Raw genomic sequence first — 57,671 nt, 5'->3', positions numbered from 1 at the left:
CCTGGCGTCCGCCTGGGCCGACAGCTGCGTCTTCACCGTCGACGCCACCGTGCCCGAGGTCGCCTCGGTCACCAGCACCGACTATCCCTCGAGCGGCAGCAACAAGCCCGCCGGCGCCAAGGGCACCTTCACCGTCACCGCCGCCGACACCGGATCCGGCGTCGCCCGCGTCGACTACGTCCTCAACGCCGTCATGCCGGTCGGCCCCGCCAACCAGGCCACCTGGAACGAGCAGAACAAGACCTGGGAGATCGTCGACCTCCCCGTTCCGGGATGGTCCGGGAACACCCTGACCGTGCGCGCGGTGGACCGCGCCGGGAACCAGAGCCCCAACGCCACCTACAACTTCTACGCGCCGATGAACCCGTCCGCCACCATCCGTCTGGGCGACATCACCGGCGACACCCGCGTGGACATGCTCACCGTCGCCGACAACGGCGACCTGATCATGTACGACGCCGGCTCCGACCCCGCCAAGGGCGGCAGACTCGCCTCCCGCGCGGCCACCGGCCCGATCAATCCGACCACCCCGACCTGGCAGGGCGCCCTGTTCACCCACCGCGGCGGCGCCGGCGCACAGGCCGACGACCTGTGGGCGCTGGCCGAAGGCCAGTTGTACACCTACCGCAACAGCGAGACCCGGGCCATCCCCTACGCCAACCCCAGAGGACTGGCCGCCAACGACACCCAGTACTACGGCCCCAGGAACCGCCGCGTGGTCACCCGGCCGCCCTCGTGCGACAACCCCGCCGCCGCCGACCGGCTCTGCCCCGGCTACGACCCGAACACCTGGAGCGCGGTCCGGCAGATGGTCGCCGCCGGCGACGTCGACGGCGACCGCACCCTCGACATGTTCGTCGTCGAACAGACACCCGCCGAGAAGACCGCCGGAACCTCACGCCTGTACCTGATGCCCGGCAACGGAGTCCCCGGCCAGTTCCGCACCACCGCCCGCTTCCTGGGCACGAAGGACTGGACGAACTACGACCTCCTCGCGCCCGGGGACGTCACCGGCGACCAACGCCCCGACCTGTGGGCCCGCGACCGCCGCGACGGCGCCCTCTACCAGTACCCCTCGCGCATCAACGCCGGCGTCACCGACCCGGCCGCGCTGGCCGACGACACCACCCGCGTACGCATCGCCTCCGACCTGACCGTCACCGCCTACCCCGTCCTGCGCGCCGACGGCGACCTCGACGGCGACGACCGTGCCGACCTGTGGGCCCAGGCACTCGACGGCGGCATCTACGTCGTCCTGGCCAACAAACCCGGAAGCGCCACCGCGTTCGCACCCGGCATCCTCCTGGCCAACCGCACCACCCCCGACACCACCTGCCAAACCTTCCCCTCCGCGACCCGACGCACCACACCGGACGCCGTCAAACTCTGCGGACCCATCCTCAGCAAATACATCGCCTCCGGTGGCCTGACCGGCGAACTGGGCTACCCCGTCACCGGAACCGTCCGAGACGGCGACGGCGAAGGCTGGTGGGCCGACTTCGAGGCCGACAGCGGCAACGCCACCGCCGCCGCGTCCATCAACTACTCCCGCTACACCGGCGCCTGGATCGTCCGCGGCACCGTCCGCACCAAGTGGCTCACCGGCGGCGGCACCCGCGGCACCCTCGGATACCCCGTCGGCGACGAAACCCCCCTCCAGGACGGCGCCGGCACCAGATTCGGCGCGATCAGCCGCTTCGCCGGCAACACCACCAACGGAGCCGGCGCCATCACCGCCGGCAACGCCGGCGTCCACGAACTCCACGGCGACACCTACGACCACTGGGAATCCCTCGGCGGCGCCCGCGGCTTCCTCGGCCTGCCCTCCACCGACCAGACCAACACCCCCACCAAACCCGGCACCTACACCCACTTCCGCCTCCCCGGGGCCACCGCCGACCACGCCTCCATCTACTGGTCGACCGCCACCGGCGCCCAAGCCGTCTACGGCGCCATCCGCGACCGCTGGATCGCACTCGGCTGGGAGAACGGCTACCTCGGGTTCCCCACCGGCGACGAATACCCGCTCCTGGGCGGACGCCGCTCCGACTTCCAGGGCGGCTACATCCACTGGAGTCCCGGCGCCGCCGTCGACACCCCCTACGCGCCGCAACGCGACATCGCCACCGCCGACATCAACGGCGACGGCCGCGCCGACGTGGTCGGCGTCGACGACAGCGGCTCCCTGTGGCTGCACGTCACCAACCCAGACGGCACCCTCCGGCCCCGCACCGGGCTGTGGCCCGACGCCACCTGGAAGGCCATGACCGCCCTGACCGCCGGCGACTTCAACGGCGACGCCCACGACGACGTCGTCGCCGTCAGCGCCACCGGACACCTGTGGCTGTACGCCGGACACGGCGACGGCACCCTGACCGCCGGCGTCCTCCTGTGGCCCGACAACGGCTGGCGCACCATGGGCGCCATCACCGCCGGCGACTTCAACGGCGACGGCAAGACCGACCTCGCCGCCATCTGGGACGACGGCAGCCTCATGCTCTACGCCGGCGACGGCAACGCACACCTCGCCGACGCCATACCCATGTGGCCCGACAAAACCTGGGCCGGCATGCGCCTGACCGCCGGCGGCGACTTCAACGCGGACGGAAAAACCGACCTCGCCGCCGTCAGCCGCACCGGACACCTCCACCTCTACCGAGGGCGCGGCACCATCGTCAACGGCGCCGCGTTCGACAACAGCGTCCCCCTGTGGCCCGACGCCAGTTGGAGCACCGTCCGCGACATCGCCGCCGGCAACCTCGACGACAACCCCAAAACAGACCTCGTCGCCATCTGGGACGACGGCACCCTCCACACCTACCCCAACCTCACACCCCTCCCCTAGACACACCACACCAACACCGCGGCCCCACACTCCCCGAAGGAGCGTGGGGCCGCGGCACACCCCAACCCCGCCCCTCCGGGAACGACACGCAACCGAACCGAAAACACGACAGAACCTCAGGAAACAGCGACCGATATCAGACAAGGCCGCGACCCACCGAGGCCATCGGCAAGGAACGAGGGCGGGATGCGTGTCGTGGAGGTGGTCGAACCACTCGCTGTCGCGCTCGCGTTCCGGGGTGAACGTGGAGCCGGGTCGTGAGCAGACCTCGCCGACGCGAGGGCCGCGGCACCCGGCCCGGCCCGCGACACTCGTCGCTGCGGCGGGGAGTGTCGGCGTGGACATCGCCGTGGACAGGCTTGGCACGGAGGTTCTTGTGGTCCTCGCTGTTCGGCGTCCGGATCCCGAGCACGTAGGGAGAAGTGATCGGTGTTTCGCGGGTGTCGGGGACCGTTCGTGGTCGATGTGGCCGGCACGGCCTCGCCCCGGTGTCGGGACTTGTGGGTGTGATGTGTCGACCCGGGGTCGACACATCACACGGAAGGTTGCCCTGTGGGGGCAACCGACTTGTCCCCGGCGGTTGTGTCCACAGGAATGTCGCCGGCCGTCGTTTCGCGGACTCGATTCCCGACTTCGGTCGCTTCGGTCGCTCTGATCGCCGAGATCTCCGCCGGCCCGGTGTCTATCCCTTGGGCAGCGTTATGCCCAGTTCGCGCATGGCCTCGGACGGCGGTCCGCCCTCGGAGCGCTGCGTCTTGTGTCCGGGAACTTTCGGTTCCAGGGTGCGGGGGTCGACCGCTTCGGAGGGAGCGCCGGAGATGTAGGCGCCGGTCGGGGCCTGATCGCGGTCGTGCGGGGCGAGCCAGAACACGCGGCGGCGGTAGGTACCCGACGCTCGGGAGGCTTTCGCCTGGGGCCCGAGGACGGCATAGCCGACCATGCGGCCGTCGCGATGGAAGGCCGGGGTCCCGCTACGACGGGGGAGGCGGTCGAGGACCTGGCGGACGTAGTCGAGGTCGGTGGGGTCCTCGAGCCAGACGATGTCGCTCTCGTGGGCGATCTGCTCCGACGTGATCAGCGCGCTCACGGGGTCTCCTCGGTGTCGTCGAGCAGGCCGATGCCCGGGTAGTACTTGCGTTGGTTGGACGTGGTCATCTGGCGGGGCGAGGTCAGGCCGACCGTCTCCCGGATCCTGGCCGCGAACGCGCGGGCGGAAACCGGGGAGGCGTCCTCGAAGCCGCACCAGGTGCGGTAGGCCGCGTACAGGCCGGTCTGTTCGGCGCGCATGCCGGTGGCGAGGGTGCAGCGTTCGTCGACGAAACGGCCGATGTGGTCCTCGGTCTCGGCGTAGGCGTGGGTGGCGACCCGGACACGGGGCGGGCCGGTGAGGTCGCGGTCGCCGGCGAGGTAGCGGCGGGCGCCCTCGACCAGCCAGGCCAGGATGCCCGGGCCCTCCTCGGAGACCAGGACCTGGGCGAGGTTGTCCACTCGATGCTCGTCGGCGACGACGCGCTCGAACGGCACCAGGCGCATCCTCCTCCAGAACGCGAAGCCCCCACTGGTGACTTCGGGGCGGTGGTTGCCGAGCAGCCAGAGTTTGTGGGTGGGTTCGAAGCTGAAGAAGTCCTGCCGCATCCGGCGGGCCTTGAGGCGGTCGCCGCCGGTGAGGAGCTTGAAGCGGGCCTCGTCGAAGCGGTCGCCGGGTTTGAGTTCGGAGCAGACGATGACCCGGCGGCCGTGGAGTTCGGCGAGGTCGGTGGGATGGCCCTCGAACGGCTTTGCCATGAGGAATCCGGGCGGGGCTGCGTCGGCGTAGTCGCCGAGCAGGGTGACGAGTACGTCCAGGAGGACGGACTTGCCGTTCTTTCCGAGGCCGTACAGGAACGGCATGATCTGCGCGCCGACGTCGCCGGTGACGGAGTAGCCGAGCAGCAGGTGCAGGAGGTCGATCATCTCGGCGCCTTCGGCGTCGTCGCCGAAGGTGTCGGTGAGGAACCGGTGCCACCGCGGGGTGGGCATCGCGCTCGGGGCGACGGTGCACGAGCGGGAGTGGTTGTGCTTCTCCGGGTCGGAGGCGGCGACTGCGCCGGTATGCAGGTCGACGACCCCGCCGGGGGTGCACAGCGCGTACGGGTCGGCGTCCAGGTGTTCGGCGCGCAGCACCATGCCGGGGGCGGCCTGGGCCTGCATGAGCATGGACTTGAGGCCCGACGTGGACAGTGATCGGCGGCGGTGCTTGCGCAGTTCGGCGTCGGAGTGGGTGCGGTGGGGGTCGGAGGTGGCGAGGGTCTCGGCCATGTCGCCGGCCGCCCACAGCACGGTGTCGTCCTCGTCGAGTTGCCAGCGGTGTCCGGCCCATCGGTACCAGCCGAGGCCGGGGACGTGTCGGAAGTCGCCGCCGTAGAGGGCGACGAAGGCCTTGGCGTTGCCGCGGTCGGAGAGCGAGTCGGGGACCAGCCCGCGGCTGGTCGCCGCACCCCGACCCGGGGAAGGGGCTGGGCTGGTGTCCTGGGCGGGGAAGAGCGGCAGGGTGGCCTCCGGGGTTCAGGGGCCTGGCGCGGCCGGCCGTCATGCCGCCGCGGATGGTGGAAAGGGATCGCTGCGCGTGGCCGGGGCGGGCGCGTTCTGCGGCTTCCAGGAGCAGGCGTTCGGCGTCTCCGGGGTCGAGGTGGCCGGCGGCGACCAGACCCCCGGCGGTGTAGGCGGCCCGGTTGAGTTTGTCGTTGAACGCGGCCCCGGACGGCACGAGTGCGCAGTCCGCGACCTCCTGCAGGACCGTGGCCAGTGTCTTGGCGGCGAAGTTGGAGTGGCCGCCCGCGGCGGCGACGGCGATCCGGGCCCGGGGCGGCACCGGAGGGTTTCCGGCCGGGGGGTGGGGGTGGTCGGCGTGGCCGGTGCGGGCGAGTTCGGTGGCCGGCCAGGTCGGGAGCAGGGCCGGTACGCGGCAGGTGCCCACAGGGGTGTAGACGCCGCCCGGGGTGCGGGTGCCGGGGGCGACGATGTAGCCGCCGACGCCGCGCACGTCCACCTGCCAGGCCAAGGCCCGTCCGGTGCTCGAACCGCTGGAGCACAGCCACTTGCGGGTCGGCGGGGTGCGGTACCAGACGTGCTTGCCGTCGGAGGGGGTGCGCACGCGGAGCGTGTCCCGGTCCTCGGTCGGGTCCGGGGCGCCGCGGAGCGCGGCGAGGAGGGCCAGGCTGTCGAAGCCGCTCGCCAGGCCGGTCAGGTCGACGTGTTCGCCGATCGTGATGCCCGGCAGCAGTCGGTCCCGGTCGGGCAGGACGGCGTTGTGGGCGTCGACGTCGATGACGATGAGGTTGGCCGGGCCGCACGCCACGCCGACGCCGAACCGTGAGCTGCGGCCCCACCAGGCGCGGATGCGCTCCGGATCGAGCGTGGCCGCGTGGAAACCGTGACACCAGCGACCCGCCGCCAGGCATGGGCACCCGACGTGGGTGTGCCCGGGCTCATGGCATGCCTCGCAGTTCGCGGGTGGGGTCTTGCGTCGAGGCGCCAACGGGTGCACCGGCCAACCGGACCGCGCGCACCACCGGGCCACGGCCAACGCCTCGGGCACCGCGTCCCGTTCCTGCCCGATCACACCGGCCTCCCCCAGTTCCGATCCGCGCTGGCGACCGGCGGCCAAAGTGCGGCAGCGACCGAGACGACGATCCGACGAGGCGAACGTCAGGGACCGAGCGCGGCCCTGATCTTCCGGTCGAACCGATTGCACGCCTGGCCGTCCGGCAGCAAGGCCCGGACCTGTCCACGCCGCGCCCAACAGCTCAACCACCCCCACCCACGTGCTCAACATCGGCTCGCCCATTACCGTCTCCTCCCACGACGCCCGGCCCGATCGCGCCGGTGTGCGTTCGAAGCAGGAGCGCACGGGAGGGCGCGCTCCGATCGAGGTCGGCTTTCACGTGTCGTGGTCATGGCCCGCGCGCTGTCCATGACCAAACCCTGATTCGCTCCTCAGCGCCCCCGCACCCGTGCTTGCGACGGTTGGTTGAGGCGCCCTTCAGGGTCTCCTCGGTGCCCCGTGCTCGGGCAAACCGAGCCGGGCCCCGGGTTGGTGCCTCGGGGAGCTGGCACGCGGCCCACACGACCATGGACGAGCAGCGCCCCACCGGCCCGAAGCCGAACACCTCGGTCTCGCATGGACCCCAGTCCCACATCACGAGCGCCCCCGTCACGGCGAAGTCGCGAACCGAAACGTCGCGGCGCCTCGTCGAGGCCGCCCGGCGCCGCCTTCGGGATCCGGCGTGGAAGTGGTGTTCTCCTGCGGGCCCCGAATCCGCCGGCACATCATGGACTCTTGTGCATGCGGCCGGCCGATGCGGTTTAGGACTGCTCGGGCCGCGGCGGCTCCGGGGAGAAGGGGTGGCCATGGGGTGGACCACGACGTGGTGTTGAGCGGGAGACACCGGCTGGACAGGCACCTGGGCGTCGGGCCCGAGCTTCAACGAGTGGCACGTGACCTGCATCGCGAAGCGGCACGCGAACCTGACGATTACTCCCGGCGGATCCGCACGTGGATGTCGGAGGACGCACAGGCGGTGTTCGACGTGGGGATCGAGACGACCACGACCGGAGTACCCGCCCCGTGCCGCGGGCCGCCCGCCGGGTACTACCGGCCGAAGCCCGGATGGCGGACAAGGAGCCGTTAGGGCACCGGAGGGGGACCACACCGGTGTCGTGTACGCCGACGGCCCACCCGTCGAGCCGTGAGCCGCTACCAGGCGGCGTTCGGCTCCGAGACCGCCGCCTCCCGCGACGCACGTTCAGGGGCGACTTCGATTCCGAGGAGTTCACCGGCGATACGGCAACTCCCACCCCGACTTCGTACGCGCAGTAAGGGACCGACGCCGCCATCCGACCACCACAAGATCGGGAGTTCGGTTGTCCAGTCATTCACCTGTGCGGCGACGTCGAGACACCGCGATACTCGCCTCGGGCCCCGTGCTCGGGGCAGGCGCTGGCGTGATCACCAACGTGATCACGTCCGATTGGAACTGGTGGTTGTTTGCCTCGTTACTTGTGATCGTCTCGCTGTGTGCGGTCGGAGCCACACATCTTCCGGCTCCGACGATCGCGCCGGAACACCCCGCCGAACCCGGGCCCTCCACGCTCCCGCCCGCAAGTGCCGTCTTCGCCGGACGTCGCCCCGAGTTGGCCAGCCTCACCTCCCGCCCGAACCGGGCGGCCCATCGGGCGGCCCTCTTCCTGATCACCGGCGAGCCCGGCGTCGGCAAGACCGAACTCGCGACACAGGCCGCGTATCGCTTGGCCGACCGGTTTCCCGACGCACAGCTCTTCCTGGCCTTCCGCAGCCACGGAGGCCGATCGGGTCGCGCCGACACCAGGGACGTTCTGCTCGACGCACTCGGCACGTTCGCCCCCGAGATATCCCGGACCGTGCTCGACATCGACCGACTGGTCGCCGCCTGGCGCGCGGCCACGACAGGCCGTCGCATGCTCCTGGTCCTCGACGACGTCGTGACCGCCGACCAAGTGCTGAATCTGTTGCCCGGCTCCTGGGAATGCCTGGTGATCTCGACAGCCCGAGAGTTGATCACCGGGCTGGATCCAGACCTCCACCTGAGACTCGACGGACTGTTGGTCGAAGACGCCGAACACATGATCGGTGAAATCGTCCGCCGCGCTTCGTACCGGTTACCGGGCGACGACATACGAGAACTCGCCATGGTTCACCGACTGCCGCTGACGATCCGGCACGCCGTCGACCAACTCGTCAACGGGACCGGGCCACCGGCCACACGAACGACACCCCCCGTGGCCGGGGCCGGCGTCTTCACCACATCGTTCGGCCGTCTGGGCCCCCGGGAGCGCCTGGTCCTGCGCCGGGCCGCGCTTCACCCGGGGCCACATCTGATCGCCGTGTTCGTGGCGTCCCTCGCAGGCCTTCCCGCGGCGGAGACCGAGGACGCGCTGGCGGAACTGCACCGGTTGGGGCTGCTCCACCGACCGGACCCACACGGGTTCGGATTCCACGACCTGGTCCGCGCCCTCGCGCTCGCCGACGCCGGGGTGGTGGGCGAGGACGAGCAGGCCCTGACGCGGCTCTTCCGGACCACGTCGGACGTGATCGACGAACTCGGTGTCCAAGGCAGGGCACCGGTGATCACGAGCGCCGCCCGAGACCACCACCCTGCGGTCCTGCCACCGATGAGCGAGATCGAGGCCCTGACGTGGACATCGGTGTACTTCGACGATCTGCACGCGGTGATCCGTCTCGCGATCGACCGGCACTGGGACGGCACATGGCAGCTCGTCAGCGGGATCTCCGCGTACATGCGCTTCCATCGCAACATTCCCCAGGCCGAGGAACTGAACCGATCCGCCCTGCAGTTGGCGATCATCGCGAACGACCGGCGGGGCCAGGCGGCCTGTCATCTGTGGCTCGACCGCATGGCGCGGACCCTGTCCGAGTACCCCCGGGCGGACGCGCACGCCCGCCGAGCGCTGGCGATGTTCGTCGCCCTCGGTGACGTCCTCGGCCAGGCCAACGCCCACGCGGACCTGGCCAACATCGAACACCACCGCGGGCGATACCAGGATGCGGCCGTCCGCGCGGAACAAGCCCGCGCTCTCTTCCTCCAGGCGGGCGACACTCGCGGGCACGCCGACAGCGAGGGTGTTCTCGGCATGCTGTGCCGCCTGACGGGCGACTACCGCGGCGCTCTCGAACATCTGGACGCGGCGCTCACCCTTTTCACCCGAATCGGGAACGAACGCAACCAGGGCTGGATTCACATCGAACTGGGCATCGTCGCCCGCCAGACCGGGGCCTACACGCAGGCTCGACACCACTTCCACCGCGCCCGGGACATCTCCGAACGCACCGACGATGCGACCAAACGAGCGTGGGCCGACCGCGAACTGGGCATCCTCGCCCGGACCATCGGGGACTGGGACGACGCTCTGACCCTCTTGTCCGCAGCCCTGCGCGTCTTCACCGATCTCGGTGGTCGGAGAAATATCGCCGACGCACTCGTCGAACTGGGCACCCTGCATCGAGTCAAAGGTGAGACGACCGCCGCACGAACTTCCCTCGAGCGAGCGTGGACCATTTACCACAACATCGAAAACCGGCGCGGAATCGCCTGGACGGAACTGGAACTGGGCTCTCTCGATCGGCTCACCGGATCCACGACGTCCGCCCGGGAACACATCGACCGGGCCCTCGCCCACTACGCAATCGTGGGCGACCGATCGGGAATCGCCCGAGCCCACTACGAACTGGGCTGCCTCGCACACCTACGAAACGACGATGCCGTCGCGCGAACACAATGGGAAACGGCGCTCACGTTGTACACGGCGATGGGCTTTCCCGAAGCGAACGAGACACGCACCCGACTGAGTACCCTCTGAGGGCAACCGCCGGGGCCCGCGGCCGTTACCATCCGGCTGGACCCCGCAAAGGGCCAACTCAAGCCGTCATGGCCATGAGGTGTTCGAGCGAACACGAAGAGCATGCATCGCCGCTCGCCCGCCCGCCACCCGAGGACCGCAGCACCCTGGAACGCCACGCGCACCGAGAATTGCACCGGCTCCGGGCAGCCGCATCCGATCACCCACGTGGTGACCACCGATGCCACCGCGAACGACGCGACCGTTGCCGAAGGGGTGCACGACGCCCTTACCGCCAAGGGCCTCAAGCCCGCCGAACACCTCTTGGACTCGGGATACTCCTCCGCCGAACTCCTGCTCACCGCCCCGGTCGAACGCGGAATCCGTGTGATCGCACCGGTCCGGCCGAACAGCACTCCGCAACAGGTCGGAGCCACCGGCTTCGGAACGTCCGCATTCACGATCAACTGGCAGGCACAGACGGCCAAATGCCCGTCCGGACAGACCAGCCGCTACTGGACGGCGGGACTCGACAACAACGGCCGTGACGCGATCAGAATCCGTTTCGCGACCGCGACCTGCTCTCCCTGCCCTGTCCGTGACCAGTGCACCCGCTCCACCCGATACGATCGACAGCTCACCGTCCGGCCTCAGGAACAAGACGCTCTGCTCGAACGTGTTCGCGCCGAACAGAGCACCAAAGCGTGGAAGGAACGCTACGCCGGCAGGGCGGGTATCGAGGGGACCATCCACCAAGCCGTCGCCGTCGGCGGCATGCGACGCACCCGCTACCGCGGCCTGGACAAGACGCACCTCGGCCATGTTCTGACAGCTGCTGCAGTCAACATGATCCGGCTCGACGCCTGGTGGACCGGCGTCCCGCTCGCCCGGACCAGAATCTCCCGACTTGCAGCCCTCGAACTCGCCATATGAACGAATTGGGCAACAGGGTCATCGAGGCCTGGTACAACATCCGCAGGTTGCACAGCAGCCTCGACTACCGCAGCCCTGTCGAATACGAAGCCGCACTCGCGGCCTGACCACCACAACGAAGGTGTCCGTCAAAGCGGAGCAAGCTCAGGCTCGCTCCCAGGTCGTTTTTGAGGGTGGCGAAGAACGACTCGGCGAGTGCGTTGTCCCAGCACTGGCCAGAACGTCCGACCGAGAGACGGATACCGAAGTCCGCCGCGAGCAGGGCGAATTCGTAGCTGGTGTATTGGCAGCCGCGATCCGAGTGGAAGACCGTTCCGGCTTTCGGGCGCTGCCTGTGGACGGCGTCGCGTAGGGCGTCGGCAACGAGGCCGGTGCGCAGATGGTCCGCTGTGGCCCAGCCGACGACTCGGTGGGTGGCGATGTCGATGACAGTGGCGAGGAACAACCAGCCCTGCCCGGTGGGCAGGTAGGTGATGTCACCGCACCACCGCGTCACCGGTGCCGGGCCGGGCCTGAAGTCGCGCCCGACCAGGTCGGGGCGGACCGCGGCGGCGTGCGGGTCGGGGACGGTGGTGTGCCGTCCTCGTCGGCGGTGCCGGCCGACGAGGCCCGCAGCGCGCATCGGCCGGGCGATGCGGCGGCGCCCGACCCGGGCGCCGCCGCGGACCAGCACCGCGTGCACGCGCGGGGCTCCGTAGCTGCCGCGCGAGGCACGGTGGGCGTCGATGATCCGCGTGGTCGAATCCGCGTCCCCGGCGGCGCGCGGGCCGGGAGTCGCAGTGCGGCGGTGATAGAAGGCGGCACGCGAGACCTGCAGCAGTTCACACGCGCGCTTGACGCTGTGACCTGCGGTTTTCTCCGCCTCGATGAACGGGTGCACCGTCACCGGGTCTCTCTCGCGAACAAAGCCGTGGCTCGCTTGAGGACTTCCAAGTCCTGCCGCAGGCGGGTGTTCTCCCGTCGCAGCGCGGCGAGTTCCTCCCGCTCGCCCGAGGTCGTCCCGTCGCGTTCGCCCGCGTCGACCTCGGCCTGCCTCACCCAGTCGCGTACCGCGGTCTCGGTCAGGTCGAAGTCCTTCGCGACCCGCCCGACCGACCGGTCCCCCTGCCTGCACAGCGCGACGATCTCGGCCTTGAACTCCGGCGTGAACAAGCGGCGAGGCCGAGGCTTCTTCTTCCCCATGCTCTCCATGATGGACATCCTCCCCAGAGAGGCCAAAGCCCCTCATCCAGGGTGTCCGTCAAAGTAGATCAAGCCCACCTCGGCTGTCACAAGCTTGGACCGGCCGCAGACCACGAACTCATCGGTCCGGTCGGTTGTTTCGATGACAGGTTCGAAGTCATCACAGTCAGTAGCCGGAACTGCCCACAGCTACTTTGGGGGCTGGTCGCGCGGACCCGAGCGGAGGGCCTCTGCGCGGTCTGGAGATGACCACTGTCCCACCCGGGACGCCCGCGAATGACACCGTGTACCGGCAGTCGCTCGCAGCCCTGCTCGTCGCGCTGGACGCGGTCGACCGCGCGGCCCTAACCACCTGGTTCGCCGACATCAACGCGCAGGATCCCGACTGGACCGCCGGACGCGCACGTGACGTTGGCGCGTCGCCCAAAAAGGCGCGCATGCGGCGGCGGCCGACTGCTTCGCCTACGGCCCCGATGCCACCTGCGGCGGCATCGGGGCCTCTCCCGACGATCCGGCACCCGCCTTCACCTGTCACGCGGTTCTGGTGGATGTGAGGGTCAGGCGTGTGACCTACCCCGAGGGCCGGCCCGCTTCCCCGTGAAAGACGCTGTTGTGGGGCTGTGACGCGCGGATTCGTGTTGCCGAAGGTGTCGTCGACCATGTTGCCGAACGGGGCCGGGCCCGCCCGGCGTTCCGAGGGGGAACGCGGGACGGGCCCGGGTCGAGGACCTACCTGGTGATGTCGGCGACGGTGGAGGCGGTGTCGGTCACCAGGTGGTGGCCGGTCTCCTCACCGATGCCGATCAGCATGGCCAGCACGAGCGTGCCGAGCGCGGTACTCGCGCGCCGCCGCCACCGCGAACGCGGAGGAGGCGGCGGGCTGACCGCCGGCGGCTCGGCATGACAGCATGAGGCCGGTTCGTGGTTGCCGGGTAAGTTACTGCGTAAATTACTGGGCAATGCATCCCTTTCTGGGCGAACGGTTTCCAAGGGCGGCTCCCGGCAGCAACCGGGGGCCGTCGCCCGTTCTCGCAGCGGCGGCCCGTTGAGCAGCGACAACAGACTAGCTCCCGAAACGTTGTCATAAGCCTCGACCTTATGACGCTGACCTGCGGAAACGGCCCTCGGCAGGTATCCGGGCGGGCCGGGCCGGAATCCGGATTCGTGGACGGACATCCGACGGATGCCGCGGATGTCGGGCGGTCACGCCCCGACCAGTGCGGATACCGCAGATGCATCCGCCCGGACGTTCGGGCAGCGTGGACACTCGTCTCCCGGGCGGCCCGGACGGGTCCGTTCGCGCAGCGACTAAAAGATCTTGAAAAAGTTCTGTTCGCCGTTGGCGCAAGGGACGATCCGGGCCCCGGGACGGTGATTTCGCGCGGTGTGGGGCGGCGCGACCGCCCTGCGGACGCTTCTGCCGAGCCATGGGCGGCACGGCGCGATTCCGTGCTGGGCCCGGTCCGCCACGGCAAGCAGATCCCCACACGGCCCGAAACCCTGGACGAGGCCCGGGTCCGACCGGCCGTTTCTGGCCTCGGATATGGCACATTATCCGAGGCGGAACGAGGCGTGGGGTGTGCTGCTCAGTCCGTGAGGAAGGCACCTTCGCGGCAGGCGAGGCAGACGAAGACATAGCCCAACTGGCCGCCGAGGTTCATCGCGGCCTGCGCGGAGATTCCCTCCTCCAAATGTGCCGCGAACTCCATCGTGCCGGTACAGGAGGGGCATGCGGGCAGTCGGTCGTCCTCGAGGTAGGAGGGGCTGCCTCCGAGTGACCCGAGCACTTCGCGTTGCTTCCCGAATCGTTCTTCGGGCTCCCGCTTCCACCCCGAGCGGGCGAGGTCGTATGCGTCGGGCGCGACTTCGTCGTCATCGCCGTCCTCTGCGGGATCGAGCGTCACGACGTGGGTGCGGATGGCCGAGGTTGCGGGCAGCAGCGTCACGCCCGTCGCGGGCACCTCGACCGGCTGCAGTTCCTCCCGGGGAAACAGATAGACCCGGTTCGCGCTGGAAGTCGCGTCCCAGAACTCGCACGCGCCGGGATCGTTCTGACACACGAACACCGACAGGACGCCGTCCTCGACGGGAAGATGGGCGAAGAACTGCAGCGGCCCTCCGCAAAAGGAGCCGCATATGGGCCAGGTAAATCCCGCAGGAGCCAGCGGCACGCCCCCGGTCCGCAAGACACCGGAGTCGGCCGGTGCGGTGCCGTCGTAGATCATCAGAGTTGACTGCATGGTGAGAGGCTACGGCCGAAAACGTCTTGCACCACGGCCGAGAATCCATCGTGATCTCCACACCACCGCACAGGGTGGACAACCCACTCTCGGCTGCTGCCGCACAGGCCTTTCTCGGGCCGGGAGTGTGTCCCCGGTGTGGGCTTCAGCGGCCGGCCGGCGTTATCGCTGCGGAGCCGCGCTGGGAGCGGGGGGTCTTCTCACCGACGCGCCTGGGGGCGATGGTGCGCGGGTCGACCGCCTCGCCGGGCGCGCCCGCCTGATAGGGGCCCTCGGGCTCGCTGTCCCGGTCGTGCGGGAGGAGGAAAAAGACCCTGCGCAGTTGCAGGCCGCTGTCGGGGTCGGCTTCCGCGGTCTTGTCGAGTTCGGTGTAGCCGACAAGGCGGCCGTCGCGTTCGTAGCGAGGCTTCCCGCGGCGGCGCATCGTCTTGTCGAGGGCCTGGCGCACGTAGTCGAGACGGTCGGGACTTTCCAGCCACACCACGGAGTCCTCGTGGAGGAGATCGCCCTCGTTCAGTAGCGAACTCATGGCCGGCCCCACTTTCTTGACGGGTTCGAACGGGTCGTTCGTGAGATCGATGGAACCCCGGGGGTTTCCCTACATGGTAGTTGCGGCCTGCACGTTTCAAAGGGGCCCGATTCAGGCATCACGGGCCCCGTCGCTGCGGCCGGGCGCGTCGCCGTCCTCGGGGAGCAGGCCCAGGCCGGGGTAGTACTTGCGGCCGCTCGACTTGGTCATGTCCGCCGGGGACGCGAGCCCCAGCTCCTGGCGGACACGGGTGGCGAACGCCCGCGCGGTCGCCGGGCGCAAACCCTCCCCCGGCGTTGCATCAGGCGCTGTAGGCGCCGTAGAGCAGGCCCTGTTCGACCCGCAGGTCCGCTCGCTCGGCGTCCTCGACGCCGCAGGTGCAGCGTTCGCCGAGGAAGCGGCCGATGTGGTCCTCGGTGGTGGCGTAGGCCTCGGTGGCGCTGCGCACCGACGCGGGGCCGGTGAGCGGGTCGCGGGTGGTGAGGTAGCGGCGGGCGCCTTCGACGAGCCAGTGGAGGATGCCGGGGCCCTCGCTGTCGACGAGTTCCTTGGCGAGGTTGTCGATCTTGCGGGAGGCGGGGACGACGCGTTCGAAGGGGATCAGGCGGATCCTGCGCCAGAAGGCGTGGCCTCCGGTGCCGACCTCGGGGCGGTGGTTGCCCAGGAGCCAGAGTTTGTGGGTGGGGGTGAAGCTGAAGAAGTCCTGGCGCATGCGGCGGGCGCTGATCCGGTCGCCGCCGGTTGGGAGCTTGACGCGGGCCTCGTCGAACCTGTCGTTGGGCCTGAGTTCGCTGCAGACCACGATGCGGCGGCCGTGGGGTTCGGTCAGTTCGGTGCTGTGCTCGCTGAACTTGCCCTTCTCCATGAGGAATCCGGGCGGCGCGGCCTGAGCGTAATCGCCGAGGATCTGCGTCATCACGTCCAGCAGGACGCTCTTGCCGTTGGCGCCCGTGCCACCGGTGATCACCGTGCACGGCGGCCCCGGCAGCGGCAAAACCGCCCTCGCGGTACGGCTGCTCGCCCACCTCATGCGCAGACCCGACGCCGCCCTCCGCTACGTAACACCCTCCGGCACCCTGCGCGCCCACCTGTGCGACGCGGCCGACAACCGCGCCGCCAACGACCTCTTCCTCCCCGCGTCCCGACTACGCACCGCGAGCCGGCGGGCAGGCGTCCTGATCGTCGACGAAGCCCAACGCCTGGACCGCCCCGGCGGCGCCTTTCCCCCCGACCTGACCGCCGCCATCCGGGAGACCCCTCTCGTCATCGTCTTCCTCGACGAACGCCAGATCATCCGCCCCCGCGAAGGCGTCACCGTCGCCGAGATCGCCGCCGCAACCGCCACCTCGGCATCCCGCACGACATCCCCGATGGACGAACGGACCGGACAGGGCACCGACCGTCGTATCGCCGCGGGCCCGGTCCGGGGCCACACCGACGTTCCCGGCGAACACTGCGGACAACGGGAACGTGTTGCCGCACGTCGGAGGGGTCTGCCGTATGGGACACGAACCGGCCTGGCCTCCGGGTGAGCGCCGGGCGCCGTCGGACTCCCGACCGGGGCCCTCGCCGTGCCCGCTCGCGGCGGGCACGCCGGCGTGGGGAACGCGCGGGGCCGGCAGGACGTCCTCCTGACCCGGATGCCCCCACGATGAACAGGCCCTCAAGGGGAGTCGTCGGATCGTCGGCCCTGCTGCGTGGTTGGGGGCCGGAGGTCGTGGCACATGCATCCCCGCCCATCGTGTGTGGTGCGCACACCGCCCAGCACGTTCCGGAATGCGCTCGCCCCGAAACCGGAACAGGTTCTACTGGTTCCGGTGTTCGGGTACACGCGGCACCAACTGCCTGACAGGGTGGGTGTCGAGGTGCGCGGTCGTCGGTTCGGACGGCCGCGTTCTTGCTGTGTTCGGCCGCGTTGGGGTGTGGCCGAAGCGGTCTGCTGCATGGAGCCACCGCAGTACCGCTGCGTGTTCCCGGGGGCAACGCCCCGGCGCGGGGCGCTGCGGGTTCGATCGCCCTTGTTGTCGGGGGGCGTGTGTGTGCCGTTGACAGGGGTGGCTTCGGCGCGAGAGCCGGGGCCGCGGTGTGGGGGAGTGTGGGTTCGTGCGGGACAAGACGCTGACCAGGACGTATCGGGACCGGACGTATGTGTCCACGGCGATGGTGCGGCACGGCGGTACGACCGTGGCGTTCGCGATGGACGACCGTCGCCGGATCTATTACAGCGTGCTGGATCTGGAGCAGGCGCAGGACAAGAAGGGCGCGCTGGACGCGGCCTATTGGAACGCGGAGCCGGCGCTGTTGCCGTTCCCGGCCGAGATCGTGGACCCGTACGCCGACGTCCCGGTGGCGTTCGCGATGCCGACGGTCAAGGCGGGCGGGACCGCGGAGGTCAGGCCGCAGGAGTTGTTCGGCGCGGAGGTCGACCCGTTCCTGTCGACGACCGCGCGTCTGACGGCGGCGGAGCCGCTGCAGGTGGTGTCCGACGGCCGGTACATCCTGGTGTTCCGCCAGTCCGTCGCCGTCGGCCACAGCGACGCGGTGTACCAGGTGACCGGGGCCGCGGTGTCCGGTGACGCCGCACGAACCGATTTCGTCATGCGGGGCGGGGCGAAGGTCGCGGCGGCGGACGCGTCGCTGCTGTGCGACCGGTTCGTGCTGGTGGGCTCGGCGCTCAAGCCGGTGGTGGAGGCGCGTTACCAGCGTTCGCGCAGCAAGTACCGGCCCGCGGCGGAGGGTTCGGACACGCTGGGGACCCGGGACATGGACGGGAAGCTGTTCTACGAGCCGACCACGAAGTTGTCGTTCGTGCCGCAGCTGACGAGCGGCGGCTTCGCGGTGTTGCTGCTGCCGACCGAGGTCGACGGGGTCTCGCGCTGGCAGTTGTTCGTCAACAACGCCGCCGACAAGCGCATCGAGTCGTTCAACTGCGCGCAGAACGCGGACGGCCTGTTCGACATGGTCGGGAAGCAGTTCTACACCAGCCCGGACTCCAGGTTCCGCAAGTCGGTGCTGGAGCGCGAGCCGGGGATCGATCCGAACACCGGGCGGCCGTTGGTGCCGGTTCCGGTGATCGACCGGACGGGCACCGCGCTGCGGTTCGCCGCGGGCAGGGACTTCCGCGCGGGTCTCGACGCCCCTCAGATGTCCAAGCCGTCGGGCGGGTGCACGTTCGAGGCGTGGGTCAAGCCGATGGCGCCCGGCGGGACGATCCTGTCGAGTTTCAACGAGAGCATCGCCACGGCCTTCTACCTCGGGCTGGACGCGCAGTATCGGCCGATCGCCGGGCGTGAGAACGCCTGGACGCTGACCGGCACACGGGCGCTGCCCCGGGGCGAGTACGCGCATGTGGCGCTGGTTTTCGACGGGTTGCAGGCCGTGCTGTTCGTCGACGGAGCCGAGGCCGGCCGAACCACCGTGCCCACCGCGCCGGTGCCCCCGGCCGCACAGCAGATGGGTTACCGCACGAAGGCGTCGGTGCCGTACGACCGCCTCGTCGGCGACGTCGACGAGGTGCGGATCTGGAACCGGGCCCGCACCGCGGCGGACCTGGTCGACCGCGGGCAGCGGCTGATCGGCACCGAACCGGACCTGGTGACCTACCTGCGCCTTGACGAGGGATCCGGCTCGGCGCCCGCGAACAGTTGCGGCGGACACGACGCTTGGCTCCGCGACGTCGACTGGGTCGACTCGGACGCGCCGGTCGGCGACGGGGCGGGCCTGTCCCGGTACGTGTTCGCGATCAAGGACCGCGAGGTGAAGGGCGGGCTGGCGGCGACGCTGTACTTCCAGCAGGAGGAGCGCCCGACCGGCTACGGCGCCGTCGCGGCGGAGAAGGGGCAGGCGCGGGTGCTGCTGGCCTGCGCCACCACCGGCCCGGCGCCGAAGGGCGGCTCGGCCGGCCGCGCGTACCTGTGCACCCTCGACTTCGCGCTCGCCCGCAACGGGCGGCTCACCGCGGTGCCCCGCGAGGTCGTCCTCGACGGGATCGGGCTCCCCGAGCCCACCAACGACCTGGACCGGCTGGCGGCGGCCGAGGAGAAGGTCACCGCCGCCCGCACACAACTGGGCGCCGACGAGAAGCTCGCCCACTTCCTGCCCGCGACCCTTGCGTACATCGACGAGATCCGCTCCACGAGGTTCCGCAACGCGCAGCGCGAGGCGTTGGAGCGAACCCTGCCGGAGATGTACACCGCCCGGGCCAGGCTCGGCTCGGACCGGGCGCAGGTGATCGCGGCCGAGGGTGCGCTGGCCACGCTGTCGGGCGGGCTGCGCGGCGGGGCGGAGTCGGTGCTGCCGATGCCGAGGATCGCCGTGGACCGGGCCGGGCTGAGCGTGTACGGCGCGTTGTTGACGTTCGCGTGGACGGATCGGGCGCCGTCGCTGCTGGACAGCGCCAATGGGGACGTCGTGCTGTATTTCGCGGGCGCGGACGGGCAGTTCCTCTCGGTCTACTACCCCACCACCGTGTCCCGGGCCACCCGGATCTTGCCTGCGGGCGCGAGCCCGGTCACGCTCCTCGCGCGGGATCCGGCCGCGCGGTCGGCGGATTTCGCAGTCACGGTCGGCGCGGGCACCGCGCCGGAACTGTGCACTGTGCGGGTGAGCGCGGGAACGGTGGTCGAGACGTTCCCGGGGGTGCCGCGCGCCGTGGGCGACTTCGCGCGGGTCCTCAACGGCCGCTCGCCGCAGGGAGAGTTGCTGGGCCGGGTCGGTGTTGCGCAGGACACCGTCGTCGAATTGGCCGAGCCGCTGCCTCGGGCACTGACCGCGGGCACGGCGATCGCGGTGGGGGGCCGGTTGCGGACGGTGGCCGGCGCGGTTGCGGCCGGCGCCAACAAGATCACCGTGACCGTCGGGGGTCTGGCCGACGCGCGAGGGCAGGACGTCCGCAGCGCCCTGTACGACTACGCGCTCGCCACCTGCACCACCCCGGGCGTGTCCCTGACCGCGGGTTCGCGGATCGTCGGGGCGGACCCGGTGACCGCCGCCGCCGACCGCAAGGTCGTCGACGGCACCACGGCGGAGGGCGCGCAGCCGTTGCTGCCGCGCTGGCGCGGGAACTCGCCGGGCCGGGCCCTGACCTTCGACGGGCGCCGTCAGCGCCTGATGCTGTCCCGTCCGGACCGGCCCAAGGTCGTCCCGGAGGCGAACCTGAGCATGGAGGCGTGGGTCAACCCCACCACGATCGCCACTTCCGGGCACGCCCGCATCTGGCACGCGAACATCCCGGAAGCCCCGTACTTCCTGGCGCTGGAACAGGCGTCCGACGACAGCGCTCTGCACCTGGACGGTGCCGGAACGGTGTGGTGCGGCTCGAAACTCGCTCTGGCCAACCGCGACTTCACCATCGAATTCTGGGCCAAACGCGACGCGGCCAGAGACGACGTCGTGTTCATGCACGGCGGGAACTCGGCGGACGGGGCCGCCCTGCAGATCAGCTTCACCGGGTCGAACCAAGCGCACTTCGGGTGGCGATCCCCCACGGACCAACAGTGGGACGCGGTGCACGGCGGCGCGGACGACCTGGGCTGGCACTGCTGGACGGCGGTGTACGAGAACGCCACCCGGCGTCGCACCCTGTACTGCGACGGTGTCCAGGTGGCGCAGGACACCGCCGCTGCTCCCTACGCCGGGATCGGCAACACCCTCTTCGGCAGCGACGACCGGGGCCGATCCGCGGCGAAGGGCCGGTTCGACGAATTCCGGGTCTGGGGCCGTGCGCGCACCGCGGAGGAGGTCGCGCTGACGGTGAAGCGGCGCCTGACCGGACAGGAGCGGGACCTGCTGGCGTACTGGACGTTCGCGGACGGGGTGCTGGCGGACCGCACCGGGAACGGCCACGACGGGGCCCGCAACGGCAGCGTGATTGCCTTCGGGCAGTCGGCGCCGTACAGCTACCGGGTGGCCGCACGCGTGCGCGACCAGGTGGTCCGCAGCCGGGCCGCGTTCCCGCTCGCGGACTGGGGACACGTCGCGGCGACATTCCGCCAGGACTGGGCGATGGCGATGGACGGCACCGCCCACCTGGACACCGGCGGACCCGAGGGACTGGACCTGGCCGACGACCTGACCATCGAGGCGTTCGTGAAGATCGACTCCCTTGGCGTCGCCCCCCAGGGTCTGGTCGGCAAGGGCGCGCTGGAGACGGGGACCGAGGACGCGGTGCCCTACGCGTTCTACATCGACACCGACGGGCAGTTGGCGTTCACCTTCGAGGCCGGCGACGGCCGCGACGGATCCCGTCACACATACAGGTCGGGCACGACCGTGCAGGTCGGGAAGTTCACCAGGGTCGCGGTCACCCGCCGCGGCGGCGAGGACAAGAAGGGCGCCGTCGGCATCCGGTTCTACATCGACGGGAAGCTCGTCGGCAGCGACCCGCACGTGTACAACGGCGCCAAGCCGATCGGCAACGACGCCAATTGTGAGATCGGCCGGTTCCGGGTCCGCACCACCACGTTCGGGCTGCGCGGCACCGTGTCCCAGGTGCGGATCTGGAACACCGCCCGCCCCGCGGACCAGATCGGCACACCAATCACCGCCGACGCGCAGGGCCTGCTCGCGTGGTGGCGCTTCCCCGAACGCTCCGGCGCGGTGACCGCGGACGCCTGCAACACCTATCCGGCCCAGATCCGCGGCGCCAAACGCGTCCGCACCCCCGACCCGGACGGCAACCGATTCACCTTCTACCACAACGGTGTTCCCGGCATCGCCGAACCGGTCGCACTCACCACCATGTTGGCGGACATGGGAGCCGATCAACAGGTCACCGTCGGCGCGAAGCAGATGGCCGACGGCACGTTGCGCGATGTCCTGAACGGGCAACTGGACGAACTGCGGCTATGGCGCACCTGCCGCACCCAGGAACAGATCCTGGACACCATGTTCACCCGCGTCCGTGCCGCACACAACGACATGCTCGCGTACTACCCGATCGACCCGGACTCCGCGGTGCAGGGGGCGCTGGTCAGCGACGCCGGCCCTGCCGGATGCCACCTGTTCCCGATGTCCCCGCCACCGGGCGTCGCGATCTCCCACGCGCCGATCAGCGACGACACCGCGCAGGTCCGCTCCGCGCTGACCGGCGCCCGCACCGTGTTCCAATCCCGGATCAGCGCCACGCCCCACTCCGGCGAGTACGCCGACCTCCAAGCCGACACCGACGGGCGGATGTTCGGTGTGATGAAACGCGCGTACGCGTCCATCCGGGACGGCGCGTGGACGCTCACCACCGGGTTCAAGGTCGGCGACCTGACCACCACCTGGGTCGGGCAGGCCCAGTTCGCCCCGCAACTGGTCGGCTACCTCGAAGGCGCACCGCCGGTGCCGTCGGAGAACCTGATCCACGGCACGGCCGACACCTACAACGACACGTCCTCGGTGAAGTTCGTCCAGGCCAACACCGTCACCAACACCCTCTCCTCCGACCACAAGACCAGCGTCGACACATCCGCCAAACTCCACTTCCAGGCTTCGGTCAGCGACGACACCTTCGTCATCGCCGCACCGCTGGGCGCCGGCACCGCGAAACCCCTCAGCTCCGTCAAGATGTCCGGCGGCGCCAGCGCGGAAATGAAGTTCTCCAGCAGCTGGAGCAACGACACCCAGGTCACCCAGGGCGCCACCACCACCCGCACCAGCGCGGTCAACCTCACCGGCCACTGGGAACCCGACGACGCCAAACGCCAGGTCAACCCGACCGCCGGCCGCCGATGGGTACCGGCCAACACCGGCTTCGCCATCGTCCAGTCCGACACGGCCGACCAATACGCCCTGCGCCTGGCCCACAACGGGGCGCTCGTCGCATACCGCATGGTCCCCAACCCCGACATCCCCCAGGACTGGAACATCATTCCGTTCCCCATCAACCCCCGCTACACCAAACAGGGCACCCTCGACGGCCTGATCGGCTGCGCCGTGGATCCTGCCACCGGCGTGCTCAAGCCCTTCCCCGACCCGGACTTCCCCAATGCCGGGGACGGCAACGCCTACAGCTACCACCGGCCGCGGGAGGCGTACGCGCTCAAACGCCGCATCCAGCGCGAGGAGCAACAGCTCCAGGGCTTCTACGACTCGGTGTCCACCGACGCCCACGCCCCCGACCCGGTCGCCGCCGCCGCGGACCGGGTCCTCAAGGGCATGATCGGCGGGACCGGCACGAGCACCGGCCTCACCGCCGCCGGCGGCGGCAACGCCGCCGAGGCCCGCGCCGCGCACAAGTCCGCGGCCCGCCGCAACATCGCCAACACTTACGTGTGGACCGCCGCAGGCGGCCTGTTCTCCGAGGTCACCAGCACCACCGACCAGGTCGTGCAGACCACCGCCGGCGACTACAGCGTCTCCGGCAGCTTCACCCACGACCAGGACTACGCAGGCGAGGTCGCCGGAGTCGGCTTCAGCGGCGGCTTCGAGGTCACCCTCGGCGGCGGCTACACCGTCACCCGCCGCAGGACCAAGGACTCCACCCGCACCTTCAGCCTCGAAGTCGAGGCCAAACCCGGCCGCAACCTGCAAAAGAACGAGGGCGGGACCCCCGTGTTCGACGCGAAGAACCGCCCCGTCCTGGTCCCCGGCCGCGTCGACGCCTACCGCTTCATGTCGTTCTACCTCGACACCTCCACCGACAACTTCGAGGACTTCTACGGCAAAGTCGTCGACCCCGAATGGCTGGACACCGGCACCGACCCCCACGCCAGGGAACTCGCCCGCGCCCGCCAGAGCGACCGCAAACCCCCCTGCTGGCGCATCCTGCACCGCGTCACCTACGTCAGCCGCGTCCTCGACACCTCGTCGGGCGCCCCCACCCTCGCCAAAGCCCTCGGCGCCCTCGGCATCACCAGCGACCACCAACTCTTCACCGCTCTCCAACCCCACCTCGTCGGAGCCACCAGCCGCCTCGCCGACCTGACCGCCGCCACCACCACCGCCCTCACCACGAACTACCCCACCCTCGTCCCGTTCACCGCCACCATCACCCAACGCCTCGCCGCCTACCACCAACTCCCCGACCCCGGCGCCACCGCCGCAATAGCCGCACCCGCAACACCCAAGAACCCCACCGTCACCCTGCCCACCACCACCCACCCCCAGGGCAGCATCCTGACCGTCGGCTACACCGCCCCGACCGACAAGATCACGCCCAAGAACTGGATCGGCGTGTACAAGACGGGCGCCGACATCGCGAAGGGCGCCGACGTGTGGGAATACGCCCCCGCAGCCTCCGGCAACGTCGCAATCCGCGAGTCCGGCCGCCTCCCCGCCGGGAAATACCAGGTGTGGTTCCTCCACGACGACGGCTACACACCCCTGGCCGGCCCCGCCGACCTCACCGTCGCCTGACCCGCGTGGCGCCCCGGGTACCAGCCCGGGGCGCCACGCGGGCACCGGGCGTTTCCCGTCGGGTCGCCGATGATCGCAGGCAGCGCCCGGCCAATGGCCATGGGCTCCCGAGCTGAGTGCTCGCCATCACCCGATCATCGGCGAGCCACCGGTCTCATTCGGGTAACGCTTCGACGCGCACGTGAGACATCCGGGCACCCACCGGGCCTCTCCTGGAAGGTTATTGACGCAATCCCGCGTTGAGACACTTGCCCACCTGAGACAGCCAAACTGTTCCCAACTTTCGTTCCTGGGCGGCGCGCCCGGCCGGCGGCCCGGCGCGGGTCCTGTCCCGCCGAGGGACCGATCTGTCGGATGCGTTCGCGGACATCGCTCGGGCGGCCGAGCGGGACCCGCCCGATGAGGACGTGCTTCTGGACGGGGAACTCGTGGTCTGGCACGAGGGAAAACTCGCGTTCGACCTGCTCCAGCGTCGGATGAATCGCACCCGCGCGGCCGCGCTGCGCATGGCTCGGGAACACCCGGCCAACTTTGTGGCGTTCGATGTGCTGCGGATCGGTGATCGGGACTTGGCCGCGTTGCCGTACACCGCCCGCCGCGCCGCCCTCGAGGACTTGTTCGCGGCACATGCCCTGGGCCCGCCCTGGACGTTGTGCCCCTCCACCATCGACCGCGCCCTGGCGCAGCGGTGGATGCGGGAGTGGGCGCCGGCGGGCATCGAGGGCCTGATGATCAAGGATCCGGGCCTGCGGTATCTGCCGGGGGAGCGTCGGTGGCGTAAGAACCACTAACGAAATGAGGTTCAGGGTGGTTGGATTGGTCCCGAGCTGACGATCCGGAGGTGTGGGGTGGCGCGGCCGAAGCCGTGGGATGTCGACGACGAACTGTGGGCACTGCTCGCGCCGTTGCTGCCGAGGGTGGAACGGCGGACTCGGTATCCGGGACGGAGGCGGCATCCGGACCGCCTGGTGTTCCAGGGCATCCTGTTCGTGTTGCATACGGGGATCGCGTGGGAACACCTGCCGCAGGAACTCGGCTTCGGGTCGGGAATGACATGTTGGCGGCGGTTGGCCGAGTGGACCGAGGCGGGCGTGTGGCCTCGTCTGCACGAGGTACTGCTCGCGAAGCTGCGCGGCGCGGACGCGTTGGACTTCTCCCGCGCGGCGGTCGACGGCTCGCACATACGGGCCTTAAAAGGGGCTCCAAAACAGGACGAAGTCCCGTCGATCGCGGTAGAACAGGCAGCAAACACCACCTGATCACCGACGCGACCGGCATCCCGCTCGCCGTCACCCTTACGGGCGGGAACCGGAACGACGTCACCCGATTGGTCCCGCTCCTGCAAGCCGTGCCTCCGGTTCGTGGCAAACGCGGCAGGCCCCGACGGCGACCCGTCGTGGTTCCGGGCGACCGCGGCTACGACCACGACAAGTACCGCCGGCTGGTCCGGGCCCTCGGTGTCCGGCCGCTCATCGCCCGGCGCGGTGTCGAGCACGGTTCGGGCCTCGGCACCCAACGATGGGTCGTGGAACGAGCTTTCGCGCATCTGCATTGGTTCCGCCGTCTACGGATCCGCTGGGAGATCCGCGACGACATCCACGAAGCCTTCCTCAGTCTCGCCTGCTCGATCATGTGCTGGCGACGTCTGAAGTCATTACGTTAGAAGTTCTAAGGCCGCTCGGGGGCCCGCGGGTTACCACCGGTACCCCCGCCGCCCCACCCGTCCCGGGCCCCTGCCGCCCGGCCCCGGGGTGCGGGACCATCGCTGTATAGGGGCGCGCCCCCGGGAGGTGACCGGTGGAACACGAACTCCACCCGCTCGCACGGATCCTGCTCGACCACGGATGGTCGGGCACGGACTACCTGCGCCGGGTCGCGGCCCGCCACCAGGCGCGCGGATTCGGGGTGATGCCCATCGACAGGAAACGCGTCTCGCGATGGATCAACCGCAGCACCACGCCGGAGTGGACCGCGCAACTGGCCATGGCCGACCTCCACCACGTCCCCGTACGGCACCTGTACGACCACCCCTGGCCCGCCTGGCCGGCGTGTGTGGGACACGACGACGCGGCGCTGCTGGACCCCGCCTGGTGTACCGCGCACACGATCGAGATCCTCGACAAGACGGCCGGAGGGCCCATGGACCGCCGCGATTTCCTCGTCATCGGCGCGCTCGGCGCGATCACCGCCCAATGGACCGGCGCCTCCCCCGCCGAAGCCGCCGCCCACGGACGCGGCCGACGCGTCGGCACTGCCGTCGCCGACCTGCACGACACCCGCCTGCAGGCCCTGCGCCTGCTCGACGACCAGGTCGGCTCCGGCGAGGTCCACACCGCCGCCCGCACCGAACTACGCATGATCACCGACACCCTCACCCGCGCCTCCTACACCCACGACACCGGACGGCGCCTGTACGCCGCGGCGGCCGAGGCCGCGCGCATCTGCGGGTGGACCGCGTACGACTCCTCCCCGGGCAATCCGAGGGAGAGCCGTCCCGCAGCCCCGGCGAGGATCCCGTTGTGGTTCTCGTGGACGGTGATCGAGCCGTCCGACCACCACCGCGTTCGGCGAGGGCCTTCACCGTCTCGGCGGACAGCCCCACGCGGCGGGCGAGTTCGGCCCGGGTGCGCCAGGGGCAAGCGGCTCGACGGCCCGCGCGACCGCCCCTGGTAGCGGTAACGACCTTCTCGTACGCCTCCGCAACGAGGCGGAAGGCCGTGTCGGCTGCGCCGGTCGGTCCATCCCCGAGGCCGGCCGGGCGGGTGGCGGGAGGCGCCGGTCGGCACGACACCGGCACCTCCCGCCCGGTTCAGGATGTGGCCCGGGCCGGCCGCCGCACCGGGGGCGGCCGCTCCGGCCGCCACGTCACGGCGTACCCCGCCCTCGACCACCCCGGGGAGCGGGTCGACACGGCACCGCACGGGGCGGGTTGTCGTGTCAGTGGTGGGTGATCCACCACACGATCCAGGTGCCGGCGGCGCTGCCGGCACCGGTGGCGAGGCCGCGGGTGGCGCTTGCGGCGAGGGTGTAGACGGCGCGCACCAGGCGGTCTCGGCGCGCGGGGGTGGGGTCGCTGGTGGGCCGGTCGTCGTTCATGGTGCTCTCCCCGAGTGGGTGCGAACCTCTGGGTGGGTTCGTGTCGCCCCATCGAGCGCCCACGGACGTTTTTCCGGCGACCACCCCCGGGGCCGTTGTCCGTCTCTAGGCTGCTGGGTCCGGGGACGCGGGTTTTCCGGTGGGCGTCCGGACCGGATCCGGACCGGACGGCGGGAAGGTCGGGCTTCGTGGCAAAGGACGCGGGCGGCGGGGCGGCGGAACTGGCGCGGTCGCTCCGGGAGTTGTGGGAGCGGGCCGGATCGCCCACGTACGCGACACTCGTTCGCCGGGGCGCCGGGCAACGACCCCCGGTGGCGTTGGGGACGACGGTGCTCAGCGACTGGTTCAACGGGCGCGGGGTACCGGCCGATCCGGTGCGGTTCGCGTTCGTGGTGACGTGGCTGGAGCGCGAGGCCGCCCGCATCGACCCCTCCCATGTCGCGACGCCGACCGCGGGGTGGGAACGCCTGCGCACGGCCGCCGAGCGCGAACGCCGCCCCGCCGGACGACCCCACACACCCCGTCGCGGCGAACCCGCGGACGGTGGAGGCGGTTTCGTCGGGTGGCCGGTCCGCGAGTTCACGGATCCGTTCGCCTTGGAGGTGCACCGCGCGATCGACGCACCCGAACACACGCGGGCCGGGCTGCCGGTGCTGCCGGTGTACGTGCCCCGCGACCACGACCGGGTGCTGTGCGAGGCGGTCGAACGCGCGGTCGGCGGGGAGAGCGTGATGGTCACCTTGGTGGCCGGGTCCTCCACCGGCAAGACCCGCGCCTGCTGGGAAGCCTTGCAGGGTGTGCCGGACGGGTGGCGATTGTGGCATCCCATCGCCCCCGGACGGCCTGAGGCCGCCCTGGCCGAGCTGTCGGCCGTCGGGCCGCGCACGGTCGTGTGGTTGAACGAGGCCCAGTTCTACCTGGGAGCCGTCGGGGCCGGGGAACGTGTCGCGGCCGAGGTGCGTGAACTCCTGCGCGATCGGTCCCGCGCGCCGGTGCTGGTGCTGGCGACGTTGTGGCCCGACCCGTACTGGAACACCCTGACCACCCTCCCCACCGCCGGCGGCCAGGATCCGCACGCGCAGGCGCGGGCCCTGCTCACCGGTACCGACCTGTGTGTGCCCGACGCGTTCACCGGCGCGGATCTGGAGGCGGTACGCGCCCGGGCCGGCGAGGACCCGCGGTTGGCGCACGCCCTCACCGGTGGGGACGGCGGGCGCGTCACCCAGTTCCTGGCGGGCGCACTCGCGCTGCTCAAGGCCTTCGAGTTGGCTCCGGCGCACGCGCGGGCGGTGCTCGAGGCCGCCATGGACGCCCGCCGTCTGGAACACGGGCCCGTGCTGCGGCAGGCGTTCCTGGAGGACGCCGCCGACGCGTACCTCACCGACGACGAGTCCGACGCGTTGGCCGACGACTGGTTCGAGCAAGGCCTCGCGTACGTCACCACCCGCGTCCACGGCGCGGTTGCGCCCCTGACGCGCATCCGCCCCCGACGACGCACCCACAACCCGCCCTCGGCCGGCGGTCCGACCTACCGCCTCGCCGACTACCTCGAACAACACGCACGGCACACCCGCGGCGCACTGTGCCCCCGCGCCTCCTTCTGGACCGCCGCCCACGACCACGCACACACCACCGACGACACCCTCAACCTCGCCCAAGCCGCACTCGAAAGACTCCGACTGCGTCACGCCGAACGCCTGTACCGCAAAGCGGCGAACACCCGCGACCCACACGTGCTGGCCGAGCTGGCCGGGCTGCGGGAGGAGGCGGGCGACCACGAGGACGCCGAACGCCTGTACCGCGAAGCCGCCGACACCGGAAACACCTTCGCGCTGGTGCGGCTGGCCGAGATGCGGGAAAGGGCGGGCGACCACGACGGCGCCGAACGCCTGGCCCGCGAAGCCGCCGACACCGCCATCGCGCTGACGTGGCTGGCCGAGATGCGGAAGGAGGCGGGCGACCACGACGGCGCCGAACGCCTGTACCGCGAAGCCGCCGACACCGGACACTCCTTCGCGCTGGCCGCGCTGGCCGGGCTGTGGGAAATGACGGGGGACCGCGACGGCGCCGAACGCCTGGCCCGCGAAGCCGCCGACGCCGGAAACACCGAAGTAATGACGCGGCTGGCCGAGATGCGAAGGGAGGCGGGCGACCGCGAGGGCGCCGAACGCCTCCGTCGTGGTCTCGACGCCGACGACGACGTGCCACTCGCCGAGGGGTAGACGGCCTCGGGCCGGGGCGGGCACGGCGGGAGGCACCGCCGGCCGGGTCCGAAACACCGACGGCGGTGTGCGTGAACGTCCCGTCGGGGCCGCTGTGAAAGGTCTTGCGTGCCCGAGAACCCGCCGGTTGACCGACGCTCTGCCGGATGGTGTGGGTACTGGGGGTATCGCATCGAGTGGTACTGGAGTCCTGGACCTCGCGAACGAGGCGCCGAGCGTGGTTGGTTGCCTAGCGTCTGGGTCATGGGATCACACCTTTTGCACTCGCCCGGGAACACCGACATCCCGGTGGCCACTCGCCGTTGTGGGCCGAGGTCGGGGCGGCTGAGCCGAATCCTGTTTCCGGTCCTGCCGTTGCTGTGCCTGGCGGCAGCCGTCTCGGGGATGCCGGCTCAGGCCGCGCCGGCCTCTTCGGCGGTGTCCGCGGGCTCCTCCTCGTCGCAGGAGGATCCCGCGCGCGCCTTGGCGCGTACCGCGCACCCGCTGGGCAGCACCGTCCCGGGCGGCTCCGACGCGGATCTGCGGGCGTTCGACAAGATGATCCGCGGCGCGGACGTGGTCGGCGTGGGCGAGGCAACGCACGGGTCGAGCGAGTTCCACACCGTCAAACACCGCCTCTTCCGGCACCTGGTGGAGCGCCAAGGCTTCCGGAGCCTCGCCCTGGAGATCCAGTGGAGCGCCGGGGTGCGCCTGGACGAGTGGGTCCGCCACGGCGGGGGCGACCTGGACACGATCATGGACGAGGAGTTCCAGGCCGGCGGCGGCCTGTGGAACACCACCGAGACCCGGGACCTGTTCCGGTGGATACGAGCCTGGAACCTGCGCCACCCCCAGAGCCCCGTCCGTGTCGTCGGGGACGGCCCCGAGTTCGTCGGGCCCGCCCTGTTCGACACCGTCACGTCCTACGTCGCCCGCACCCGTCCCGACCTGCTGTCCGAGGTCCGACGGCTGTACCGCGAGTCCCGACCCACGGCCTCCATGGAGGAAACCTTCAACGCGCGCCTGGCCCTGCCCCTCGCCGACCGCGTACGCATGCGCGAGGACACCCGGCGCGTCCTGTCCCTCCTGGAGCACCGTCCCGCGGGCATCCCCGCCAAGGAACACGACCTCATGCTCCAACACGCCCGGGCCATCGCCCAGAACGCCACCCTGTTCGGGTTCGACATCGCCAACGACACCGCCGCCGCGTTGACATACCGCGACCGGGTCATGGCCGACAACACCGCCTGGTGGCAGCGGCACACCGGCACCAAGGTGTTCCTCTCCGCCCACAATTCCCACGTCGCCGGCGAGAGCGCGGTACCCGAGAGCCGGCCGAAGACGCAGGGGCAATTCCTGCGCGAACGGCTCGGAAAGCGCTACGTCAACGCCGGGTTCACCTTCGGCCGAGGATCCTTCAACGCCATCGACCCCACCGCTTCCGGCACGACCTGGCGCCGCGTCGACATCGGCCCCACCGGCGAGGGCGGCGGGGAGAACACCCTGGAGAAGGTGTCCGGACACGATTGGTACCTCGACACGCGCACCGCGGCCCCCGGTACCGCCCGCAACTGGCTCACCACCCCCCACCCCATCCGGAACATCGGCGCCTCCTGGCCCGTGGACGCGTACGAGAACACCCGGCTGCGCTCCACCTACGACATCGTGATCCATCTCCACCACATCAGCGCCTCGCACCGGCGCTGATCCGCACCGCCGGAGGCCGCGACCATCGCCGCCCCGTCCACCCCGCGGCCCGAAACGAATCGTTTCGGGCCGCGGCCCGGTGCCGTCGCTCACGCCGAACAGCCCCGGAGCGGGGACCGTGCCCGTCCGCGACGCCGGTCTCCGTCGGCGAGTCCGTCGAGGCCGCGGGCACAACGGGTGTGCATCCCGACAGCTTCCGCCGTCGCTCCGGCGCGTCGTCGCGATCAGCGGCACCGACGTCGATGACGGTCAGACGTCTTTCGCCGCCGTGCCGCTTCTACGCCCGGTGTCCTCGACTCGAGGACACCGGGCCGGGCGGACGGACGGCGACGCGTGGGGAACCGCGCAGACATGTCGGCGCGTGGTCCACCAGGGCGGCCGTCGAGTCGACGATCGGCAGGATCGCCTGCGCTCGGGCCGTCATCAGCGGAATCTCCGTACAGGCGGCGACCGCCACCTCGGCTCCGTCGCCGCACAGCTCGCGGGCCGCCTCGGCGATCGCACGTGAGGCCCGGTCGAGGTCGCCTCCGCCCTTCACCGCGCGGATGGCCGCGTCCACGAGCCGTTCCTGGGCATCCGAACGTACCCCGAGGATGTCCAACCCCAGCCGCTTTCCCGCCTGCTCGTACAAGCGGGCCGCGCGAGTCCCGCGCGTGGCCAGGACACCGACACGCCGCACGTCGGGCCGCACCGTGCGACAGGACCGCAACGCGGCGGTGATCATGTCGAGGATGACGACATCGGTGTGCTCACCCAATTCGCGCACGTACGCGTGGGCCGTGTTGCACGGGATCGCCACGCACGTGACCTCGGCCTGTTCCAGCCGGCGCAGGCCGGCGAGCATCGCCGGGACCGGGGAGGGTCCTCGGCCCAGCAGTGCCCGGGTGCGATCGGGCACGGACGGGTCGGCCCAGATGGCGACCGGAAGGTGATCCTGGTCGCTGTGCGCGGGGGTGCTTTCGATCAGGCAGCGGTAGAAGTGCGCCGTCGCCAAGGGACCCAGGACTCCCAGCCGGGGCGAGGCGCCGCCGCGACAATGGCGGCGGGGTGACCGGGAGCGGTGGGGGCGTTCATGCCACGGCTCGGCGGACGGCCGCGTGGGGTAGGGCGAACGCCTCGCGCCCGGAGGGGGTGCGCACGGTGCCGGCCGCCAGGAGGGCGTCCAGGACGGCTTCCTCGACGGCGTCCATGGTCGCGGAGAAGGCCGTGTCCAGGAGCGCCGGGGCCACGGACCGGGTGTCGCGCGTGGTCGAGAACGCGAGTCCGTAGTCGCCGCTGCCGTGAGCGAACGCCGCGCCGACCCGGCCGAGAGCGAACACGCCGCGGCCTGCGATCCGGGTCAGGTCGCGAGCGGAGCACGGCAGATCGGTGGCGACCACCACGACGCACGAACCCTCTTCGGTGACGGGTCCGGCGGTGGGCAGGCCCAGACAGGACGGCGTCAGGAGCCCTCCGCGGAACCGCAGTTCCCCGGACATGTTGGCTTGGACGAGGACCCCCACCATCGCCTCACCCGTAGGTGTGGAAAGGCGGCGGGACGCGGTCCCGATGCCCGCCTTGAAGCCGAGCGCACACGCGCCTGTCCCCCCGCCGACGCTGCCCTGGGCCACGGGTCCCGGCGATGCCGCGTCGAGCGCGGCGTGCACGTGGTCCGCGGTCAACGGGCGCGGGCGCGTGTGCGAGAGCCAGGAGTCGTTGATCTCGCCCACGACCGGATTCAGCGAGGTCGGCGGAGTCTTCGCCCGGCCCAGGACCCAGGTGAGCAGGGCGTCGGCCGCACGGAACGTCGACATGGTGGACGTCAACAGAATCGGCGTCTCCACCTCGCCCAGTTCCATTACCTGAGTGGCGCCGACGAACTTGCCGTACCCGTTGCCGACAAAGAACCCGGCCCGCAACGAGGCATGTGTCGCCGGCGCGTCGGGGACGATCGCCGTGACTCCCGAGTACAGGCCGACGGTGTCGTCCCACAGGGTCGTGTGGCCCACGCGCACACCACCGACATCGGTGATCGCGTTGAGTGGCCCGGGCGGCCGGGGGCCCACCACGTGGCCGAACTCCCGGACCCGTGATCGTGCGAGGTCCGAGCCCGCGACGAGGTCGTTCATCGGCGGGATCCCATTGCTTTGTCCGATCGCGTGCACATGGTCAACACTGTCCGTCACGCCGAACAGGCGCCGCACCGTCGCGCCGAACGAAAGATGCCGCCCCCGTCCGTGGCCGGACACGAACGTTTCCTGGCCGCCGGGTATATCGACCCCGCGACGGCGCGGGGATTGCTCCAGGTTCCGCGTCCACCACAGGAACGTGACCTCGTCGGCCCAGCGGTCCTCGCCCTGACCGGGCGGCGATCCGCGGGCAACCCGGTCCGGTCGCCCACACGCGGGAACTACCCACAACCGCCCGGCACGTCGATCGGCTCGAACCGTCCCCGCCACGGACGACTCTCGTCGAAACGCGTCGACGGCTCCATGGCCTCGTGCGCGGGCAACGCCAACACGACAACCTCGGCATCCATACCCGACGTCGACGTCGCCCGACTGCGCGACGACCACCGGGAGGCAGCGTGGGTCGTGCCGGGGGCATGATGCGGCGAAATACCGCGTGACGGCGGCCACTTCACGGTACGTTGCGATCTTCCATCGTCCAGCACAACGGTCAGGGGACAGTCGTGGTCTCATCGGACGCTCAGGCCGGGGACTTGTGCGCGTTCCCGGCCCACGAACTCGCAGCCCTGATACGCAGCCGCCATGTCTCCGCGCGCGAGGTCGTCCTGGCTCATCTGGAACGCCTGAACGAGGCCAACCCCCTCGTGAACGCGATCGTGACCCGCATCGACGACCGCGCCCTGCAACGCGCCGAGGAACTCGACCGCCGCATCGTGCACCACGGCCCCGTCGGACCGCTGCACGGTCTCCCGGTGGCGCACAAGGACGGGCTTCCCGTCGCCGGGGTGCGTACGACCTTCGGCTCGTTGCTGTACGAAAACCACGTTCCGACCGTGTCCGCCCTGGTGGTCGAGCGGCAGCACACCGCCGGAGCCATCACCATCGGCAAGACCAACATGCCGGAGTTCGGCATCGGTACCCACACCGCCAACGCCGTCTTCGGCATCACGAGAAACCCGTACGCCCCGAACCTCACGAGCGGAGGAAGCAGCGGCGGCGCGGCTGCCGCGCTTGCCTGCGGCATGGTGGCGCTTGCCGACGGGACCGACCAGGGCGGCTCCCTGCGGAACCCGGCGAGCTTTTGCAACGTAGTCGGGCTTCGGCCGACTCCCGGACGTGTGCCGATGGTCCCGACACGCAGTGCGTGGTTCGACCTGCCGGTGGTCGGCCCCATGGCACGAACGGTCGACGACATCGCGCTGATGCTGTCCGCCGTTGCCGGCCCGGACCCGCGGGACCCGTTCGCCCTACCGGAGGGCGCCGACCGTTTCGCGGTGTCGCTGGACCGCGACTTCGCCCGGGTCGCCGTCGCGTTCGGACGCGATCTCGGCGGGCTGCCCTTCGAGGATTCGGTGCTCGTCTCGTTCTCCTCGACGCGCGCGGTATTCGAGGCGATCGGCTGCGATGTCACCGACGACGAGCTCGACTTCACCGGAGCCGAGGAGGTCTTCCGGACGTTGCGGGCGTGGGGGCTTGCAGGGTACGCGGACGACATCCGGCGCGGCGGCGACCTCGTTTCGGAGTCCGTGCGAGCGGTCGTGGAGCACGGAAGGCGGATCACCGCGGAACAGATCGCACGGGCGTACGCCCTGCGCACCCGTCTGGCATGGCGGGCCGCCGCGTTCTTCGAGCGGTACGAATTCCTGGTGGTTCCGGTATGTCAGACCACGCCGCAGGCCGCGGACGTGCCGTGGGTGCGGTGCATCGGCGGTGTGGAGATTCCGGACCAGGTGGCGGGCATGCTGTCGACCGCCCTGCCGGCGACCCTGCGAGTTCCGGTGGTCGCCGTACCGTGCGGATTCGACGATGCAGGTCTGCCGTTCGGGGTGCAGATCATGGGACGGCCCGGAGACGATCTCGGCGTCCTCCAACTGGCGAAGGCAGTGGAGACGGCGTGCGGCGCCCACCGGCGCAAACCCGTACTGAAAGGTTCCTGAGGACACCGGACCGAACCGCGGGCCGGGGGTCGGGCGTCGGCGACCATCGGAACCGGGTACGGCCGCCCGGGTCGCGGCAGGCGGGGTGGTCCGCGTCCGGCGCGTCGAACGCATTCGGCGAGCGGACACGTATCGTTCGGCGAACGGCGCGCGCCGGGGCTGGTGTCGGTGGCAGGGTGGGCGAGTGGCCTTCGTGGGATCCTCGTATCCGCCTCGTGGCGTGGTGTGCGGGCTGTGCCCCCGCGACGGCGGTGAACCGGTACGGCCTCGACGGCGCGTGCGCGCGCCGTCGAGGTTGTGCCGATGGTGACCTCGTGGTCGACGTGTCGTCGTTGGAGTTCATCGACGTCGCCGGTGTGCGCACCCTCGTGGAGGCCGCCCGCGCACTGGAGCAGGGAAGGCACCTGATCGTGCGCCGAGCCTCCGAGGATCTGTGCGACCTGGTGGAACTGGCAGGATGGGACCGGGTACCCGGTCTGGCACTGGAGAAGGTGGCGGCCGGATGAACACGGTCACGGAATTTCGCCACGACGCGTTGCTCTACGCGGGCCTGGACGACTTCGTCGAGCGCACCGCGGACTTCGTCCGGACGGGCCTGGCCGCCGACGAGGCGGTCGCCGTCGCGGTCGTCCAACCCCGTGCCGGCGCGCTGCGCGAGGAGCTTTCCGCCGACGCCGACCACGTCACCTGGATCGACATGGAACGCGTCGGGCGCAACCCCGCGCGCATCATCCCGGCTTGGCAGCAATGGACCGGGGAACAGGCAGCCGCGTCTTCCGCGGCATCGGCGAACCGATCTGGGCCGGCCGCGACGACGACGAACTCGCCGAGTGCCGTCACCACGAGACCCTGCTCAACCTCGCCTTCGACGGCGTGCCCTGGCGACTCCTGTGTCCCTACGACACCACGACCCTCGAACCCGACATCATCGACGCGGTCCGCCACTCCCACCCGCAGGTCCTGGACGGTGCAGCCCGCACCGAACACCCGCATCCCCGACCCGACCACTTCGCGGCGACCCTGCTCGGCCCCGCACTGCCCCCCCCGCCCCGGGGCACGCCGAAAAGCTCACATTCGGCTCCGGTGAACTCGCCGCCGTGCGGGCCCTGATCCGGCGAACCCTGTCCGACGCCCCCCGCCCGCAGCTCAACCAGGCGCTCCTGGCGATCGGAGAGGCCGCGGGCAACAGCCTGGTGCACGGCGGCGGCACCGGCACGATCACCCTGTGGCGACAGGACACCCACCTGATCTGCGAGATCCAGGACGCCGGCCACGTCGTCGACCCGCTCGCCGGCCGCCACCGGCCCACGCCGGACCAGGACGGCGGCCGCGGCTTGTGGATCGTCAACCAGATCTGCGACCTGCTCCAAATCCGTTCGACCGACAAGGGAACGACCCTACGGCTGCGCGTGAACGTGGCCTCCCCGGTCACATAGGGCCCATGCACGGCCACCGGGCCCCGGCAAGATCGTTTCGGCCGTGCCCCCTTGATGCGCCCTGCGGACTGCTCGGCAGGGACCCGCCGGCGTCGGGAGGAGCTGCGTGCAGACCGCCGGGGGAAGGCCGGTTTCGATGTGGACACGGGTCCGGGCCGCGGCGGGGCGGTCTCGTCCGGGGTCGCCACCCGGTCGGCGAGGAGCCCCAGGGCATCGTGCGGGGCGGTGCCTGGTTCGGCGGTGTACGCGGTGAGCGCTCGGCGGGCCGCCGGACCCGCCCATGGAATCGGGCGAAAGGCCGCGCCCGGATCGAGGCACCGGGCCGGGCGCGCGTGTCGGCGCGCGTCGGGGCGAGGCCGTCGATGTCGGCCCAGACGGTCTTTCCGGTCAGGCGCAGCCGAACACCCCAGTCGGTGGTGATCGTGTCGAGGATGCGCAGGGGCCGAAGCCGCCCTCGTGTTCGGGGCCGGTGTCGCGACGGGTCGGCATCCCGGGATCGGTGTCGGTCACGGACGACCGCACCCCGCTCCCGGGCCGGCGCACGGCCACGACCACGCCCCCGTCGGTGTGCGCCCGAGCGTTGGACACCTCCGACACGACCAGGACGGCCGCGGCCACGCGATCCTCGTCCCAACCCCAGTCGGCGAGGGTGGCTCCCACCGCTTCGTGGCCCCGGGCGCAAGCCCCGGTCCGTCGCGGCACGCGCCACCGGACGAGGGAACGACGGCGTGGACGCATGACCTTCCTCACAAGCACGCGGGCGGGCGGACGGTGCTTCGGGTCGACCCCGACCCGCGGGCACGGGACGGCTCGCCCGCGTCCTCGTCCGGACGGTCCACGAGCCCGGGATCGCAGGGGGAGACCACGTATCCACCACAAGGGCCGTGACCTGCCCTTTCGTACACCATCGGCGATCCTTCCCCGAGGCCGACGTCGCCGTCCCGCACACCTGCCCGGCGACCCGCACCTCAGGCGTCGCCCGATCGATCGACCGGCGCTCGGCGCCGTGAACGCCGTATCGGACGTCGCCCTCGGCGGGAAGAGGCACGTGTCACTGCCTGCGGCGCGGAATCCGGCCCCCGAACGGGTGTACCCCTCACGGCATGGGGCACAATGCTCCGGCCCACAGCCGCACGAACGCAGGAGGACGCCGACATGAACCGCACCGCCGCGACCACCTCCTTGGCCCCCGACGCGACCGCCGCCGAGGACGGCGCGCTCGTCGGCCTGCCGATCATCGATGACCCGGGCGGTGTCTCGGCGGCCGACGCACGGGCGATGTCGAAGGTGCTGTTCGACCGGCTGCGGGTGCTCGAGGAGGGCACGCACGAATACCAGTACGTGCGCAACACCCTGATCGAACTCAACATCCCCCTGGTCCGATTCGTCGCGGGGCGCTTCCGCTCGCGCCCTGAGACCACGGAGGAGATGGTGCAGGTCGGCACGATCGGCCTGATCAAGGCCATCGACCGCTTCGACCCCTCCTACGACGTCGAGTTCCCCACCTTCGCCGTCCCCACCATCTCCGGCGAGATCAAGCGCTTCTTCCGCGACACCTCCTGGGCCGTGCACGTCCCGCGCCGTCTGCAGGAACTACGCCTGGAACTGGCCAGGGCCCGCGACGCGTTCACCACCGAGCACGACCGCGAACCCACGTCCGCCGAACTCGCCGACAGGCTCGGCATCCGCGTCGAGGAAGTCGTGGAGGGCCTCGCCGCGGCCGCGGGCTACACGGCGTCCTCCCTCGACGCCCCGGCCGGCGACGACGGCCCCGCCGAGATGCACGCCTCGCGCGCCTCGTTCGTCGACCCCGGATACGACCTCGCCGAAAACCTGCACACCCTCAAGCCGCTGATCGCGGCTCTCCCACAGCGCGAGCGCGACATCCTGTCCATGCGCTTCGGCCAGGACCTGACCCAGTCCCAGATCGGGGAGCGCCTGGGCATCTCCCAGATGCACGTCTCCCGCCTCCTGGCCCGAACCCTGACCGGACTGCGCACCCGACTCCTCGCCGACTGAAACCGATCGAGGCACAAGATCCCCGGGACCCACCGCGTCGCCTCGTTCGAGACCGCGCACGGCGGACCTTCCCGGGCACCGCATCGGTCACATCGTTCCGATGACCCTGAGCACCACCGCCCAACTGCCGATCCGTCTGCGGATGACCGACGTGCTCGCCATCCCCATCGTCGGAAGGTGCCGCATGAGCACTCGGGAGAACACGGAACACCCCGACGGCACCGACGCGACGGCCCGGGGCGATATATCGGCCCGCAAGCAGCGCCTTCGCCGACGACTGGAACGCCTGCTGGGCATGGCGGCCACCGAAGGCAACGAACTCGTACCCTTGCGCAACGGTGATGCGATCTTCCCCGCCATGCTCGACGCGATACGCGGCGCCGAGCACACCGTCGACATGATGACCTTCGTCTACTGGCGAGGTCGGATCGCCCGCGACTTCGCCGCCGCGCTCGCCGACCGGGCCAGGGCCGGCGTGCGGGTGAGACTGCTCCTCGACGGCCTCGGCGCCAAGGAGATCGAGCGGGACCTCCTCGACGTCACGGACGACGCCGGTGTCCAAGTGGCCTGGTTCCGCAAACCGTTGTGGCTGTCGCCGTTCAAACAAAACCATCGCTGCCACCGCAAGGCCCTCGTCGTCGACGAGCACACCGCCTTCACCGGCGGCGTCGGCATCGCCCAGGAATGGTGCGGCGACGCCCGCAACCCCGACGAATGGCGCGACACCCACGTCAAGGTCCGCGGCCCGGCCGTGGACGGGATCGCCGCCGCGTTCGCCCAGAACCGGGCCGAATGCCACGACGAACTCTTCGACGACCGCGACCGCTTCACCGGACACGACCGGGTCGGGACCTCGATCGTCCAGGTCGTGCGCGGCTCGGCCGGCGTCGGATGGCAGGACATGCAGACCCTCATCCGCGTCATGCCCACCTCCACCGAACAACGTTTCCGCCCGGCCACCGCCTACTTCGCCCCCGACACCTACTTCGTCGACCTGCTGTGCGCCACCGCCCGCCGCGGCGTCACGGTGGAAATCCTGCTCCCCGGCCCCCACACCGACCAACGCGCCTGCCGACTCGCCGGCCAGCACCACCACACCCGACTCCTCGAAGCGGGCGTATCCATCCGCCAGTACCAACCGACCATGATGCACGCCAAGATCACGACCGTGGACGGAATGGCGTCGCTGATCGGCTCGACCAACTTCAACCGCCGCTCCATGGACCACGACGAGGAAGTCATGCTCGCCGTCCCGGACGAGACCTTCACCGCGGAACTGGACCGGGACTATGACGCGGACCTCGAACACAGCATGACCATCGACCCGGACCGCCGGCGGCGTCGAGCCCCCGGACAGCGTCTGCGGGAGGCGGCGGTCCTCCCCATCAGACGATTCCTGTAGCCACCCGAAACGATCGATGGGGTCGCGTACCGACGGAGACCGGCGAAGATTCGCTCAAGACGGTCGTGGCCGCGCCCCGGCACCTCTACGCCCTCTGGCATGTTGCTGCCAGGGACGGGCCGGTCGAAAAGGTCGACGCGACCGCGCCGGACGTCCGCCGCGAGTGATGCGCCCGTTCAGGCCGCGGGTTCACCGGTGTGACTGTCGTTCTCGTTGGGCGACTGCCGGGAGCGGCGGACGGCGGCAAACACGCCCAGCACGATTCCGGCGCCGATCAAGGGCAACCCACGGGCCCAGACGTCCGCTTCGACGCGGACGAACGGCGCAAGCACGTCACCTCCGTGATCGGGGACGTCGACGCCGGCGAGACAAAGACGTTCCCTCCGGGGAGCGTCGTGTACGACGGGCCCGCCACCTATGTGTTGGCTTGCCTCCCCGGCCTGCCGCGTCCGGACCTGGAGAGGGCGGGCTGCCTGGTCCACGCCGTGCCGTACCACAGCAGCAGCGCGTGGTAGAGCGCGTCGTCGCCGCGGCGGAAGGCGGCGCGCGGCGCGCATCCGGTCGGTGCGGCGGGCTGCCGTCTCGGTCGCGGTGGATCCGGTCGGCTACCGGCGCTCTTGCTGGGCGGCGAGGAAGCGTTGCAGATACCCGTGGAAGCGCTGCACATCGTCGGCCGACCAGTCGGCGGTGAGCTCGGCGAAGACGGATTCTTGCCACTGGTGGGCAGAGGCGAGCATCTTTGCTCCCTTGTCGGTGACGAGGAGTCGCCGTTGCCTCGCATCGGTGGGCGAGGCGACCTTGCGGAGGTAGCCGCGTTCGACCGCCTGGGTAAGGAACCGGCTCGCGCCGGACTGGTCGATGCCCAGTTCGTCGGCGACCGCATTGACCGTGGCGCCCTCGTCGCCTTGGCGGGCGGCGACGGCCTCGGTGACCATCACGTCGCGTCCGCGCTCGGCGTCGATGCCCCGACCTGTGCCGGTCCACCGACGTGACCAGTACCGCACTACGCGGAACAGCGCGTGTCCCGCCCCGGGACGTTCTGCGGGCTCCGGTGTCTTCGTGTCCACGCGGAACAGTCTATGCGATACGCATGTACAGTGTAGTGTATGCGTATCGCATAGATCTGGAGGGGTGATGAAAACCGAGACGCCACCAAGGTCAGGCAACCGCCGGGCAGTTCCGGCGCGTGTCGAACTGGCGTTCTTCGCACTGCTGCTCGGGATGCTGCTCGCCCAGCTCGACACGAACATCGTGGTGGCGGCTCTTCCGGGGATCGGCGACGACCTGGACGCCGGACCGGCGATCGCGGGGGTGACCGCCGCGTATCTGCTCGCCGTCACGGTCACGACGCCGATCGCAGGCAAGCTGGGCGACATCCTCGGCCGGCGCGCGGTGTTCGTCGGCTCGGTGCTGGTCTTCGCCGCCGGTTCCCTGGCATGTGCTCTGGCACCCTCGATGCCGCTGCTTGTCGCGGCTCGCGCCGTGCAGGGCATCGGCGGGGCCGGGCTCATCGTGACGGCGGTGAGCACCCTGGGCGTGCTGTTCGACAAGACCGAGCTGATCCGCCGGCAGGTGTGGCTCACCGCGGTCACCGCGATCGCGGCACTGGCCGGGCCTCCCGTCGGCGGGTACCTCTCCGCGTGGGCCGGCTGGCCGGCGATCTTCCTGGTCAACCTGCCCGTCTGCGTCCTCGCCCTCGTGATCGGGTGCCGCGGTCTGCCGGGCAGGTCCGGCAGGACCAGCCTGCGTGGCTTCGACCTGGCCGGAGCGGTGCTCATGCTCGTGGCGACCTCCGGCATCGTCGTGCTGGGATCGTTCGAGGCGATCGCCGGCTCCGTCGTCCCCTCGGCGGCGCTTCTGGCCCTCTCCGTCCTCGCGACCATCGCGTTCGTCGGACGCGAGCGGCGAGCCGCGGACCCGCTCGTCCCTCCCGCGATCTTCGCCTCGCGAGGATTGTCCCGGTCCATCATCGTCACCGGGATCGGTGGAGCCGCGCTGTTCGGAACGTTCACCTTCGTTCCTCTGGCCGTGAACGCCGGCACCGGGTACGACATGTCGACCGTCTCGACCCTGCTGGTCGCCCTCACCGCCGGCCAACTCGTCATCACCGCAACCTTCTCGGTCGTCGCGCGGAAGTTCCCTCGCATCGTGCCCTGGGGACGGCTCGGTCTGATGCTGGGTGTGGTGGGCCTGGGCCTGCTCTCGATCCTCCCTCTCGGGAGCACCTGGCCGAGTGCTCTCGTGCTGGGGATCGCGCTTGTGGGCCTGGCGCTGTCCGGTGCCGCCCTGGGTCTGCTGATGCAGGCGTACACGCTGCTCGGCATCACCTCCGCCCCGCCCGCGCATTTCGGCTCCGCGATGGCCACACTCACCCTCGCCCGACAACTCGGTGGCTCGATAGGCGCCGCCGCGTTCGGCTGGCTGCTCATCATGATGTCCGGCTCGTCGGACGCCACCGTCGCGATCCTGGCTGTCGCCGCCGTCCTGCTCGCGATCGGGCTTGTCGTCGCACCACGTCGCCGTGACGAATCCGAGGCCGAGAGCACATGATCGTCCGGCAGTATTGACACCCGATCGAGAAGCAGACCGGCTCGGAGGCCTGCGAGGTGGGCCTGCGATGTCGGCGTCGATCGCGAAAAAGGCCAGGACTGCCGGGCGCGCGTTCGGCCCACGCGTCGAGGCCGAGGAGGACGAGCGCGGCGGCGGGGTGGAGGGGATGTGCCGGTGCTGTTGCGGGACGACCGGCTCGCCGGCGCCGCCGGTTCCACCCGACGAGCCCGATGGCCCTCGGGGAGGAATACCGCACATCTCGAATAGCGCTCCCCGCCAGTCGGTGCCGCCTGGATCGCGGCCGAACGCCGGCGAGGTCGGGCTGGATCTGCTCGACGGACTCGCCGTTCACGCGGCGCCGCAGCACGGTGTGCGGCATGTCGTCGGTGACGACCGGCGGTCGGCCGCCGTGCCTGCCCTTGCGAGAGGCGGTGTCGTCGTCACCTTCGGCGTTGGGCCGGAAACACCGGCTACCGATCCTTGGGTACGCTGTCGGGCTTCCGGCGATTGGCACACCCCGCCCCTTGGGCCGTTGCGCTGGCCGAGTGCGTTCCTGTGTCGTTCCAGGTGCGCGAGCATCACGAGTGCGGTCCGCAGTATCAGCGAGTCGGATCCGTCGAAGGGCAAGGCCCCGCCGGACAATTCCGATGGCCGGGTGCCGCCGGAGCCGTGCACGCGGCGCCGCGTCCTGGGCGATCCTGATCGGCACGTGCGACGACGACCACGGCCTCGTCCGCGAAGGCGGCCCCGACGCCTCGCCGACGAACTCCTCGCAACCCGGGACCGATGGATCGACGTCGGGCGGATCCGGCTGTACGACTACGGCATGACCGTCACACCCACCGAGCAGTACGTGTGGGCCGGTGATCCCGACACCGGACGCCGATGGCCGATCCGGGACCCGGCACCGATCGGGAGTCGATCCCACAACGAGCTACGACCCGCACGGCCGTGACGAGCGACCCGGGCAGCGCCGTACCGTTCACGGCCTTGGCCTGTACGAACCAGCTGCGCCGCGGCAAGGGCGTCGCTTGGTGGTGTGCCGGGCCGGTGGGTGCCGACCGCGGCTCAGCCGCCCGATATCCGCACGGCCGGCCACAGGTCGCACTGCGCCGCAGCGGAGCGGAGGTCGAAGCCGAGGCGTTCGCCGAGTCGCCCCAGGCGCTTGCGCAGTCCGGCCTCGGACAGGACGAGGGCGGCAGCGGACGCCGGAGCCCGGCAGTCATGGGCCGGCCACACCCGCAGGGTCTCCGCGGAGGCGGCGCGGGACCCGCCGCCGACCGGATCCGATGTGACGGGAGCGAGCAAGGCCCGAGCCCAGGCGCGTAGTTGCGGCTGTCGGATCACGTCCTCGAAACGGGGCGGGGCCGTGGCAGCGCCCCCCGCCGAGGCCGGAGCCCTCGGCGGCAGCGCGTCGAACCTCAGTGCGATGTCCGCCACGGCCTGTCCGCCCGGCCCGGCCAGGTCGACCCCGAGCAGTTCGCCGACCAGGCGCAGCCGCGACGCCAGGGTGTTGCGGTGGACGTACAGGCGCCCGGGCGCAGCGCGACCGACCGCGAGCCACACGCGGAGCGTTTCCACCAGATCCTCGCCCGACGGATCCTGAGGGCGGGCGCCGCGGTGTGCACGGGCCGGGGCCAGGAACTCGGCGGCCCACCGTCGCCCCAATGCGCCCACGAGCGGCGCCAATCCGGGCTCCGTCGGACTCTCGGCCGCCACATGGGCGCGTCCGGGGACCGGACCGGCAAGCTTGGCCAGGGCCTGTCCGTAACCGAGCGCGAGGCCGGCCACCGGCACCTGCGCACTCGCGGCGACGCGGTACCGGCCCGGCAGCGCGCCGTGCAGAGCGGCGTGCAGATCGGATGCGAAATGCGTCGCGGCCGCCGGCACGAGCAGCAGGGCATGGCCGGCCTCATAAGGGCATGGCCACGTCCACGCCGCGGTTCCCCCGGCCATGGAGCCCGCGAGGTCGGCCGTGACCGCAGTGCACACCTGGACCGCGCGGGCCCGGTCGCGGGAATCGGTGGCGACGACGAACACCCGTGCGGGGTCCGGGAGCGGGATCCCCGCCATCCGCGCGACACGGCTCGCCGCCGCAGGGTGTTTGGGCTCGCTGTTGGGCAGGCGCTTGTCGCAGAGGAAACAAGCAGCTCAAACGCGCGTTCTTCCTGTCCGCTTTCGCGGCCCTGGCCGACCCCGCGTCCCGCAGTTACTACGACCGGAAGATCGCCCAGGGCAAGCACCACACCCAAGCGCTGCTCTGCCTCGCCCGACGAGGCACCGACGTGCTGTTCGCGATGCTCCGCGACGGCACCTTCTACGAACCCCGACCCGTTGCGGCTTCATGACGCTGTATCGACCGGTCAGTCTTCGGGGCGAAGCCGTTCACGAGCGGCCTCAAGCCGCTGGTTGTAGTCAGGCGCGAACAACTCGGGCAGGGCCTTGTCCAGCGTCCCGGCGATCCTATGGATCGGCGCCCACACCGCCGGCTCGTCCACGACACGGCTGAGATCGGTCATCTGGAGCCGATACAACCAGTCCGACAGCACCAGAGCCTCGTCACTCGTCAGCGTGATCGTCACTTGACCGTCACCCATGCACACCCCCACAACTCGACCCCGACCACACGAACCTACTGACCCCCGACCTTGACCAACCCATAGGGGCACCCCCCGCGGCCTGCGGTCCCGCAGGCCGACCGCTGCCGGCCGCCCCGATCCGCCACGGCCTGATCGCCGCCTGCCGGCGCGGCGCGCCCGCGCAACTGCCGTCCGCCGTCGACGGGATCCTGGACGGACTCCACAGCGAACCCGAGGACCTCGACTTCGCGGAGGTCCCCCGCCCCAGCGCCGCCCTGCCCGCCGACCTCGCCTGCCTGCCCCCTGCCGCCCCTGAGCCACCCCACCCGGCGCCGCGACCGGTCCCGGACCGCGTCCCCCCGAGGCAGGCCGGGACCGGCGACGCCGGGGGGCGAGTCCCCCCGCCCCGGGGCGACCGCGCCGAACCGCGACCGCGCCGGGCGGTTCACCGTTTGCGGGCGACGGCCCCGGGTCGGCCGCGCGCGCACCCGGCTGGCGTCGACGTAGGCGGTACGCCCGCCCGCGCCGCTGGTCAACAGGGCGTTCGCGTGCGCCAGGACGATCGGGTCGTCGTCCACGTACACCACCCGCGCCGACAGGTCCGCGTGCTGCGCGACGTCGTGGACGTTGCGACCCTCCACCGGTATCCCGGTACCGATGGCGACGAACTGCCGGACACCCTCGCGCGAGGTGCGCCACCGCCCGCAACAGGAACGCCCGGCTCTACCGGGCATCACGCCCAGAGTCGGCACCGACGCCGACGCCGTCCTCGGCCGCGACCCGGTCCGCGTCGAAGTTCGTGCTCCCGCCCAACAGGTGGTCGCACACGCGTGCCGGATGCGCGCAATCGAAATCGATCTGCGCCCGCCCCCACCCCCGTACTCGCCGTCGCCCGTCCTCATCGCAAACCACACCCTTCCTCGTGGGTCGATCCGGGTCGCCGCCGGGATCGGGACGACCCGGTGGGGCCGCGCGGGTCCGGACCGGACACCCGGACGCTGCGTGGTTCGTCCTCACGGGTTCGACGCCCGCCACACCAGGCACTCCCGTTCGAAGGTGACCTGCCCGGCGCCGGCGCGGAGACGGTCCACGAACGCGTCGTCGTCGGGACCGAGTTCCAGGCGCAGGAACCGCAGGCTGGTCATCCCCGCCAACGGCTGCGGGTCGTGGATGGAGGAGTGCCGGATGTCCAGGTGCGTCAACCGGGGAAGCGCCGTGAGGATCTCGAGGTCGGCGGGGCCGGAGCAGTCGTACAGTTCCAACGCCTCGAGGTCGGTCAGCTCCGCGACGGTGCGCAGATCGCCGCCGAGATCACAGGCCTCCAGCCTCAACCGCCGCAGTCGGCGCAGCCCCCACAGCACGCCCTGTGTCGCCCCGGGCCACGTCCAGAGGTTTCGGACGGTGAGGGCGCGCAGGCGCGGGAGCGCGGACAGGAACGTCGTGGTCGGCTCGTTCCAGTCCGTCACGCAGGTGCTCGTCGCGAGCACGCCCAGGTCGGGGCGGCGGCCCAGGAGCGTCACGTCGTCGACGTGCAGGTCGATGTCGTCGGTCTGCATCGTCAGCAGGACGTCGTCGATGTAGCGGTCGGTGTCCAGGACCGAGTTCACGGCGGTCGCGACCACGGTGCGCACCACGGGTGAGGGGTGTCGGCGCGTCCGGCGCAGCAACGGGATGGCGTCGTCGCCGGCCTCGGTGAGTGCGCCGCCCAGGATCGCGGTCAGGAGCAGGGGGTCGACGGCGTCCCCGGCGGCGTCGAGGTGGTCGATGAGCAGGTCCATGGCGAAATCGCCCATGGCGACGATCTCTCGCGTCTGGTCGTATCCCGCCGGGGGCAGGAGCGAGCGGGTGCGTTCCAGTACCGCCGCGCGTACTTCGGGGTCGACCATCGCGGCGTCGGTGATCGCCGCGCCCGCGAGCATCCACGGGTGCCCGCTCTCGTGCCGTTCGCCGGCGGACAGCAGGCCGCGCAGCAGTTCGGACTGGACGCGGGGCGGGGTCTGCGCGCGGGCCGCGGCCATGACGATCACGTCATGGTAGAGCGGGTCCTGGGCGTGCGCGAGCAGGTGGCCGATGTGGCGGCCCTCGATCATCTCGGCCGCCGAGAGGTAGTCCTGGAAGCTCGCGTGCACGAACTCGACGACGCCGGCCTCGGGTTCGTGCAGGACGCCGGACCGGCGCAGGAGGTGTTCGAGGAGTTCGTCGGTGGTGTAGGGGTCGCCGGTGTGGGGTGGGGTGAGCCAGGGTCGTCGGGTTTCGACGAGGGTGTGGGCGACGTCGTGGGGTATGGAGCGGCGGCCTTCGAGGGTCATCCAGTGGGCGAGGGCGGCGAGGAGGCGTTCGGCCTGGTCGGGGTGCAGGCGGACGCGGGAGGCGGTGATGCCGCGGGCGCGTTCGCGTCCGCCGAGCATCATGGCCAGGGCGGAGCGGTACAGGGCGGTGCGGCCTTTGGGCAGGATGCCGTCGGAGTTGCGGTGCAGCGCGCACACGAGTGCGCACAGGAGCGGGCTGGTGGCCAGGCGTGCGAGGTCGTGGCGGGATTCGAGGATCGCGACGAGGGCCTCGGCGGTGGCGTCGAGTTCGGTGGCGTCGCCGCCGCGGCGGGCGTGGGTGCGGTGCCAGCGGCGGACGCATTCGTGGACCTGGCCGGGTGTCATGGGGCGCAGGTGCGCGAGGGCGTATCCGGCGTCCTCGGTCAGGCGGGTGAGGCGGTGTTGCGACAGGGTGTCGGGGCGGGAGGTCAGGACGTAGGTGGCGTTGGGGTAGTCGACGCCGAGTTGTTCGACCCAGTCCAACGCGCGGGCGCGGTGTTCGGGCGGGAGTTCGTCGACGCCGTCGATCAGGACGGTCGCGGAGCCCTCGCGAAGCCGGCGCGAGACCCATCCCTCGGGTTGTTCGCCGGCGAGGGTGGACCCGGTGGCGGTGGTGAACTCCTCGACCACCGGCAGGACCAGGCGCCCGTCGTGCACCAGGGACCGGAGCTTGACGAGGAAGGGGGTGCGCTCGCCGCCCCAGGGGTGGTCGTCGTCCAGGCAGCGCACCGCCAGTCGTCGCAGCAGCGTGGTCTTCCCCGAACCCGCCGCGCCTTCCAGGACCAGACGGTTGCGGCGGGACAGGACGTCGTCGATCGAGGTCCCCCGTCCCGGGGCGCGCACGTACAGGACCCTGTGCTCCGGGGCGGCGTCGCCGTCGACGGCGCCCAGCAGGAACATCGCCCGGGCGTCGGGAGGCGGCTCGGTGTCCGGGAAGATCCCGAAGTCCACGTGCTCGGGCCCGGCGGGTGCCGGTTCCCGCCGGCTGCCGGCCTGCGGGCGGGCACCGGCACCCGTGCCGTGCAGCGGCAGGTCGACGTAGGAGGTCGTGAGCGCGTAGACGGATTCCTCGGCGGTGAGTTCGCCGACGCCGTACAGGCGGGCCTTGTCCAGCCCGGGCCGTACGCCGCGTGCGTAGCGGGCGCGGAACGCGGCGTCGCGTTCGTCCTCGGTGGCGGGCAGGCGGTCCAGTATCGCGCCGGTCGTGCGTGCGGTCTCCAGGATGGTGCGGGTCGCGAACTCGCCCTGGCGGCTGAAGAACTCGACGACGTGCGCGCAGCAGGCGTCCACGAGGGTGTCGAACGCGTCCCGCGCGCTACGGGTCGGCAGGGTGGGGACGGCCGCGGCGCGCGCGGACAGGGTGTGGCGCAGGCGGGTGGGGTCGAGGTGGGTGGCCTGGACGTCGTCCATCGTGACCGGTGCCGCGAACAGGGCGTCGACGGCGGCCAGGACCGACTCCCCATCGTCGGGCGGCAGGTGGGAGAAGTCCGGGTCGGCGTCGGCCAGGCGCTGCGCGAGGGTCCGGCCGAGCACGGTCAGGTCCTTGTCCCGCAGGGTGCGCCCGGAACGCTTGAGCACCTTGCCCTTCGCCGCGGGCCGCTCCACGGTGTGCGCGCCCTTGGGGGCGGCGAGTACCCGGGACGCCATGCCCACCACCGCCGACGCCACCCGAACCCCCGACGCGAACTCCACGAGACCCGTTCCCCCTCGACGTGTTCGCCCGGCCACTCCTCGCGGGCCGCGCCCTGGGAACAGAGTGTGGCGCATCACGGGACGAGCCGGGCCGGATCACCGAAACGCGTGCATGGCGGTCAGCGGCCGGCGCGCCGCCACGCGGCCGGGAGGAACGCCTGGCCCCCACTCGGCGTTCGTGACCGTCCGTACCCCGACCATCGACACCCTTTCCACGAACGTGCGCACGCTGATGATCCCGGGCCGTCACCAACGGACCACCGCCCGGCCGTCCCTGATCGTCACCGGGCCTGCCGCCGCGGGCAAGACCACCGCGCTGCTCCATGTCGGGCGCGCCTGCCACCTCGCCCACACCACGCGAAGCCGCGCGGGCGACGGCGCGGGGATACCGGTCGCGTACGTCCTGGTGCCGCCCGCGGCGACCGCGAAGACCCTGGCGGCCGAGTTCGCCCGCTACCTCGGCGTGCCGATCACCGACCGGATGACCCAGGCGCAGATCACCAACGCCGTCCGCCACGTGTACGGCGAGGCGGGAGGCGGCTGGTGATGATCGACGAGATCCACCGGCGGGGCCCGCGCACCACCGCCGGCGCGGAGACCGCCGACCTGTTGAAGGACCTCACCGAACGCATCGCGGCGACATTCGTGTACGCGGGCATCGACGTGGCCGCCACACCGTTGTTCGCGGGAGTGCGCGGGGCGCAACTCGCGGGCCGGGCGGCGTTGATCGACTGTGGGGCGTTCCCCGCGCGTGTGGGTGGGGCGGAGCCGTTCCTGGACCTGGTCGCCGCGATGGAGAACGCTTTGGACCTGCGCGCCCATCGGGCGGGAACACTGCCCCGGTAGGTGTCGTATCTGCATGCCCGCACCGCCGGGCGGATCGGCAGCCTGGCCCGGCTGGTCCGCCAGGCCGCGATCGGCGCGATCCTCGACGGCACCGAACGCATCACCCGAGGCGGCCTGGACGCCGTGCGCATCGACCACCTCGCCGAGGAGCACCATCGGCCTCGCAACCCCACTCGGGCGCGCGCAACGCCCGCGCGCGCAACGGCGCGACGCGTCCCGTGAACGCGAACGGAAAGGCACGCGGGAGCGGGAAGGCACGCAGCGGGAGCAGACACGAAGGCGACGGGGGCGGCGGGGAGCGCCTCGGCCCGGGCCCGACGCGGCGATATCCGCAACTGCCGCCCTCGGGCGCCCTGCGGATCGCGCCCGTGGCGCCTGTCCGACTACCCCCGGGCGGACGCGCACGCCCGTCGGGCGCTGTCCATGTTCGTCGACCTCCACGACGTCCTTGGCCAGGCGAACGCGCACGCGGACCTGGCCAACATCGAACACCACCGCGGCCGGTATCAGGATGCGGCCGTCCGCGCGGGGCAGGCCCGCGCCTTGTTCCTCCAGGCAGGCGACACCCGGGGCCACGCCGACAGCGAGGGCGTTCTCGGCATGCTGGGCCGCCTCACCGGCGACTATCGCGGCGCACTCGAACATCTGGACCTGGCCCTCACCCTCTTCACCCGCATCGGGAACGAACGCAACCAGGCCTGGATCCACATCGAACTGGGAACGGTCGGCCGCCAGACCGGGGCGTACACGCAGGCTCGACACCACTTCCACCGCGCCCGCGACATCTGCGACCGCACCGACGACGCGGTCAAACGAGCCTGGGCCGACCGCGAACTCGGCATCCTCGCCCGCATCACCGGGAACTGGGACGAGGCACTGACCCTCCTGTCCGCCGCCCTACGCGTCTTCACCGACCTCGGCAGCCGAAGGAACATCGCCGACGCGCTCGTGGAGCTGGGCTCCCTGCATCGAGTGAAAGGTGAGACGACTGCCGCACGAACATCCCTCGAGCGAGCGTGGGGCATCTACGTCGACATCGGGAACCGACGCGGAATCGCCTGGACGGAACTGGAATTGGGCACTCTCGACCGGCTCACCGGGTCCGCGACGTCCGCCCGGGAATACATCGACCGGGCTGCCGCCCGCTACGCGATCGTGGGCGACCGATCGGGAATCGCCAGGACCCACTACGAACTGGGCTGCCTCGCACAACTACGAGGCGAGGATGCCGTCGCGCGAACACAATGGGAGACCGCCCTCGCGCTGTACGCGGCGATGGGATCTCCCGAAGCGAATGAGACACGCACCCGACTGAACACCCTATGAATGGGACCGCTCTCCGGGCCTCGGCAGCGCTGAGATCCGCGTCCCGGTTCCGCAGGCACCCAGGTACATGTTCGCGGCCCCGAAGCTGATCGTCCACTACGTGTTCGAGCACGAGTACCTGCCGCCGGAGGCGTTCGGCGTGTTCGGGTCCGCGGCGTGCCGGAGTCGTCGTCGGACTCGGGATCGTTCTCGATCGCGGCCCGCATCTGGGCCAGGACGGCGTCGGGAGGCGGGTTGGGCGCGTCGTGTCGGGCCGCGCGGGGCGTTTCCGGCCCAGCCCCCTGGGGCGGTCTCGCGGCGGTGTCGGCGTTTGGTCGCCGCGTGGCGAATCCGGGTCGGTTCGGCCGCGCATGTCGTGGTGACCGGATCCGCCCGGGTCGTCTCCTCGCGTTTCGGTCCGTCTTCGTCGTCGGCGCGTCGGACACGGCTGGTCTATATGACCGACCACGCCGAACCCGACCACGATGTACGAATGTATTCCTGTCCCGAGAAGACCCAATACGTATTCATGTCATCCGGCATCTGCATCACGGCATCGATCCTTGCCGCAAATTTCTGGTAGGCGCCGAGCCCGCCCCAGTCACTCAGCGGCATCGGTGCCTGTACCACGGTATCTATGTGGTTTTCCCCGCCCGCCACATGGATACGAATGAACTGCGCGCCCGAAAAAACCCAATACTCGTTCACGTTGTCCGGCGTCCGCGCGACGGCATCGATTCGTGACGTAAACTGCGGAGAACTTCTACTGAAAGCACCCCAGTCCCTCAGCGGCATCGGTGCCTGTACCACGGTATCTATGTGGTTTTCCCCGCCCGCCACATGGATACGAATGAACTGCGACCCCGAGAAGACCCAATACTCGTTCACGTTGTCCGGCGTCCGCATCACGGCATCGATTTGCGTCGTAAACTGCGGAGAACTTCTACTGAAAGCACCCCAGTTACTCAACGGCCTCAAACCCTGCTCCACGGTATCTGTGTGGTTTTTTCCGCCCGCCACATTGATACGAATGAAGTGCGACCCCGAGAAGACCCAATACTCGTTCACGTTGTCCGGCGTCTGCATCACCGCGTCGATTCGTGTCGTAAACCCCGCTTTCCTGAAAGCGTTCCGATCACTCAACGGCTTCGGGCCCTGGACCTTCTTCCCGTCGGTGCCGGTGAGGCGGGCGGCGACGAGTGCGCCGGCCGCCGCGGCCAGGGTGGCGCCGCCGCCGAGCAGGACGGTGCGACGGCTCGGTGCACGCGAGGTGGTCGACGTGTCCCCGGTCCCGGCTCCGATATGGACCGGTGTGGGGTGTGGGGCGGAACCGGGTCGCGCCGGCGCGCCCGGGGGCTGCCCGGGGAGGTCTTCATCGGAGGGAGTGGGGTGGTGCCGGGGATCCCACAGGCGCCGGGCCTGTTCGAGGCCCTGCTCGTCGACGAGTTGAATGATGTTGATGTTCTGGTCACGGCCAATGTTGGTGCCGCCGGTGTTCTGCTGGAGGTTCCCGCCGACGGTGTTGTTGCCCGCGTCCTGCGCGGTTTCGGTACGCCGCGCGGGGCGCCGACGGAGCAGGCGTCGGGGGTCCTTCCGCGGCTCACCCATCCTGGCGCTGCCCGAAGTCGCCGTCGATGTCGTTCCCGCGCGCTTCCTGCTCCGCGGGCCCCGTGGACGTCTGGGTGAACGAGCCGCAGACCCTGTTGTCCTCGGCCCGCTGGCGCCGGACCGGCGCGGGTGCCACCGGGAGCCACCACTGCACCGCGACCCCCAGCACGAGCAACACCACCGCGGAGACCCACCACCGCGTCGGCTCGGTGGTGAGGAGCCCGGTGGCCACGTTCACCATCGCGGCGACCACCACCGCCCCCACCGCGCCCACGAAACGCTGCACCATCGGACTCATCCACGCCCCCCGGCAAGACCGAACACCCGCCACGAACGTCGCGTGGGGAACCGGCCCACGGGCGCGGGCCGACCTCACGGGACCCGGGCATCCACCGGCCGCCGACACCGTTCTCACACGGGAAGGCTTCCGCCCGCCCGGCCCCCTACCCACCGACCCTAGAGCCGCAACAGGACGAAAGTCCGGGTGATCGCACATCCGACATCGGACGACCCGACCTCCCACCGCCACGATCGGCCGGCCGAAGCGGCGGCACAACGGCCGTGTCAGTGGGCGCGGCCGGGCGCTCGTGCGGCTTCGAGGTGTTGGTCGCCGAAGCGGGGCAGCGGTGGAACGTGCGTACTTCCTCGGGTTCGACGACCGAACGCGGACGGCGCCGCGTGACGCTCATGCCGGGCCGCGCGGGCGGGGCTGGGCCGGCGGCGTCCCCGGCCGAGCGAAAAGGGGCGTTCGGGTATCACGGAGCCGGCACGCGCCGGGGAGGCGGTGGACCGATCCGCCGATCCCGGAAAGAACACGAGTGGCCGACGTGGGAATCGAGAATTCGACTGCCGTAGTGTTTCTTTGCGCCGGCGGCCGGCATCCAGGTTATTCGGCCGTATACGTCGATGCGGAGCGGGCCGCCGAGTCGTCGGCGCCCGCTCCCGGTCGACTATTGCATGTTGGTGCGGTCGAGTCGCTTCAGATCCGCGTCGGTCAGTTTGAGCTTATTGTTCGGCAACGACTGCGGTGCTCCCTGGCCGTCCAGGGTGTACTGACCCTGAATCGGTGTGAGCACCGATGCCGGAGCATCCGGGTACGTGTTCAGGAACAGCAGATAGGGGGTTCCCGCCTTCAGGGACGTGGTCTCCTGGGACTCGTATGTGGTCTTTCCCAGGGTGCCACCGAGTTGCTTGACCTCGATGACGTCCCCGACCTTTCCGGGGCCCTTGTGCAGCTCGGTGATCCGCACCCGGTGGACAGTCACCACGACAGGCTCCCCGGGCTCTTCGGTCGCCTCCGTTCCGGCCTGCGGGTTGAGCTTCGGATCGTTGCTGTCCACGACGATCGGCGCCAATTCCCTGACTTCCGATCCCGGCTGGACGACACCGCTCACCACCGAGTCGGCGGTCGCGTACATTTCGTCGGACGAAGCGAATTCCGGGAAGGCCGCGTGATACGAGACCCGGTCCGAGGCCGACGACCCGCTGTCGCTCGAACCGCAGGCCGCCACCGTCGTGACGAACCCCGCGGCGCAGATCAGGGAAAGGATTCTCCTCTTCATGCCACACACCCGTTCGTCAGTAGATTCGGTTGACTTCGGCGATGTCGTACGCGGTCGGCTTCACCAGCGTGCTCCAGGACTGGTACTTCATGATGGAAGCCTTCGAGGTCGACGGATTGTCGGCCAGGCTGAGGCCGTGACCCAGCTCGTGCGAGAAGATCCGGGTGACCATGTTGTTCCAGTTGGTCGCGTCCCTGTTGATGGTTCTGCTGTTCATCTTGATGGTGAAGGTACGACTGCTGTTGCGCGGCCCCTTGGATGTGGTCAACCCATACCAGGTGTCCGAGTACGACTTGACCGTCAACGTGTTGCGGGAATTCGACAACGTACCGATCGCGACCGGCGTCGCCGTACCGTTCCAGTTCGAAATCGCCCGGACGAGAGGCCCCTGCCATGTGCTGTTGTAGTCGAACGTCCGTATGTCGAAGTCCGCGCGCGGCATTCCACCGGACCAATATGTGGCGTGTGCCGGCCCGGAAGCCGCCGGAATGATGCAGACCGCCGCCACGGATGATATGGCGATCATGCGCACCGGGTGCGATATACGCATTCTTCTCCGTTCCCCCGCTGTTCGTATATCGGTGAAAGGGATGCCCCGGTCGCCTCCTCGGCGTTTCGAGAAAGTGAAAGGGACGCCCTCTGCCGGCAGCATCCCTTCGATTCCTCCCCGACGTCAACGGCTTTCCTCGCGACGACTCCGAGGGATTCGGACGGCCGACCCGGTCGAGTGCACGGGTACAGGCGTTTTGCCCTGCTCCCTCCCGTGCCGTTGTGCGCGTTCGGTGCGCGTTCGTACGGATTCACAGAACAGATTCGGCACGGAGAAAAGCGATGGGGAGCCCTGAGGGATCGGGAGAAGGGCGCGAGGGAGCCCGAGGGGGGTGTGAGGGAGAATCGGGAATGGGATTCGCATCGATGGATTCGCATCGGACGTCACCGACTCCGCCATGGGCTGTCCGGATCGGTCCGACGCCGCACGCCACCGGCCGCCTCCCACAAATGGCCGAGGTACGTCTTGCCCGGGCCACGCCGCGGTGACGGGGTGCGGCGCATGCCGCCGACGGCGACGGCGACGGCTTGGTGGATGGTCCCGGCGTAGCGTTCCTTCCACGCTTTGGTGCTCAGCTCGGCGCGAACGCGAAGCCGGTGGCCCCGACCTGCTGCGGAGTGCTGTTCGGCCGGACCGGTGCGATCACACGGATTCCGCGTTCGACCGGGCGGTGAGCAGGGGTTCGGCGGAGGAGTATCCCGATCCGTGTGTGCCCGAGCCGGGTGTTCGAGACGAGCGTCGGCACTCCGTCAGCCCGCCGGGGCGTCGGCGGCCGCGGAGAACCAGTCGGGGCTGTATCTCTCGTGCACGAAGGCCAGTACGCCCCCGGGGCCGTGCATGGTGTACGTCTTGAACACACAGAGCCGGCCGGGGCCCGCGGGCCATCGGACACGGCCGACGCTGTGCAGTTGCCGGACCGTGGTGAGCCCGGCCCGGCTCAGGGCGAATCCCAAGGGCTGTTCCGGGTCTGCCATGGCCGCGTCCATGCGAGGGTCGCGTGCCGTCGGCGCGACGACCCTGTTGAGGGAGATCGTCGCACCGTCGGGTGTGAGCAGGCGGCTGTGGCGCGACCAGCACGGCTGTTGGCCCGGCAGGCGCAGTGCGGACACCGCTTCGGTGTCGCCGAGGGCGTTCGCGTGGGTCTGCTCGATGGAGTCGGCGCGGATGTCCAACGGCTCACGCAACGCGGCCTGGAGGAGCACCGTGGTCAGGCCGTCTCCCGCCAGCAGCATGCGGGTGGCCGGGGAAGCGAATCGTGCGATGCGCGCGTCCAGGCCCTGCGGGCACCGGCGAGGGGGCGGGGCAACGGCGGGGGCGGGGGCCGTCTGGGGCACGGGGACAACCTTCGCTGGCAGGTGTGGTGTTCGTAAGCCGGGCGGTCGGGAACGCGTCACGAGTGGACCGTGTGCGGGTCCCGGGGCGAGGGGAGCGGCATGCGTCCCCATGCCGTGCGCAGTTCGAAGAACTGCTCCCGGGTGTCGGGCCGGCGCACGTGGTCGAGTGCCTCCTCGAACGCGGCCGGCCGCATCCCGTGGGTGAGGAGGAAGTGCCGGGACTGGCGCAGGGTGCCCTCGACGAACTCGGTGAAGCTGCGGTCCACTCCCACGACCGGCCGGTGCGTGTGTACCCCGATCTCGGTCAGCCCCAAGCCGGCGAACACCTGCGCGTACCGGTCCGCGAAGTACAGGTCGCTGCCGATCACCTCGGCCATCATCCGGAAGTGCCCCGTCACCGCCGCGCGGTAGTGCGGGTGCAGCAGCTGCGTCGCGGGAAGCACGACGGGGTCGGTGAGCACCAGCAGACCACCCGGCTTGAGCCAGGAGAGCATCCGGGGCAGCAGGTCCTCACGCTCGCGTACATGCGTCAACACCAGACGCGCATGCACCAGATCGAACCGGCCCGGCCGGAACCCGGGATCGGTGATGTCCGCCCGGAGCACGTCCAGTTCACCGGAACACTCTCGAAGGAACGCCGTGTCGCGGTCCACCGCGGTCACCCGCGCCCCCACCTGCCGGCTCAGCCAGCGGCCGAGGGTGCCGGTCCCCGCTCCGACGTCCAGACAGTGCCGGCCGCGCGCAACGCCGAGTCCCAGCAGCACATCCCGACTGATCGGGTCCAACGCGCGGGCCAAGGCGCCCAGACGCTCCCGCTCGCCGTCGCGGGCGGAGGAGAACAACACATCGCCGTACCGCTGCGCGGATGAGTCCACAGTCATGCCCCGACCAACGATCCATCGGTGCTTTCGTCACCTCGAACGCA

Annotated in this window: 37 protein-coding genes and 6 pseudogenes (1 of these 43 running past the window's edge); 20 read left to right on the top strand and 23 right to left on the bottom strand. The window is 70.6% G+C overall.

Annotated features, from left to right (window positions below):
* A protein-coding gene (locus ACH4U8_RS44450) for an FG-GAP-like repeat-containing protein (protein ID WP_395784296.1) crosses the window boundary here: on the top strand, window positions 1-2,845 show its 3' portion. 1,922 nt of this gene lie to the left of the window's left edge; only the last 2,845 of its 4,767 coding nucleotides appear in the window; its start codon lies off the left edge, out of view; it ends in the stop codon at window positions 2,843-2,845.
* Between the two features lie 682 nt (window positions 2,846-3,527).
* On the opposite strand, the gene ACH4U8_RS44445 is transcribed toward ACH4U8_RS44450, so the two are convergent.
* The 3 genes and pseudogenes from ACH4U8_RS44445 to ACH4U8_RS44435 form a co-directional block, all read right to left on the bottom strand.
* On the bottom strand, window positions 3,528-3,932 hold the full coding sequence (locus ACH4U8_RS44445) for a DUF6009 family protein (RefSeq protein ID WP_395784340.1): 405 nt from the start codon (window positions 3,930-3,932) through the stop codon (window positions 3,528-3,530).
* Window positions 3,929-5,374 carry a phage/plasmid primase, P4 family gene (locus tag ACH4U8_RS44440; RefSeq protein ID WP_395784338.1) on the bottom strand — a complete coding sequence of 482 codons (1,446 nt, stop codon included), beginning with the start codon at window positions 5,372-5,374 and terminating at the stop codon, window positions 3,929-3,931. Before ACH4U8_RS44440 ends, ACH4U8_RS44445 begins: the two co-directional genes overlap by 4 nt.
* Before the next feature lie 448 nt (window positions 5,375-5,822).
* A pseudogene (locus tag ACH4U8_RS44435) lies at window positions 5,823-6,659 on the bottom strand (bifunctional DNA primase/polymerase); the annotation flags it as partial.
* Window positions 6,660-7,828: 1,169 nt separating this feature from the next.
* On the opposite strand from ACH4U8_RS44435, the gene ACH4U8_RS44430 reads away from it, so the two are divergent.
* Window positions 7,829-10,240, top strand: a complete 2,412-nt coding sequence (locus ACH4U8_RS44430; protein ID WP_395784294.1) for a tetratricopeptide repeat protein — start codon at window positions 7,829-7,831, stop codon at window positions 10,238-10,240.
* Window positions 10,241-10,342: 102 nt separating this feature from the next.
* Entirely contained in the window at window positions 10,343-11,152 is an 810-nt protein-coding gene (locus tag ACH4U8_RS44425) for a transposase (RefSeq protein ID WP_395784292.1), read from the top strand.
* Window positions 11,153-11,216: 64 nt separating this feature from the next.
* On the opposite strand, the gene ACH4U8_RS44420 is transcribed toward ACH4U8_RS44425, so the two are convergent.
* The 5 genes and pseudogenes from ACH4U8_RS44420 to ACH4U8_RS44400 form a co-directional block, all read right to left on the bottom strand.
* Window positions 11,217-12,038 carry an IS3 family transposase gene (locus ACH4U8_RS44420; protein WP_395784290.1) on the bottom strand — a complete coding sequence of 274 codons (822 nt, stop codon included), beginning with the start codon at window positions 12,036-12,038 and terminating at the stop codon, window positions 11,217-11,219.
* Complete coding sequence (locus tag ACH4U8_RS44415) at window positions 12,035-12,343, bottom strand: transposase (RefSeq protein WP_395784288.1); 309 nt, start codon at window positions 12,341-12,343, stop codon at window positions 12,035-12,037. The genes ACH4U8_RS44420 and ACH4U8_RS44415 overlap by 4 nt, the downstream gene beginning before the upstream one ends.
* A 1,577-nt stretch (window positions 12,344-13,920) precedes the next feature.
* Window positions 13,921-14,574: a hypothetical protein gene (locus ACH4U8_RS44410; protein ID WP_395784286.1), complete on the bottom strand. Its 654-nt coding sequence runs from the start codon at window positions 14,572-14,574 to the stop codon at window positions 13,921-13,923.
* A gap of 145 nt (window positions 14,575-14,719) precedes the next feature.
* Window positions 14,720-15,103 (bottom strand): DUF6009 family protein, encoded by a 384-nt coding sequence (locus ACH4U8_RS44405; protein ID WP_395784284.1) that lies wholly within the window; start codon window positions 15,101-15,103, stop codon window positions 14,720-14,722.
* A gap of 111 nt (window positions 15,104-15,214) precedes the next feature.
* Window positions 15,215-16,058, bottom strand: a pseudogene (locus ACH4U8_RS44400) (phage/plasmid primase, P4 family); the annotation flags it as partial.
* 4 nt (window positions 16,059-16,062) lie between these two features.
* On the opposite strand from ACH4U8_RS44400, the gene ACH4U8_RS44395 reads away from it, so the two are divergent.
* The 5 genes and pseudogenes from ACH4U8_RS44395 to ACH4U8_RS44375 all read left to right on the top strand — a co-directional run bounded on the left by ACH4U8_RS44395 (window position 16,063) and on the right by ACH4U8_RS44375 (window position 27,118).
* The gene (locus ACH4U8_RS44395; protein WP_395784282.1) at window positions 16,063-16,635 is read left to right on the top strand and encodes a DNA/RNA helicase domain-containing protein; all 573 of its coding nucleotides are present in this window, start codon (window positions 16,063-16,065) and stop codon (window positions 16,633-16,635) included.
* A 571-nt stretch (window positions 16,636-17,206) separates the two neighbouring features.
* Window positions 17,207-24,445: a LamG domain-containing protein gene (locus ACH4U8_RS44390; protein ID WP_395784280.1), complete on the top strand. Its 7,239-nt coding sequence runs from the start codon at window positions 17,207-17,209 to the stop codon at window positions 24,443-24,445.
* Window positions 24,446-24,765: 320 nt separating this feature from the next.
* Window positions 24,766-25,236 (top strand): annotated as a pseudogene (locus ACH4U8_RS44385) (ATP-dependent DNA ligase); the annotation flags it as partial.
* 57 nt (window positions 25,237-25,293) lie between these two features.
* A protein-coding gene (locus tag ACH4U8_RS44380; RefSeq protein WP_395784278.1) for an IS5 family transposase occupies window positions 25,294-26,108 on the top strand; the annotation gives its coding sequence in 2 pieces (ribosomal slippage) (window positions 25,294-25,620 and window positions 25,623-26,108; 813 coding nt in all).
* 134 nt (window positions 26,109-26,242) lie between these two features.
* On the top strand, window positions 26,243-27,118 hold the full coding sequence (locus tag ACH4U8_RS44375) for a hypothetical protein (RefSeq protein ID WP_395784276.1): 876 nt from the start codon (window positions 26,243-26,245) through the stop codon (window positions 27,116-27,118).
* A 264-nt stretch (window positions 27,119-27,382) separates the two neighbouring features.
* On the opposite strand, the gene ACH4U8_RS44370 is transcribed toward ACH4U8_RS44375, so the two are convergent.
* Window positions 27,383-27,541 (bottom strand): hypothetical protein, encoded by a 159-nt coding sequence (locus tag ACH4U8_RS44370; RefSeq protein ID WP_395784274.1) that lies wholly within the window; start codon window positions 27,539-27,541, stop codon window positions 27,383-27,385.
* Between the two features lie 188 nt (window positions 27,542-27,729).
* On the opposite strand from ACH4U8_RS44370, the gene ACH4U8_RS44365 reads away from it, so the two are divergent.
* Together ACH4U8_RS44365 and ACH4U8_RS44360 are read left to right on the top strand one after the other, a co-directional pair.
* Window positions 27,730-29,763, top strand: a complete 2,034-nt coding sequence (locus ACH4U8_RS44365) for a hypothetical protein (RefSeq protein WP_395784272.1) — start codon at window positions 27,730-27,732, stop codon at window positions 29,761-29,763.
* Between the two features lie 243 nt (window positions 29,764-30,006).
* On the top strand, window positions 30,007-31,449 hold the full coding sequence (locus ACH4U8_RS44360; protein WP_395784270.1) for an erythromycin esterase family protein: 1,443 nt from the start codon (window positions 30,007-30,009) through the stop codon (window positions 31,447-31,449).
* Between the two features lie 277 nt (window positions 31,450-31,726).
* Here ACH4U8_RS44360 and ACH4U8_RS44355 read toward each other — a convergent pair whose 3' ends face one another.
* A complete protein-coding gene (locus ACH4U8_RS44355; protein WP_395784336.1) occupies window positions 31,727-32,461 on the bottom strand; it encodes an aspartate/glutamate racemase family protein in 735 nt (244 codons plus the stop codon).
* 58 nt (window positions 32,462-32,519) lie between these two features.
* Window positions 32,520-33,557, bottom strand: coding sequence for a P1 family peptidase (locus tag ACH4U8_RS44350; protein WP_395784268.1), 1,038 nt, complete (start codon window positions 33,555-33,557; stop codon window positions 32,520-32,522).
* 563 nt (window positions 33,558-34,120) lie between these two features.
* Here ACH4U8_RS44350 and ACH4U8_RS44345 point away from each other — a divergent pair.
* From ACH4U8_RS44345 to ACH4U8_RS44320, 6 genes and pseudogenes are all read left to right on the top strand, one after another.
* Window positions 34,121-35,554 carry an amidase family protein gene (locus tag ACH4U8_RS44345; RefSeq protein ID WP_395784266.1) on the top strand — a complete coding sequence of 478 codons (1,434 nt, stop codon included), beginning with the start codon at window positions 34,121-34,123 and terminating at the stop codon, window positions 35,552-35,554.
* A complete protein-coding gene (locus tag ACH4U8_RS44340; RefSeq protein WP_395784264.1) occupies window positions 35,512-36,060 on the top strand; it encodes an STAS domain-containing protein in 549 nt (182 codons plus the stop codon). The genes ACH4U8_RS44345 and ACH4U8_RS44340 overlap by 43 nt, the downstream gene beginning before the upstream one ends.
* Window positions 36,012-36,664, top strand: a pseudogene (locus tag ACH4U8_RS44335) (MEDS domain-containing protein). Before ACH4U8_RS44340 ends, ACH4U8_RS44335 begins: the two are co-directional and overlap by 49 nt.
* Window positions 36,652-36,990, top strand: a complete 339-nt coding sequence (locus ACH4U8_RS44330; protein ID WP_395784262.1) for an ATP-binding protein — start codon at window positions 36,652-36,654, stop codon at window positions 36,988-36,990. Before ACH4U8_RS44335 ends, ACH4U8_RS44330 begins: the two are co-directional and overlap by 13 nt.
* 1,155 nt (window positions 36,991-38,145) lie before the next feature.
* Entirely contained in the window at window positions 38,146-39,009 is an 864-nt protein-coding gene (locus ACH4U8_RS44325) for an RNA polymerase sigma factor SigF (RefSeq protein WP_395784260.1), read from the top strand.
* Between the two features lie 184 nt (window positions 39,010-39,193).
* Entirely contained in the window at window positions 39,194-40,411 is a 1,218-nt protein-coding gene (locus tag ACH4U8_RS44320) for a phosphatidylserine/phosphatidylglycerophosphate/cardiolipin synthase family protein (protein WP_395784334.1), read from the top strand.
* 176 nt (window positions 40,412-40,587) lie between these two features.
* Here the strand turns inward: ACH4U8_RS44320 and ACH4U8_RS44315 are convergent, their stop codons facing one another.
* Window positions 40,588-40,743, bottom strand: a complete 156-nt coding sequence (locus tag ACH4U8_RS44315; RefSeq protein ID WP_395784258.1) for a hypothetical protein — start codon at window positions 40,741-40,743, stop codon at window positions 40,588-40,590.
* Window positions 40,744-41,016: 273 nt separating this feature from the next.
* A complete protein-coding gene (locus ACH4U8_RS44310; RefSeq protein ID WP_380018090.1) occupies window positions 41,017-41,346 on the bottom strand; it encodes a MarR family winged helix-turn-helix transcriptional regulator in 330 nt (109 codons plus the stop codon).
* A 124-nt stretch (window positions 41,347-41,470) separates the two neighbouring features.
* On the opposite strand from ACH4U8_RS44310, the gene ACH4U8_RS44305 reads away from it, so the two are divergent.
* The gene (locus tag ACH4U8_RS44305; protein ID WP_395784256.1) at window positions 41,471-42,961 is read left to right on the top strand and encodes an MFS transporter; all 1,491 of its coding nucleotides are present in this window, start codon (window positions 41,471-41,473) and stop codon (window positions 42,959-42,961) included.
* Between the two features lie 1,068 nt (window positions 42,962-44,029).
* Here the strand turns inward: ACH4U8_RS44305 and ACH4U8_RS44300 are convergent.
* A complete protein-coding gene (locus ACH4U8_RS44300; protein ID WP_395784254.1) occupies window positions 44,030-45,034 on the bottom strand; it encodes a helix-turn-helix domain-containing protein in 1,005 nt (334 codons plus the stop codon).
* Between the two features lie 53 nt (window positions 45,035-45,087).
* Between ACH4U8_RS44300 and ACH4U8_RS44295 the strand changes: the two are divergent.
* Window positions 45,088-45,309, top strand: a pseudogene (locus tag ACH4U8_RS44295) (IS110 family transposase); the annotation flags it as partial.
* A 15-nt stretch (window positions 45,310-45,324) separates the two neighbouring features.
* On the opposite strand, the gene ACH4U8_RS44290 reads toward ACH4U8_RS44295, so the two are convergent.
* The 3 genes from ACH4U8_RS44290 to ACH4U8_RS44280 form a co-directional block, all read right to left on the bottom strand.
* The gene (locus ACH4U8_RS44290; protein ID WP_395784252.1) at window positions 45,325-45,558 is read right to left on the bottom strand and encodes a hypothetical protein; all 234 of its coding nucleotides are present in this window, start codon (window positions 45,556-45,558) and stop codon (window positions 45,325-45,327) included.
* A gap of 35 nt (window positions 45,559-45,593) precedes the next feature.
* Complete coding sequence (locus tag ACH4U8_RS44285) at window positions 45,594-46,274, bottom strand: SAM-dependent methyltransferase (protein WP_395784250.1); 681 nt, start codon at window positions 46,272-46,274, stop codon at window positions 45,594-45,596.
* Window positions 46,275-46,553: 279 nt separating this feature from the next.
* A complete protein-coding gene (locus ACH4U8_RS44280; protein WP_395784248.1) occupies window positions 46,554-49,541 on the bottom strand; it encodes an NACHT domain-containing protein in 2,988 nt (995 codons plus the stop codon).
* A 95-nt stretch (window positions 49,542-49,636) separates the two neighbouring features.
* On the opposite strand from ACH4U8_RS44280, the pseudogene ACH4U8_RS44275 reads away from it, so the two are divergent.
* Together ACH4U8_RS44275 and ACH4U8_RS44270 are read left to right on the top strand one after the other, a co-directional pair.
* A pseudogene (locus tag ACH4U8_RS44275) lies at window positions 49,637-50,609 on the top strand (TniB family NTP-binding protein).
* Window positions 50,610-50,714: 105 nt separating this feature from the next.
* Complete coding sequence (locus ACH4U8_RS44270) at window positions 50,715-51,713, top strand: tetratricopeptide repeat protein (RefSeq protein ID WP_395784332.1); 999 nt, start codon at window positions 50,715-50,717, stop codon at window positions 51,711-51,713.
* Between the two features lie 432 nt (window positions 51,714-52,145).
* Here ACH4U8_RS44270 and ACH4U8_RS44265 read toward each other — a convergent pair whose 3' ends face one another.
* From ACH4U8_RS44265 to ACH4U8_RS44240, 6 genes are all read right to left on the bottom strand, one after another.
* Window positions 52,146-53,300: a hypothetical protein gene (locus tag ACH4U8_RS44265; protein WP_395784246.1), complete on the bottom strand. Its 1,155-nt coding sequence runs from the start codon at window positions 53,298-53,300 to the stop codon at window positions 52,146-52,148.
* Window positions 53,293-53,589, bottom strand: a complete 297-nt coding sequence (locus ACH4U8_RS44260) for a hypothetical protein (protein WP_395784244.1) — start codon at window positions 53,587-53,589, stop codon at window positions 53,293-53,295. The genes ACH4U8_RS44265 and ACH4U8_RS44260 overlap by 8 nt, the downstream gene beginning before the upstream one ends.
* 661 nt (window positions 53,590-54,250) lie before the next feature.
* The gene (locus tag ACH4U8_RS44255; RefSeq protein WP_395784243.1) at window positions 54,251-54,871 is read right to left on the bottom strand and encodes a hypothetical protein; all 621 of its coding nucleotides are present in this window, start codon (window positions 54,869-54,871) and stop codon (window positions 54,251-54,253) included.
* Window positions 54,872-54,878: 7 nt separating this feature from the next.
* Entirely contained in the window at window positions 54,879-55,394 is a 516-nt protein-coding gene (locus ACH4U8_RS44250; protein ID WP_360317839.1) for a hypothetical protein, read from the bottom strand.
* Window positions 55,395-56,161: 767 nt separating this feature from the next.
* The gene (locus ACH4U8_RS44245; RefSeq protein ID WP_395784241.1) at window positions 56,162-56,746 is read right to left on the bottom strand and encodes a hypothetical protein; all 585 of its coding nucleotides are present in this window, start codon (window positions 56,744-56,746) and stop codon (window positions 56,162-56,164) included.
* 56 nt (window positions 56,747-56,802) lie between these two features.
* Complete coding sequence (locus tag ACH4U8_RS44240) at window positions 56,803-57,627, bottom strand: class I SAM-dependent methyltransferase (RefSeq protein WP_395784239.1); 825 nt, start codon at window positions 57,625-57,627, stop codon at window positions 56,803-56,805.
* Between the last annotated feature and the right edge of the window lie 44 nt (window positions 57,628-57,671).

Origin of the sequence: Embleya sp. NPDC020886, assembly GCF_044333915.1 — a bacterium.
Taxonomy (GTDB): Bacteria; Actinomycetota; Actinomycetes; order Streptomycetales; family Streptomycetaceae; genus Embleya.
Note: the sequence above shows the minus strand (reverse complement) of the source record. Positions and strands in the feature narration are given on the sequence as shown.

Coding starts and splice junctions, on each gene's coding strand:
- ACH4U8_RS44425 (WP_395784292.1), top strand. CDS start 10,343: ATGCATCGCCGCTCGCCCGCCCGCCACCCGAGGACCGCAGCACCCTGG.
- ACH4U8_RS44415 (WP_395784288.1), bottom strand. CDS start 12,343: ATGGAGAGCATGGGGAAGAAGAAGCCTCGGCCTCGCCGCTTGTTCACG.
- ACH4U8_RS44410 (WP_395784286.1), bottom strand. CDS start 14,574: ATGCAGTCAACTCTGATGATCTACGACGGCACCGCACCGGCCGACTCC.
- ACH4U8_RS44405 (WP_395784284.1), bottom strand. CDS start 15,103: ATGAGTTCGCTACTGAACGAGGGCGATCTCCTCCACGAGGACTCCGTG.
- ACH4U8_RS44370 (WP_395784274.1), bottom strand. CDS start 27,541: ATGAACGACGACCGGCCCACCAGCGACCCCACCCCCGCGCGCCGAGAC.
- ACH4U8_RS44360 (WP_395784270.1), top strand. CDS start 30,007: ATGGGATCACACCTTTTGCACTCGCCCGGGAACACCGACATCCCGGTG.
- ACH4U8_RS44350 (WP_395784268.1), bottom strand. CDS start 33,557: ATGAACGACCTCGTCGCGGGCTCGGACCTCGCACGATCACGGGTCCGG.
- ACH4U8_RS44325 (WP_395784260.1), top strand. CDS start 38,146: ATGAACCGCACCGCCGCGACCACCTCCTTGGCCCCCGACGCGACCGCC.
- ACH4U8_RS44320 (WP_395784334.1), top strand. CDS start 39,194: ATGAGCACTCGGGAGAACACGGAACACCCCGACGGCACCGACGCGACG.
- ACH4U8_RS44310 (WP_380018090.1), bottom strand. CDS start 41,346: ATGGTCACCGAGGCCGTCGCCGCCCGCCAAGGCGACGAGGGCGCCACG.
- ACH4U8_RS44300 (WP_395784254.1), bottom strand. CDS start 45,034: ATGGCGGGGATCCCGCTCCCGGACCCCGCACGGGTGTTCGTCGTCGCC.
- ACH4U8_RS44290 (WP_395784252.1), bottom strand. CDS start 45,558: ATGGGTGACGGTCAAGTGACGATCACGCTGACGAGTGACGAGGCTCTG.
- ACH4U8_RS44285 (WP_395784250.1), bottom strand. CDS start 46,274: ATGCCCGGTAGAGCCGGGCGTTCCTGTTGCGGGCGGTGGCGCACCTCG.
- ACH4U8_RS44265 (WP_395784246.1), bottom strand. CDS start 53,300: ATGGGTGAGCCGCGGAAGGACCCCCGACGCCTGCTCCGTCGGCGCCCC.
- ACH4U8_RS44260 (WP_395784244.1), bottom strand. CDS start 53,589: ATGGTGCAGCGTTTCGTGGGCGCGGTGGGGGCGGTGGTGGTCGCCGCG.
- ACH4U8_RS44240 (WP_395784239.1), bottom strand. CDS start 57,627: ATGACTGTGGACTCATCCGCGCAGCGGTACGGCGATGTGTTGTTCTCC.